Source organism: Paenibacillus liaoningensis (assembly GCF_059609455.1).
On record NZ_JCAALU010000033.1, the window covers coordinates 1 to 44,408 of the forward strand.

Below are 44,408 nucleotides of genomic sequence, written 5' to 3' on the forward strand. Positions count from 1 at the left end.
CATTATCGAGGTCAATGGAACTTAAATAAGCTGCCGCCTGCACGATACAGACAGCAGCTTGAAGTGGCCTAACCTTTTTTTAATTGTCCTTTACAAGGGGTACATTTTACTCCGGGCGACGCCCATCGGTGGAAAGGTTCCTTGCCGTAGCTTATTGTCTTAATCTGAGTTTATTGCGTCGTGCTAATGTTGTTAGGTCATATGCACCTAGCATCTAGCCATGCAAGCTGGAAATACTTAACGAGCGGCGAGGAATGCGGCTTCGTCGACTTCAATCTTCTCTACGATATCGATGGTTCCGCCTGCTAGGCAAACATCGCCATCATAGAGTACGACGGCTTGGCCAGGCGTAATTGCCTTTTGCGGCTGGTCAAACGCAATATGTGCCGTTCCGTCAGCGCCAGGTGTCACGGTAACGCCTTGGTCTGCTTGGCGATAGCGGAACTTGGCTGTGCAGCGAAAAGGACCTTCCGGCAGCTCTGGCGCAATCCAGTTCATGCCGCTGGCAATTAGCCCAGTCGAATACATGCTCGGATGCTGCTCGCCTTGCACCACATACAAAATGTTGCGCTCAAGGTCTTTGTCCGCAACAAACCATGGCTCGCCATTGCCGGAGCCGCCAATGCCAAGGCCTTGGCGCTGTCCAAGCGTATAATACATCAGGCCGTCATGCTTGCCTTTGACTTCACCGCTGCGAATGTCGACCATGTCGCCCCTCTGCGCTGGCAAATAGCCGCTCAGAAATTCCTTGAAGTTGCGCTCGCCGATGAAGCAGACGCCCGTGCTGTCTTTTTTCTTCGCGGTGTACAAGCCTGCCTCTTCAGCAAGCCGTCTTACCTCTGGCTTCGGGAGATGCCCAATCGGGAACATTGCCTTCGCGAGCTGCTTCTGGTTCAGCGCGCTGAGGAAATAAGTTTGGTCCTTGTTGCTGTCCACGCCGCGCAGCAGCTTCGTCTCGCCATCCGGCGTACGTTCTACGCGCGCGTAATGGCCTGTCGCCAAGTAGTCGGCGCCCAGCTCATTTGCTTTTTTGAGAAAATCGCCGAACTTGATTTCCCGGTTGCACATGACGTCGGGATTCGGCGTACGGCCGCGCTTGTATTCATCGAGAAAATAAGTGAATACTTTATCGAAATATTGCTTCTCAAAATTAACCGTATAATACGGAATGCCGATCTGGTCGCATACGCGGCGAACGTCTTCCGCGTCTTCCTCTGCTGTGCAGTGACCAAATTCATCGGTATCATCCCAGTTTTTCATGAAAATGCCGACAACATCATAACCTTCCTGCTTCAGCAGCAGTGCGGTTACAGAAGAGTCTACGCCACCGGACATGCCGACAACGACTCTAGTTTCTTGTTTGGATTTTGCCATTTGCTTACACCGCCTTGTATTCAAACTCTAAAACGAGTATCTCTCATTGTAGCATACATTTATCGCTGCACAAAAAACTTTTTTACGAAGAATGACAAGCTTTTCTCGCATGTTCCTTGTACTATATGCTAACATATAAGCTATATGGGAATACCATGATTTAAACTCGGTCATGGCTGCTTAAGGCAACACAACTAATGAAAACGAGGTGCCCTTTTATGAAAATATCAACCAAAGGCCGTTACGGCCTCACGATAATGATGGAGCTTGCAGGAAAATTTGGCGAAGGACCGATCTCTTTGAAAAGCATAGCGGAACGCAATAGCTTGTCCGAGCATTATTTGGAGCAGCTCGTTGCCCCGCTTCGCAACGCCGGACTTGTGAAAAGCATTCGCGGCGCCTATGGCGGCTACATTTTGTCCAAGGAGCCTGAGCATATTACAGCTGGAGATGTCATTCGCGTACTGGAAGGCCCGATTTCCCCAGTCGATTTCACCGAAGAGGATGACCCGGCGAAGCGTGATCTGTGGCTGCGTATTCGCGACAGCATCGCCTCCGTACTAGACTCGACTACGCTTAAGGACATGGTCAGCTTCCAGGATCCAGGCAAAGCAGACAGCTACATGTTCTACATTTAAATAGAAGGAGCTAGACAAGCTATGCACTATTTCGATCATGCCGCAACGACGCCAATGCATCCAGATGTCGCGCGCGCGATGCTGGAAGTGATGCAGGGTCCGGGAGGCAATGCATCGAGCATGCATGCCTTCGGACGCGCGGCGCGGCAGCATATTAACCGCTCTCGCGACCAGATCGCTGCCGCTATCGGCTGCAAGCCTGCTGAGCTAGTATTTACGTCCGGCGGCACGGAGAGCAACAATATGGCGATTAAAGGTGTTGTCCGCGCGCTGGCGCTGCAAGGCAAAAACCACATCATTACATCAGAAGCTGAGCATCATGCGGTGCTGCATCCCTGCGAAGCGCTTGAGCGCGAAGGCTTCGAGCTGACGCTGCTGCCCGTTGACGAGCATGGACAAGTATCGCTTGCTGATGTGGCTGCGGCTATAAAGCCAAATACGGCGCTTATTAGCATTATGCACGGCAATAATGAGGTAGGAAGTTTGCAGCCGATTGAAGACATCGGGCGCCTGGCACATGAGCGAGGCGTTATTTTTCATGTCGATGCTGTGCAAGCTTTGGGGACTTCCCATTATGAGCTGAATGAGCTGCCGGTCGATTTGATGAGCTTTTCCGCCCACAAAATCAATGGCCCGCAAGGGGTTGGCGCGTTATATATCGCTGCCGGCACCCCATTTGAGGCGACCTCGCAGGGCGGATCACAAGAGCGCAAGCGCCGTGCGGGTACTGAAAATGTCGCCGGCATTGCCGGTTTCGCTAAAGCTGTTGAAATTTGTGTGAACGAAGCGCAAAACAAGCAACATTTTCTAAACGAGCTTCGTATGGAATGGGTAGAGCTGCTTAGGAAAAATGTGGATATAAATATCGTCATCAATGGCGCGGCGGAGCAGATGCTTCCGCATATCGTCAACATCAGCTTTATCGGTGTCGATACCGAGACGATGCTGATGAATCTCGATATGGCAGGTATTGCAGCGGCAAGCGGATCGGCCTGCACATCAGGGGCGCTGGAGCGTTCCCACGTTTTGCGGGCGATGAAGCTGCCGGAGGAAAGGCTGGCTTCCGCCGTAAGATTCAGCTTCGGATTGGGGAATACTAAGGAGGAACTGGGTGCCGCAGCGCAAAAAGTTGCAACGATTGTGCAGCGCATCCGTAATAACGCCTAGGAGGCTTCCCCGGCCGTGATTAAACTACAGCAATTGATCGGTCTGCCCGTGCTGGTCATTCATTCCGGCAAGCGCGAAGGTACGATCAAGGATGCGATTTTTGACTCCCACTGGAACGTTACAGGTCTCGTGCTCGAAAGCAGCGGCTGGTTCGCTAATGTCGTCAAGACGGTGAGCTGGAATGCGGTGCTGACATGCGGCGTAGACGCGATTATTATTTCCGACGAAGCAGCTGTGCAGAAAACAAAGCTTGAGCAGCTGGGCAGAACGTTTTGCACCAGTAAAGTACAGCTCAAGGGTATGCCTATGGTGACCATACACGGCGTGATGCTTGGACAAGTATCGGACGTTTATTTTCATCCATTTATGGGTACACCAATAGTAGGCTTTGAGCTTACGGACGGTTTTATATCGGATCTGATGGAAGGGCGCAAGTGGCTCAGAGCTCCCGAGGATTCAGATGCCGTGCTGCTCGGGGAAGACGCGATTATCGTTCCTGCTGTCAGTGAAGCAGAATTGGAGCCTGTCGCAGCTTCCAATTCGGAGAATAGGGAGAAATGAAAGATGATGAGATGTCCCAACTGCAATTCGAAAGATATAGGAAAAATAGGTTCCCATCAATTTTATTGCTGGGGCTGCTTCATTGAACTGACCGTCAACGGAGAGAAGATGTCCGTGTACCAAGTGGAGGAAGACGGGACGCTTAGTTCACTTGATGATCTGTTTTTTGAAGATGAAATGCCACAAATCCATGCAACCTAGTGTTATGCATGGTTGCATACTGACATACAATTAGAAGGGAACAGTCATTTGACTGTTCTCTTTTTTAATGAAATTGGAAGGGCGAGGAGGTGTTAAAGTGGCCGAAATAAATGAGGTGCAGGCACAAATAGCGAAGCTCGCAAGCGAAAATCCGCTAGATGCGCTTGCAGCGATTCAGGCGCTGAAAAACGAAGGCGGAAAAATCGTGCCCGAGCTGCTTGTGCAGCTGCGGGCTGCAAAAGATCCTGTGCGCACGATGCTGGTTATTGTGCTCGGCGAGCTGGGCCCGCTGTCTGGAGCTGCGGCTGAACAGGTTGCGGCGCTGCTTGATGAAGACAATGAGAAGCTGCGTATGGCCGCCGCATTGACCTTGGTTCGAATAGGGAGCGAAAGCGTTAAACCGCTCCAGCAGATCTGGACAGATAAGCAAAATCAAGAGAAGCCGAGCTTCTGGGCAGCATGGGCGTTGTCGATTATTAGTCCGGCTTTAGTGGATGACTCTGTTCTTGAAAGACTGGAGCAAGCACAAAAAAAGCCGGATACCCCGGTAGAGGCTTCCGCAGCAAAGGAAGCACTAGACTGGATATCGGCTAATCGCGTGGAGCCAGAATAAAGGAAGGCCGCTGGGTTGAGCCGCTTATTACCCTAGCTCATGCCCAGTGGCGAATAAATAAAGCACAAGGAACAGGTTTAGCGCTGTAATAACGCCGACGCATAGCCAGGCCAGCACTTTGACCCAAGGCTTGTTGGCGAACACGCCCATTTTGGTGCGGCTGCTTGTGAACAGCACGAGCGGAATAATGGCGAAGGGAAGCTGCAAGCTGAGAACGACCTGGCTCCACAGCAGCAGCTCTCCCGTTCCGCGCGTGCCGAACAGCCAAGTGACGATGAGGGCTGGAATGACAGCTAGCAAACGTGTCACAATACGGCGCAGCCAAGAGGGGATCGTAAATTTAATAAAACCCTCCATCACGATTTGCCCCGTTAAAGTTCCCGTAATCGTTGAGCTTTGGCCTGAAGCGAGCAAGGCAACGGCAAATAAGGTGCTGGCAATGCTGACGCCAAGCGTTGGGCTAAGCAGCTGATAGGCGCCTTCGATTTCTGTTACATTGAGGCCAGTTCCATAAAAGGCTGCGGCCCCTAAAATCAAAATGCTGGAATTAATCAGAAAAGCAATCGTAAGCGAAACGCCGGAATCCCATTGGGAATATTTAATCGCCTCCCGGCGCCCCGTTTCCGTCCGTTCATATTTTCTCGTCTGAATGATGGAGGAATGCAAATACAGATTATGCGGCATAACCGTTGCGCCAAGGATGCCAAGGGATACGAAAAGCATAGCTGGGCTGCTCACGATTTCAAACTTAGGTACATACCCGGAAAGCACCGCTGATATATCCGGCCGCGAAATAATGACCTCGAACACAAATACCCCGAATATCGTAGCCATCAGTACAATGATGAGCGATTCAATAAGCCTGAAGCCTTTCTTCTGCAAGAGCAGCAGCAAAAAAACATCTAGCGTCGTAATGAGAATGCCGCCGATTAAGGGCAGGCCGAAGAGCAAATTCAGCGCGATGGCGGAGCCGATAACCTCGGCCAGATCGGTCGCGATAATGGCAAGCTCGGCGAGCAGCCATAGGATGACAGCGCCCTTGATGCCGACGGAGTCGCGGGTCGCTTGGGCAAGATCGCGGCCGGTCACGATGCCGAGCCTTGCCGACAGGTTTTGCAGCAAAATCGCAATTAAATTAGCGATAAGAATAACGGCAAGCAGCGTATAGCCGAACCGTGCGCCGCCCGCAATGGACGTTGCCCAGTTGCCGGGGTCAATATATCCGACGGCGACCAGCATGCCGGGGCCAGCGAAGGCGAGAAATTTGCGAAAGTCGCTTGCATTTTTCGGTATATGAATAGAGGAATTCACTTCTTCAAGGCTGACACTTCCACTCGCGCGGAGCCAGCCAGACTTTTTATCCAGTTGATCGGACTGTGTGCTCATAAAAACCCTTCTTTCGTTAACACTCAGATGTTGGAGCTGTCTCATTTGTTTGTGATATGAAACAATATTGCGCCTGGGAAACATTTTTGTCAATGGAAAAGTGCTCAGGCCTGTCCCTGCTCAAAGCCCAATATGTCAATGATAAGAAAATTTTGTATGATGAAAAAACGACCTCTATTTAGCTTGCTCCCCGCTTCCAAGTGAGATTCTACAATGACCATGGATGATTTTCCCCGCTTGTACATATACTGTAGCAGATTGGCCTAGGGGCCTTTTTTGAAATATAAGAATTTATAAGCTTCACACTTATAAATGGACTTATATTTCTCGGACTGAAACGCGCAGCCGCCGTCAAAGGACGGCGACAGCCGTTTCACCTTGGTAAGCGAGCGGGGGTGAGGGAAAGTGGAACGGTTCACAAAAAGCCGTCTGTTTGTGTGGTTGGTCTATGTAATTCTAGGCTTGCTGGCGCTGTATTTGCTCATATTGGTCAAGCCGATGTTTATGAATATTTATTTTTTCCTCAAGGCGATACTTGCGCCATTTATCGTTGCCATGATTATTTCATACGTGCTGAACCCGGTAGTGACGATGCTGCATGAACGTAAAGTTCCGCGAACGATGGCGGTGCTGCTCATCTATACGGTATTTTTCACAGCGCTGACCGTCTTGCTTGTCAATGTCATTCCAATGCTTGCGATGCAGGTGCAGGAGCTCAACGAGCGGGTGCCGGACCTGACGATTAAGGCGCAAAATCTGGTGACCGACATTAACAATACGTCGTTTTTGCCGGACAGCCTGCGCGATGGCATGAACCAGTCGCTGCTCCATATGGAGCGGAAGCTGTCGGAAACGCTGATCCATTTTATCAACAATATTGGGTCGGTGCTGAATACGGTGTTTATTGCCTTTATTGTGCCGTTTCTGGCGTTTTACATTTTGAAGGATTTTGAGGTGTTTGAGCGGACGATCATTACATATGTACCCAAATCGCATCGCCAAAACACCGTTCGGCTGATGAAGGATATCGACTCGGCGCTCGGCAGCTACATACGCGGGCAGTTTCTGGTCTGCCTGATCGTCGGCGTGCTCGCCTATATCGGCTACACGATCATTGGAATGGAATATGCGCTGCTGCTTGCCGGCATTGTCGCCATTACGAACATTATTCCCTACTTGGGCCCGTTTCTGGGGGCGATTCCGGCAATTCTGATGGCCTCGACCATATCGGTCAAAATGATGATTCTCGTCGCCGTAATCAATACGCTGTGCCAAATTTTAGAGGGCAACATCATTTCTCCTCAGGTGGTGGGGAGGACGCTGCATATGCATCCGCTGGCGATTATTTTCGCCCTGCTGGTCGGAGGAGAGGTCGCGGGCGTTGCGGGGATGATTCTCGCCGTTCCGATTTTCGCAGCGCTTAAGGTCATCGTCCAGCATATGTTTGCTTATTATGTGCGGCGAAAGATTATTTGACAGCAGGCCTTGCTGCCGATATACTCATTTTTAGTACAACTCAAGCGTAAACGGCTTTCGTCGTCCTTTGGAGGCAGAGCTTCCGTTTCGCGATGAAATATAAGCCCATTTATAAAAGTGAAACTTATAAATTCTTATATTTAAAGCAAAAACGACTTCGTCGTCCTTCTGGGACGAGCGAAGAGCTTTGTCGGAGAAATATAAGCCTATGTATAAGTGCAAAACTTATAAATTCTTATATTTTAAATGGAAATCGTTGATGAAAAAGAAGTAAGCTATAGACCGCCAATCAGAGATGAAGCTTCTTCGCCGTTAATCGGCGTTGGCTGCAAGAGCTTTTATGGCGAAGGATGGCTGAAAGCTGCTTTCGGAGTGTGAATGAACTTCACCGGGAGGACCCGTTATCGTCCATACGAGGAGATTGCTGCTGCAAGGCTGTGCCGCTAGAAATAGGGCAAGGCTTATGCCGGCGATAACCAGGGTGGTACCGCGAGTTTTCGTCCCTGTCATAACTGACAGGGACTTTTTGATGTTTTAAAGCAGGTTTGGCCGCAAAATGCAGGGGCAAATTAATGAAACTTATTGGAGGCGTATCAACTATGAAGGCTAGTGAAATTCGGGCAAAATGGCTCGCTTTTTTTGAAAGCAAAGGACATACGATCGAGCCGAGCGCATCGCTCGTGCCGCACAACGATCCATCGCTGCTATGGATTAACGCAGGCATGGCGCCGCTGAAAGCTTATTTTGACGGACGGGTCATTCCGGAAAACCCGCGGATTACGAATTCGCAGAAATGCATTCGTACCAACGATATTGAAAATGTCGGCAAAACGCGCCGCCACCATACTTTTTTTGAAATGCTCGGCAATTTCTCCATCGGCGATTATTTCAAGGAAGAAGCGATTACGTGGGCATGGGAGTTTCTAACGGGCAAGGAGTGGATCGGCTTCGATCCAGAACGCCTGTCGGTTACGGTTTACCCAGAGGATGAGGAAGCATACGCGTTCTGGAACAAAAAAATCGGCCTGCCAGAGGAGCGCATCTACAAGCTGGATGAAAACTTCTGGGATATCGGCGAAGGCCCATGCGGACCATGTACGGAAATTTTCTATGACCGCGGCGACAAATACGGTGATTTGAACGATCCAGAATGCTGGCCGGGCGGCGAAAACGAGCGTTTCTTGGAAGTATGGAACCTCGTATTCTCGCAATTCAACCATAACAAGGATGGCAGCTATACGCCGCTTCCAAACAAAAACATCGATACAGGCGCGGGCCTGGAGCGTTTCGCTTCGATTTTGCAGGATGTCGATTCGAACTTTGATACCGACCTGTTCATGCCTATTATTGAGCGTACATGCGAGCTTGCTGGCGTAAAATATCATGTGAACGATGAGCATGATGTGGCGCTGAAAGTAATCGCTGACCACATTCGTACGGTTGCTTTCGCTGTTGGCGACGGCGTTATGCCTTCTAATGAAGGACGCGGCTATATTATTCGCCGTTTGCTTCGCAGAGCGGTTCGTTACGGAAAAACGATCGGCATCGACCGTCCATTCCTGCATGAGCTGACCGCTACTGTCGGGGAAGTGATGGGCGTGTACTACGACGAGGTTGTATCCAAACGCGAATTTATTGAGAAGGTTATTCGTACAGAGGAAGAACGTTTCCACGAAACGCTATCCGACGGTCTGGCATTGCTCACGACGCTTGTCGACACGGCGCGCGCAGCAGGCGGCAAGGAAATCGGCGGCGAGGATGCATTCCGCCTGTATGATACGTATGGCTTCCCGTTTGACCTGACGGAGGATTTTGCAGCGGAAAATGGCTTGACCGTTGACCGTGCAGGCTTCGACGCAGCTATGGAAGCGCAGCGTGAACGCGCGCGGGCAGCTCGCCAGGACACGGGCGGCATGAAGATTCAAGGCGGCGCACTCGGCGAATTCACGGTTAAAAGCGAATTTGTTGGCTATAATGAATTGGTAATTGAATCGACGATTACGGCGATCGTGCAAGAGGACGCGCTGATTGACAGCGCAGGCGAAGGCAGCGAAGTGTTTGTGCTGCTTGACCGTACCCCGTTCTATGCGGAGAGCGGCGGACAAATTGGCGACCGCGGCATTATTTCGGGCCAAGGCTTCTCGCTGCAAGTGAAAGACGTGACGAAAGCGCCGCATGGCCAAAGCGTGCATCATGCGCTCGTGGTATCGGGAACCGTTAAGACTGGCGAGAAAGTGCAGGCGGCTGTAGCGAAAGCGGTTCGTGAGGACGTCATTAAAAACCACACGGCAACCCATTTGCTGCATAAAGCGCTCAAGGAAGTGTTGGGCACTCATGTCAACCAGGCGGGTTCCCTTGTGGAAGCGGAGCGTCTGCGCTTTGACTTCTCCCATTTTGGCAGCATTACCGATGAGGAGCTTGTTGAAATCGAGCGCCGTGTAAATGAACAAATTTGGAACAGCACCGATGTGACCATTACGAACAAGTCGCTTGCAGAAGCGAAGGAAATGGGCGCAATGGCCTTGTTTGGTGAAAAATACGGCGATGTCGTCCGCGTCGTGCAAGTCGGCGACTACAGCCTTGAGCTTTGCGGCGGCTGTCACGTAGCCAGCACTTCGCAAATCGGCGTGTTCAAGCTGATCAGCGAAAGCGGCATTGGTTCCGGCGTGCGCCGGATTGAAGCTGTTACAGGCCGTCACGCTTACAGCTATACGGAAAGCCAGCTTGATTTGCTGGGGCAAGCAGCAGCATTGCTGAAATCGAGCAATGGGGATGTGCCTAAGCGTATCGAAGCGCTGCATGCGCAGGTGAAGGAGCTTGGCCGCGAGAACGAATCGCTGCAAGCTAAGCTGAGCCGGATCGAAGCAGGCTCGCTGGAGCAGCAAGCGAAGCAGATTGGCGAAATTACTGTGCTTAGCGCTCAAGTAAATGCGCCATCAATGGACGCGCTGCGCGGCATTTCTGATGAGCTGAAGCTGAAGCTGCCTTCCGCCGTCATTATTCTTGGCGCTGTTCAAGAGGATAAAGTCAGCCTCGTAGCGTCGGTATCGGCTGATTTGGTGAAGAAGGGTCTTCACGCTGGCAAAATTATTAAAGAAGCAGCAGCAGTGTGCGGCGGCAGCGGCGGTGGCCGTCCTGATATGGCGCAGGCTGGCGGCAAGGACGCTTCCAAATTGGAAGAAGCACTGAAACTTGCGGAAGAACTGGTTCTCGCCCAAGCAAATGTGATATGATAGGAATGTGTATCGATAGTAATCTCATTGAAATGTAGTTGGAAAGCGAGGTGCTGGCGATGAGTTCCATGGACAAAACGATGAAGTTTGATGTGTTGCCGGAAAGTTTGGAAACCTCCTCACAGGACATTTTGCTGTCTGTGCATGAGGCACTTCTGGAGAAAGAGTACAATCCGATTAATCAGATTGTAGGCTATTTGCTCTCCGGTGATCCCGCGTATATTCCGCGGCACAACAACGCCAGGAGCCTGATTCGCAAGAAGGAACGCGATGAACTCATTGAAGAGCTTGTCCGGTTTTATTTGAACAATAAGAAAACATAATAGTCAGGAGCCGGACAAGCAATGAGAACAATGGGACTCGATTACGGCGATCGCAACATTGGTGTTGCGGTAAGCGATCCTTTTGGCTGGACTGCGCAAGGGCTCGAGGTCGTGAAGAAGCGCCGTGACAATGGCGAATTGGATCGGCTTGCCGAATTGGCGCAGCAGTATGAGGTTAGTGAAATCGTCTTGGGACTACCGAAAAACATGAATAACACCATCGGTCCGCGAGGCGAAATTAGTATTGAATTCGCAGAGCAGCTTCGACAGAAACTACACTTGCCTGTTCACCTTTGGGACGAACGGTTGACTACTGTAGCCGCAGAGCGTACTCTCATAGAAGCGGATGTCAGCCGTAAGAAGCGAAAGCTGGTAGTGGACAAAATGGCGGCAACGCTCATTTTACAAAATTATCTCGATTCTAAGGGCTTGCGTTAACAGGAGCGAAAGCTATTTTGGCGCAATGCACAAAACGAAAAGGTGAGGGTTAAGATGACAAAGGATGATATGCAGTTCGAAGAGCCGGAAATTATTTATATTCCGGATGAAGACGGCAATGAAGAAGAATTCGAAGTCATCATGAAGTTTGAAGTGGATGGCTCTGATCAGAAATATATGATGGTCGTTCCGCTCGTTGGTGAGAGCGAAGAGGAAGATGAGGTCTACGCCTTCCGCTATGAGGAAGATGGCGACGATCTTAAGCTGTACACGATTGAAGATGAAGAAGAATGGAACATCGTGGAGGAGACGTTTAATACGCTTCTCGGCGAATTGGAGGAAGAAAATTAATGGATCAAGGCGAGGTACTGATCCCGCAGCCGCTTGAGCGGCTGCGGGAAGCCTTCGGTCCTCAAATCGAGCTGCTCGCGGGCGGCGGCGTTATGGAAACCTTCGTCATCAAGGCCGAGTTTAAGCTCGGCTCCTACGTTTATGCAGCGCTTCAGTCGGAAGCGATGAAGGGCGAGGATGAAGTGGAGCTTTTCCGCGTCATTGGCGAAGCTGGCCAAGAGCCGGAGCTGGAAACGATTGAGGATGATGAAGAATGGGAACTGGTGTCTGAAGCTTATGACGATTTGTTATTCGCTGGCGATGAGCGACCTTAAGCAAGCTTTATTATACGTATACATCGAGAAAAGGAGCGGTGCACACCGCTCTTTTTCTCGACGTATTGGGGAATTAGGAGGAAAGCAGGTTGGACAACGCAAAGAGGCAGTCATCTAGGCCTAGCAAGGTTCGTATCGCTTTTTACGTATTTTTAAGCATTTTAGGCGTTATCACTACAGTGGTGGGCGGCGCATTTATTTATTTGTGGCTTCAATTAGAGCCAACTAAGACGGCAGAGGCCAAGCAGATTGTCATTCCGAACAACGCCTCAGCGAGCCAAATTTCCGATGTGCTTCAGGAGGAAGGGATTATTAAAAATGCCCTAATCTTTAAGTATTATTTGAAGCTGGAGAAAGAAGGCGGCAAATTCCAAGCAGGCACCTATTCGATGAATCCCGGCATGGATAAGGCAGATGTCATCGCTATGCTGAACAGCGGCAGCACCGTCAAGCAGGAGACGATCCGGTTTACGATTCCAGAGGGGCTTACGGTGCTGCAAATTGCCGATAAGCTGGCGGAAGAGAAGCTGATCGACAAGGATAAATTTTTGGAGCTGGCCGATAAGCAGCAAACGTGGACGAATGCGGAGGCGGTCAATGAAATTTCAGCTGACGCCAAGCTGCACCACCGGCTGGAAGGTTATTTGTTTCCAGAAACGTACGAAATGAAGAAGGGCAGCACGGAGCAGGAAATATTGAACCGTATGATTTCCGAGCTTGATGTCAAGCTTGACCAGCTTCCGAATGATTGGACGATTCAGCTGGAGAAACGCAAGCTGACGATTCATCAGCTGCTTACGATTGCATCTCTGGTCGAGCGCGAGGTGGTCGTTGACGAGGAGCGTCCAATCGTTGCGAGCGTTATTTATAATCGCCTGAACAAGCCAATGAAGCTTCAAATAGATGCAACGGTGCAATACGCACTCGATAAGCCGAAGGAACGCTTATATAATAAGGATCTCAAAGTTGACAGCCCTTATAACACCTATTTGGTAGATGGGCTCCCGCCGGGACCGATTGCGGCCCCAAGCCTTAGCTCGATTAAAGCGGCGCTTTATCCGCAGGAAACGGAATATTTTTTCTATGTAACCAAGAAAGATGGAACCGGACAGCATCTGTTTGCTAAAACCTTTAGCGAGCATAACAATAATATTGCCAACAGCAACAAGACTGCGCAGTCTAAGTAAGGAGTGTAAGGAACATGGCGGTAAAGCCTGAATTATTAACGACAGCTTCATCCTTAGAGGAGCTGGAGCGTCTGATTGCTGCCGGAGCTGATGCTTTCCTGATTGGAGAAGCACGTTACGGCATGCGCCTTGCTGGACAATTTGATCTGGAAATGATCAAGCAAGCGGTGAAGCTGGCGGCGCCTCATGGAGTTAACATTTATGTATCTGTCAATAATTTGATTCACAATCATGTCGTTGAATCGTTGCCTGGCTATTTGCAGGCACTGGCCGAAGCCGGAGTAAACGGCATTATGTTCGGTGACCCCGCTGTATTGATGGCTGCGCGGACTGCTGCTCCTAACATGCCGCTGCATTGGAATGCCGAGATGACGTCAACGAACTATGCGACTGCTGAATATTGGAGAAAGCGCGGCGCTACGCGGTTTGTGCTAGCCCGTGAGCTGAATATGGAGCAGGTTATTGAAATCAAAGAAAACTCGACAATGCCAATCGAGGTGCAGGTTCATGGCTTGACGAATATTTATCATTCCAAGCGCTCGCTCGTGAACAGCTATTTGGATCATCAGGATGACTCCGGCAAGCTTGGCAGCGCCAGCAAGGAGCAGGGGCTTTACGTGATGGAAGCCGAGCGTAAAGACGAGCGTTTCCCTATATATGAGGATGCCAATGGCACGCATATTTTGAGCTCGGATGATATTTGCATGCTGGAAAACTTGCATGAGCTGATGGAAATCGGCGTGGAGAGCTTGAAGATTGAAGGGCTGCTCAAGTCGGTGGAATATAACGAAATCGTAGTTCGGGCATATCGCGACGTTATTGATGCTTATATGGCTGATCCGGAAGGCTACCGTTTTGAGGATGAGTGGCTGGATCCGATTAAAGAAGCGCAAGATCCGCAGCGTGAGCTGAGCTTTGGTTTCTTTTATAAAGAACAGGTGTATTGAGGAATTGAGCAGGAGGTGCAGCTGCTATGACAGTCGCAGAAACAACATATTCAGGGGCAACGAGCCCGGTGAAAACCCGCTATCAGGGGAAGCGCCATAGGCTCGATCGTCCTGAGCTGCTTGCCCCGGCAGGCAATTTGGAAAAGCTGAAATTCGCCATTCATTATGGCGCTGACGCTGTATACATTGGCGGACAAAAATACGGCCTTCGTTCCAACGCAGGTAATTTCAGCTTTGAGGAAATGCGGGAAGGCGTTGAGTTTGCCAATCGCTATGGCGCAAAGGTGTTCGTTGCTACGAATATTTACGCGCATAATGAGGATATCGGCGGGCTTGAACAATATTTGCGCAATCTGGAGGAAGTCGGCATTTCAGCGATCATTGTAGCTGATCCGATTATTATTGAGACGGCTGCGCGAGTAGCCCCTAAGCTGGAAGCGCATCTGAGCACTCAGCAATCCACGCTCAACTGGCAGGCGGTACAGTTTTGGAAGGAAGAAGGACTGCCGCGCGTCGTTCTTGCCAGAGAAACGAGCTTTGAAGAAATCGCAGAAATTAAAAAGCATGTCGATATCGAAATTGAAGCTTTTATTCATGGCGCGATGTGTTCTTCCTTTTCCGGCCGATGTGTACTGAGCAATCACTTTACCGATCGGGACTCCAACCGTGGGGGCTGCTCGCAGTCATGCCGCTGGAAATACGATTTGTTCGTTGATGATGTGCCAATGTATTCCGAAGGCGAAGATCAATTCACAATGGGTTCTAAAGACCTGTGCATGATAGAATATTTGCCGGAGCTGATTGATGTTGGCGTAGACAGCTTCAAGATTGAAGGTCGCATGAAGAGCATTCACTATGTTGCTACGGTTGTGAATGTGTATCGTCAAGCGATTGACTCCTATTTTGAGGACCCGGAAAATTTCGTGCTGAAGCAGGAATGGCTGGATGAAATTTTCAAAGCGGCGAATCGTCCGCTTAACACAGGATTTTTTCTCGATACACCGGGTGCAGAGGATCATATTTATGAGCCGGAAGATAAGCCAGCTCCTTATGATTTTGCAGGGGTTGTTCTGGAATACAACGAAGAGACTGGAGTTGCGGTTGTAGAGCAGCGGAATCACTTCAAACTGGGACAGGAAGTTGAGTTTGTAGGACCCGGCGGACGCTTCTTCAAACAGACGATTACGCAGATGACCGATGACAAGGGGCAGGAGCTGGATGCCGCAAGACACCCGCTTCAGCGCATCCACATCAAGACGCTGGCACCTGTTGAACCGATGGATATGCTGCGTAAACTAATGATAAAAAAATAACTAGGACCAGGACACTGTTTTCGATTTTTGAAAATAGTGTTTTTTTTATTATTTATTAATTATTTGTGAGATGAAAACCGATATATAGAATTAGGGGCTACATAAGAAAAGAGAGCACAAGGATTCATTGACAACATATTGAACGCTTCTAGAGACCTAGTCCGTAACAAATAAAAAAGGCGGTGTCATCATTGAAAAAAAATGAGGACAAAACTCAGTCGAAGAAAATTACGAGGGAAAAAGCAGAATCAGGAAAATCTATGAAAGCCCTTTCTGGATTTTGGAGCGGCTCTAAACCGATTATGAAAAAAATCATCTCTAAGACAGGCAAATACGGGAAAAGCTCATCCAAGCAGCTTTTATCGCTGTCCAAGGAAATGAAGCTGAACCAGGTTAATAAATCGGTAGGTACGAAGCTGTTTTTAATTATATTTGCCAGCATCGTAGCCTGCGTTCTGGCAGTAGGACTAATTGCATATTCCCAAACGAAAACGATTGTCGAGCGCAAAGTTTCCGGGGCTAGCTTTCAGACCGTCAGCCAGGTAACGACGAACTTGAACATTATTTTGGACAACTATGAAGAAATGACGATGCAAATTTTAATTAACAAAGACTTACATACGTTGATTGGTAAAATGCGTGATGGCGAGGACGATTATACCCGGTTTGAAGCAAGCCGTGAGCTGTCGAACAAAATGCAGGATTACGTGCTTGGAAATGCTAGCATTAAGGCACTCTATTTGCTGCCGTTGGATGACAAGCTGCCAGTCGTAACAGCAGGAAATGCATCTTCTGTTGCTTCCGATGCGATGAAGAAGGAAGAATGGTTCGGCAAGGTGCAGGAATCGAACGGCAAGGCGCTATGGATTGCGACTCAGCCGAAAGGCTTTGGCGGTGCGAACGGAGCGCCAACGGTTGGCATCAGCCGTCTTTTGAAGGATAGCACGCTTAATGAAGTTTCCTATATGCTGCTGATTGAAATTAATTTGGCAAGTATTCAGGAAAGATTCAAAGAAGTATCCTTGGGACCTGGCAGCGAGCTTTCAATTGTAGATGGTCAAAATAACTATATTGCGGCTCCTAATAATGAACTCATTGGTCAGCCGGCTCCAGTAGCTCTTCCAACGGAAGGCGACGCTGCAATAGAAGGCTCGAAAAAACTGAATACTAGCGATGGCGAATCCATGCTGACAGTCTATAAAACATTTGATTCCGTTGATTGGAAGCTGCTGGGCCTCATTCCGGTAGATACGTTGGTAGAGGATGCAAAAGTCATTCGCAATATGACCATTATTACTGCAATTGTAGCTGTATTCCTTGCGATTGCGATTGGCTTCCTCGTAATTAAAACGATTGCACAGCCACTAACGAACTTGCGCAATTTGATGAACGAGGGACAACGGGGCAATTTGACGGTTCGTTCTGCTATTCGCAAACGTTCCGATGAAATCGGCGAGCTGAGTGACAGCTTCAACGATATGATGACGCAAATTACCAATTTGGCGAAGCAGGCTACGCAATCTGCGGATACTGTGCTGCATACGGCAGGCGAGCTGACGGATGTATCACGGAAGACCGCGATCTCTTCACGGGAAATATCAGTCGCAACCGAAGAAATCGCAAATGGCGCTTCAAGCCTTGCTGTTGAGGCAGAGCGCGGCAGCGATTTGAGCGGCAATATTTCGACGCAGATGGAAACGGTGAAGCAGGCGAATGCGGAAATTGTGCGTGCAGCTGGTGAGGTAGAGAAGGCGAGTGAGCGCGGAGCGGCCTACATGGGCGAGCTGAGCCATAAGACTGGACAGACCGAGCAAATGACCCGCTCTATGGTGGAGAAGGTAGACAGCCTTAAAGACAGCACAGGCTCTATCGTTAAAATTTTGGATGTATTGAACAATTTGACGAAGCAAACAAATATTTTGTCCTTGAATGCGGCGATTGAAGCGGCGCGGGCAGGCGCAGCGGGCAAAGGCTTTATGGTTGTAGCTGATGAAATCCGCAAGCTGGCTGATCAATCCCGTCAATCGATTGATGTCGTAGGACAAATCACGGAAAAAATCCAAGAGGAAATTGACAATACGGTTAGCGTATTGTCGGATGCCTATCCTTTATTCCAGGAGCAAATCGTTTCTGTGAAGCAAGCGACAGATATTTTCGTAGGTGTACAGGAGCAGATGGTGCAGTTTGTACACAAGCTGGATTCAGTAACGGACTCCATCGGGGAGCTGGACAAGTCGCAGGAGGTATTGTCCGAGGCGATGACGAATGTCAGCGCAGTAGCAGAGCAGTCTTCGGCGACATCGGAAGAGGTAGCTTCCCTCAGCAGCGAGCAGCTTAGCATTAGTGACGGTCTCGTCAGCTTGTCGGAAGAGCTGGGCAGCGTATCGCGCGAGCTGAAAGATTCGCTCGCGAAATTCAAAATCGAATAGCAAGCTGTATATTAAGCCGTTTGAACGGGGTGCTTTCCCGTTCAAACGGCTTTTTTTAAAATATAAGAATTTATAAGTTTCACACGTATAAATAAGCTTATATTTCTCGGAATGAAACGCGCCGCACTGTCAAAGGACGGCGGCAGCCGTTTCACCTTGAACCATGGTGAAAAATGCGAAACGGAATGAAAAGGTTGTGCTGGAGAAGCGTAAGCGTACGTTTTTGCCCTTGCATTTCTACATATAGAGGCTTATTTGAAGAAATGCGAGGGGTAATGGCGATCGGAAGCCAAGCTTTTCATGCAGGGAAGCCCGTTTTCACCCTAATACACATATTTGCGCTGGGCCCAATAACTGAAAAGGAAAATAGAGGCCTCGGTCAGCAGTTTGGCGATAACAAGGGGAATAATCAGCGTTTCATTATAAAAATATAGCAAGCCATAATTTAAGAGCAGCACAAGGATGACCAGCGAAAAATATTTAGGCAGCGACTGATGGAGCTTGGATACTTTGCCGCCCGTGAACACGTACTTTCGGTTCATTGTATAGTTGAAGATGGAGCTGCATAATCTTGCTGCAACGACAGATAAGAATAGATTGTGGCTAATACTTTGAATAAGAAATAATAGCGTGAAGTCTAGCAGCGCCGACAGCAGGGATGACGTGCTGAACATAATAATCGGCAAATAAATGCGGAAAGAGTCGATCAGCGGACGAAAATGGGAGGATTTATTATGATCCAAATATACGGTGTCGATAAATTCCTCGGTAATTTTATATCCATCCCGATGGGCGGTCAGCAGCATGTTCATTTCATATTCGAACCGTTCGCCGGGAATCTGGCATAGCCAGTCCAGCATTGCAAGTGAAAAGCCGCGCAAGCCGGTTTGCGTATCATAAATTTTAGTGCCCGTAGTGAGGGAGAAGACTGACCGAGTGACCGAGTTGCCAAAGCGGCTGCGCAGTGGAATGGTTCCGCTGAAACGACGGCTGCCCAGCACAATGCCTGGCGTTGTCTGGCTGAGCAGCTTTTCGAAAATCCGCTTAATGTCATGGGGCAAATGCTGCCCATCACTATCCGCACAGACGACATGGCCCGGCAAACCGGCTTCTTGGATATAGCCGAACCCTGTTTTCAAGGCGCGTCCTTTCCCGAGGTTGACCTCGTGGGTTATAACGGTACAGCCGGACGCTTCAGCCGCTTCGAAAATTTCGCGGTAGCTGGGTCCGCTCCCGTCATCGACAATGACGATGGGCTCAAGCTGGAACGCATGCAGCTGCTGGATCAAATCAAGCAGCCGATGATCAGGCTCGTAGGACGGAATTAATATAGTCATAATGATTACTCCTCTCCAATGTAAAGGATGTCGCTGACGCCACGCTCCTGGTTTTTGCCAAGCGGATTATTGACAACTCTGCCCATAAAATACATCGTCGATGAACCGCCGCCATCTAAGTTGTACGCTTCTGTAGCTCCAAGACCCGCCATGACGTCAGCAAGCTCGGTCAGTGTCATTCCGCGGCTGTATCCTTCCTTCCGCCCGTCTACTACGACAAACACATAATGGTTCGGGGCAATCATGCCGATCGCAGTTCTTGGATTCGCATTTTGAATGGAGCGGTTGCCAAAATTGGTATCGATTTTAACATTGCTGAAATCACTAGTGATTTTGCCATCTTGAATCAGGATCGGCCCGAATGACAGCGTATTGATGACACCTTCTGCAAGCAGGTCAGAGGAAGAAGTTTCTGTTTCGTCATAGGTTTGGATCGTTCCGTCATCCAGCAGTGCCAGCGCATCCCGCACCGGTTCATCGCGATATACGGTGCCGTTGCGAATAATAACTCCGTCGTCACGGAAGCCATAATAATCGCCGTTGATTGCAAAAATAGCATGATTGCTGGAAGCGATGACCGATGTATCCTCCACAATATTCGTTCCAAAGCTGTTATCGGCGAATGCGGAGCGCAGACTGCTGGCAGCTTTAACGGTGACATCTGCGACATAATACGTAATCAGGTCTGAGCCAGAGCCGGTCTGCACTTGGTTGATTTTGATTTGGATATCGTCACTGGTGTAATTCCAGTCATCTGAAGTGGCTTGAACATCAGTAGTTGCGGCCGTTTCGTTTGAGCTGGTGGATGCGGCTGTATTGTCTGTTACGACGACTTCAACGTGCTTGATCAAATAACGGTCTGCGAGACCATATGTCAATGAGCCAAGGCCTAAGAGCGTTACGATCGTTGCAATCAGCCATATCCGTTTCTTCTTTTTGGTTGCCTTCTTGTGCGTCTTCATAATAGAAGCATCACCTCTTCTTGTAAGTTCTTGATGGCTATCATACTTGGGCTACCTTAAATGAAACTGAACTATTTTTTTGGCAGCTGGAGCAGGGGCAGAAGGGCTTAAGGAATGGGAGATGCTGATTATGCGTTGGCATTAAGGCCATACTGAAAGGAAAAGGGGGCTGCGGTAATGGTCAGGCGACGTGCAGCAATTGTAGCAATATTTTTAACGGTTATAATGGCAGGTTATTTGATCCGGCTGGCGACGCTGCAATTGGTGCCAAGCTTGGCGCAGCCCGCTGTACAGACAATTGGCAAGCATACCGACTGGAAGCATAAAGCAGCCATTCAGCGGCAGCGAAATTTGGTGCTCGATTCAGGACGCGGCGATTTTATTGATCGTTATGGAAGCGCCATTACAGGGGAAAGCTATTCTGCATTGGCGCTGTTTCCAGTGGAGAGCAAGGCCCGGGGAGATGCGGCAGAGCTGCGCAAGCTGGCGAAGCTATTGCATGTGTCCTACGAACAATTAGTGGAAAAATGGGATACGCTGAAGGGTGCCGATTTTTGGCGGGAGGACGGACAGAAAGCGCCTTTGAGCTTGTCCGCGAGCCAACTGGCTGGACTTTCGCAGCTCCATATTAATGGAGCCAAGGTGCTCCCTTATCACAATCGGTATTTGCCGCAGTTTAATGCCAGACAAGCTATTGGCTTTATAAGCCAGCACCCGGAATGGCTGGAGCAGGCCTATGGGGCGGATCTGGCGTCAGGCAAGCGCAAGCTGACAGATGAAATCGGTGGGGCTGGACTTGAAAAATCGCTGGATACGCTGCTCAGAGGCAACGGACCCACGTCGGTATCTTTTTTTCTCGATGGAAAGCGCCATCCGCTGCAGGGGCTGGGTCTGCGGGTTTTTCAGCCGGATAGCGAATATTATCCACTGAAGGTAAAGACGACGCTGGATTTAAAGCTCCAGCAGCAGCTTGAGCTTTATGCGGATGCAAATGGCTTGAAAGCAGGAGCGATCGTCGTGCTGGATGCGCAAAATGCAGATATCGTCAGCATGGTATCTCGGCCGCAGATGAACCCGCAGCAGTTGGATCGCAATGAGGCAACCGATTGGTCGAATCATGCGCTCCAAGCGGTTGCTCCGGGTTCGATTTTTAAGCTCGTAACGGAAGCGGCGGCGCTTGAGGCTGGTGTTGTCGACGAAAAAGAAGTGTTCACATGCAGCGGGAAGTATGGAAAATATGGTTTAACGTGCTGGAAGCAAGACGGCCACGGAAGCTTGACGCTTGAGGAAGGATTAGCCCAGTCCTGCAACATCGTGTTTGCAACGCTTGCTGAGCGGCTGAGCGGCTATGAGCTGTATCAGACCGCGGCGGCGCTTGGCATTGGTGCACCGGCTGGCTGGCATGCCGAATCAGCATTTGGCCCGTTTGCCGGGCGTTTGCGGCTGCTTGGCGAGGAGGAAGGCGGACAGTTATTTGCTGCGAGCATTTGGCAGCAATTGCAGGACAAGCCTACCCTTGACGTAGACGGGGGCATTATGGCTCAAAGCGGTATCGGCCAACGGGATGTCAGGATGACGCCGCTGCAGGCGGCGAATTTGGTCGTGACGATTTTGCATGGCGGTCAGCGGCTGGAGCCGCGAATCGTGAGTGAAATCCGTTATGCGAACGGGCAGCTGATGGTGGAGCTGAAGCCCCTGCAGGCCAAGCAGGCAGGGACGCAGATACATCCGAGAACCGCAGGCATGCTGCTGGAAGGGATGAAGGCGGTCACTGAGCGTGGAACGGGCCGCTCTATTCGCGATGGTCTATGGCCCGTTGCCGGGAAGTCCGGTACGGCACAGACGCTGCTCAGCGGGAAGGAGCGCGTCCACCAGTGGTTCATCGGCTACGGACCGACAAATACGCCGCGATACGCCGTCGCCGTGCTTGCTGAGAACCGAAGTCCTGGTACAAGCAATCAGGCGACGAAGCTGTTTCGCGGCGTCATGGATATTATAGCGAAGCGGTAAAGCGAATTTAAACGCTTGGAGGAACTGGCGGGCTGCCTGGGCCTCCAGCATCTGGAGGCGGCACCTGGTTGTCGAATTCGCCTTGCGGCGCTCTGATCCAGCGATGGAAGAAGCCTTGGTCATATAAGGTTTTGAGCAAAATAATGAGCACGGGCGATAAGATGACACCAGCAATGCCGAACAGCTTGAGCGAAATAATCATAAACGCCAGCATCGTAAATGCAGATACGCCGAGCGTATCTCCTGTAATTTTTGGCTCCAACAGTTGTCTCGCCAGTACGACGACGAGATACAATACGGACAGCCATACCGCAAGCGAGGTGTGCCCCACGATAAACAAATAAATAACCCAAGGAATGAAGATTGTACCTACGCCAAGCAGCGGCAGCACATCAAAAATAGCGGAGATGACGGCAACGACAAGGGCATTTTTGACACCGAGCAGCAGCAGGGCGATGAAGATGACGAAAAACGTAATCGTAATCATCTTGGTTTGTGCCTTCAGATAGCCGGTAATGCCTTTCAATACATTTTCACGCAAAAAGAAAAAGGCTTTCTTAAACGTTTTTGGCGTTTTATCCGCCGCTGTTTTTTTCCAGTCATTAATTTCAATACTAAGGAAATAAGCTAATATAATACCGACCAGAAAGTTAAACATAAAGCTGGAAAATGAGGAGACGTAGCCAACAGTTCCGGCAAACAGCGTTTTGACCAAATTCGGCACATATTCGGCAGCACCCTGGATGTATTCCGTAATTTGCGTGACGAGCTCAGGCGGGAGGGCCTGAATTTTATTTTGCACCTGTGAAGTGCGAAGCTCCACCTGTTCCTTGAGAATGGTCTCATATTCCGGCAGCTTGTCCAGAAACTCGGAGCCCTGCTTCGAAATAATGTAACCGAGCCCGGAGAAGGCGGAAAGAATAAGAATGGAAAACAATAAAATCGATATGCCTGAAGCGATGGATTTCTTAATGCCGATCTTGTTCAGCCTGCGTGCCAGCGGCTCAATGCACATAAAAATAACAAAGGAGAAAATGATAGGTGTAGCCAATCGATAAAAATGACTAAAGGCAAGCATAATTAAATAAACCGTTAGTGCGATTAGTGCAATGTCGAATGCGGTTCGCCAATATTTTTTATAAAACGGTAGCATAACTGAAAACCTCTCTTTTCCAATTTCGTATATCTCGCTTTGATTGTACTATAATTTTAATTTTGCTGCCTATTTTTTGATGCCTTATGATACAATTAAAGTTATCGTTGTTGGATTATCGCCGATTCCATGCAGCAAAAATTTTAATAACGGTGGGGAAACATATATGGAGAACTTGGTTGTCTGGACTCTTTATTTTTTCTCGTTCTACGCTTTCCTCCCTGCTTTTATCAGTCGTACTTTCGGATTTCGGGTTTTTAAGAAAGGCCTGGTAAAGAAGGAAATTGCCCTTACCTTTGACGATGGCCCGGATGCTGTCTATACGCCAAAGCTGCTCGAGTTGCTGGCTCGCTATGATGCGAAAGCGACTTTTTTCATTGTTGGCGCACATGGCGAAGCGCACCCGGAGCTGTTACGCAAAATACATGAGGAAGGTCATACGCTTGGCATACACAATTTTGTTCATCGAACAAATTGGTTTATGCGGCCAAGGTCCGTCAAGCGTCAGATCGAGCGTACATGCGAAATAATACGAGAGGCAACGGGGAGCCGTTCCAATTATTATCGGCCTCCTTGGGGCATTATCAATGTGTTTGATTTTGCTGGCATTGGACATTTGCAAATTGTATTATGGTCGTCGATGTTCGGCGATTGGAACAAGAGGCTGGGCGCTGAGCGGCTTAAGCGAAAAATGCTAAAGAAGCTCCGCCCTGGCGAAGTGCTGCTGCTCCATGATTGCGGGCAAACGCCTGGAGCCCATCACGAGGCTCCTGCTCATATGCTGGTCGCCCTTGAAGCTTATTTGCAGGAAGGCCGCAAGCAAGGTTTTCGTTTTGTTGCGATTGAAGAAATGATTAAGCTGACAGAACGGGCGAAGGAGCGCCAGCTGTCTTGGTGGAAAAAATCACTTATAACGCTGTGGCTGCAGTATGAGCGAGTATTCCATTTCCTGTTTCAGCTTAAGCAGGTAGGGGAGGATTCACCACCGGCGTTCCATTATCGTACGATTGCTTACAGCGGTCAACCGATTGAGCTTGCAGATGGCCAGCGTTTAAACAAGGGAGACCGCGTTGTGGAGCTGCATTTTGACAACCGCAAGCTGTCTGGCATTGCCGCAGAAGCGGCAACGCCACTTGCCGCTGGAATTCGGATGCTGCGAGAAGTCGAAGCTGCATTGCCTATGCTTGCCAGCCAATTAGCGCATGATCCAGCGGCAGTGGAGGCGAAGGCGCTGTATGGCATTACGATGATTCATCAGGGAGCCGATCGGTTTGGCTTTGAGGTGTTCCCTTTGCCTAACGGTCTATTTGCTCGCACGACCCGAATTTATTTGCGGCTGCTCATGCGCGTGTTGACGAAGAAACAACGAAATAAGAAAAGCAAACAGCGCAGAAAAGCGCTTGATCCTTGTTTGCTGCTCATGCCAATGAGCAAAATGCAAGCTTATCAAAATATGCATGCAGCACTGCTGCGCGTCAGCTCCGGGCAAGAGGCGAACTTGCATAAGACGCAAACTGCAGCAGTGGATTCTGTTTCTGTGGATGGCAGCACCTCTGCCATATAATTGAGCTCCGGCGTCTGTTTACAGGCAGCCGGAGTTTTCAAATAGAGAAAAAGGTGCGTTTGGTGGACTGCGTTGGTAGGTATAGTAACGACCACTTAATTATAGAGGAGGCTATCCCAGCATGGGGGGAACCGACATCTGATGAATATTTAATTCAACAGATTGCAAGGCAAGATGCATCCGCGCTTGAGCAGTTGTACGATCGTTATGAACGTCCCGTCTATTCATTCGTTTATCGCATGTTGAAGGATGCTATGGCGTCGGAGGAAGTGGTGCAAGAGCTGTTTGTGCGGATATGGAATGCGGCTTCACGGGTTGAAGCCGAGGAGGCATTCGGAAAGATCAGCACCTGGATTTTTGCAATCGCGCGCAACCTTGCAATCGATTGGATTAGAAAGCAAGAAAGACGCCCACAGCAGGTTCAGGGAGAGATGATCCTGGAGCGAACCGTCGATCCGCTTATAACGGAACAGGTCGTTGAGGACCGCATGCTAGGGGAAAAAATGAAAGAAGCCATTGGACAGCTGAATGATGACCAGAAACAGGTTGTTGAATGGATCTATTATATGGGCTATACGCAGCAAGAGGTAGCGGACAAGCATCAAATTCCGCTTGGTACCGTTAAAAGCAGAGTCAGGCTGGCGCTACGCCAGCTTCGCAAACGGTTTGAACATACATGGAAGGAGGGAGTGCGGCAATGATTAAACCTAATGATTCACTTTGTGATGACGTGGAGATGTATGCAATTGGTGGCCTCGATGCAAAAGCAGCACAGCAATTTGAACATCATTTGTCGCATTGCCAGCAATGCAGGAGGACGTTGGAAGAGTTGCAGCCTATAATCACTCGTCTGCCCCTTGCAGTTGATTCGGTAGAACCCCCAGCCGGTATGAAGCAGCGTATTCTGGCTGCTGTGCTGCAATCTGAGCCAGCGACAGACCCTACCCCTTCGCGGGCAACAGCAGTGGTCGCGGAGAATGAACCGTCGCTCGGTCAAACGCAGCAGCATACAGCGGAATCACAGGCTCAATTGCGAAAACGTTGGATTGTTCGTGTTATGACCGGTGTCGCGGCTTCGTTTGTTATTCTATCGGGCTTTTTATTGCAGCAGGTTAACCACCTAAGAAATGAAACGGCTGATTTATCGAGCCAACTGGAGCAGCTGCAGCAGCAGATTGCGGCGGCGGAAAGTCCAGCTGCTGCTTCACAGGTGAACGGTGTCGTTTCGCTTAAGCCGGCGGAAGCAGGCATTGTAGCCGAGGGGCGGGCGACGATTAGCGTCGACAGCAAAGGGATGCATTTGATCATTCAGGTCGAGCAGCTGCCTAAGCTTCAAGGCGATGAAGCATTCCAGGTTTGGCTGCTTAAAGATGGCAAGCCGGTTAATGCGGGAACGTTTCTGCCGAATGAAGGGGTAGGGGCGCTTTATTTTACCTTTAATCCGGATGAATATGATCAAATTGCTATTACGCAGGAGCCGGATGCGAACGGGGTAGAGCCTAGAGGCTCGATGGTGCTTGCAGGAGTTTTGAGCCAAAGCGAGACGTCGAGCTCCTAATTGCAAGCTGGCCAGCTAGAGTAGCTCATTTTAAGCGGCAAATCGGCGTGACCATACAAAAAAAGCATGCTCGTTCGCAGTTAATGCGGATAAGCGTGCTTTTTCGTTATTCATTTATATAAGGGGAAAAAGAAAAGCAGCGCCGAAGCGCTGCTTGCTTTTAACTACATTTTCATTACGCCGCCACGGCTGGCGTTTGTAACGAGGTGGGAATAACGCGCGAGATAACCGCGTTTGATTTTTGGTTCGAAGCCCGGCCATGCAGCACGGCGTTTCTCGAACTCCTCGTCGCTGATCAATACGTTCATGCCACGGTTGTTCATATCCAGCTCAACGATATCGCCGTCTTGTACGAAAGCGATTGGTCCGCCTTCAGCCGCTTCCGGTGAAACGTGGCCGATACTGATGCCGCGGGATGCGCCGGAGAAGCGGCCATCGGTTACGAGACCGACTTTAGCGCCAAGGCCCATGCCAGCGATTTGCGAAGTAGGAGCGAGCATTTCTGGCATGCCAGGGCCGCCTTTAGGTCCTTCATAACGAATGATGACAACATGTCCTTCTTTAACTTTGCCGTTAGCGATGCCAGCAAGAGCTTCATCCTGGGAATCAAAGCAAATAGCAGGACCTTTATGATAGCCGTTAACCGATTTGTCGATCGCGCCGACTTTGATGATTGCGCCGCCTGGAGCAAGGTTGCCGAACAATACAGCAAGTCCGCCACGCTCACTATGCGGATTATCAATGGTTCGAATAACGTCGGTATTTTGAATTTCACAGCCCTCTACGTTTTCGCGCAGCGTCTTGCCCGTTACAGTGATGCAATCGCCATGCAGAGTGCCTTCTTTTTTGAACATTTCATTTAGTACAGCACTAACGCCGCCAGCAAGATGCACATCTTCGATGTGGTAATCGGAAGCCGGAGCGATTTTAGCCAAATGCGGCACACGCTCTGCGATTTCATTGATGCGCTCGATTGGGTAGTCAATGCCTGCTTCATGTGCAAGTGCCAGCGTATGAAGAACGGTATTTGTGGAACCGCCCATTGCCATATCAAGGGCAAAAGCATTATCGATCGTATCTTTCGTTACGATATCGCGAGGCTTGATGCCAAGCTCAATCAGCTTCATCAGTTGAGTAGCCGATTGCTTAACAAATTCCCTGCGCTCAGGTGCTACGGCAAGAATCGTGCCGTTGCCTGGAAGCGCGAGGCCAAGGCCTTCAGCAAGACAGTTCATCGAGTTGGCTGTGAACATGCCTGAGCATGAGCCGCAAGTCGGACAGCCGAACTGTTCAAGCTCCAGCAAGCCCTTATCATCGATGATGCCTGCTTGGTAAGCGCCAACGCCTTCAAAAACGCTGGAGAGCGAGATCGAGCGGCCGTCGGATGTTTTACCTGCTTTCATCGGTCCGCCGCTGACGAACAGCGTCGGGATGTTGACACGAAGCGCGCCCATCATCATGCCCGGTGTAATTTTGTCGCAGTTTGGAATGCAGACCATGCCGTCGAACCAGTGCGCATTTACAACGGTTTCTACGGAGTCGGCAATAATTTCGCGGCTCGCCAGCGAGTAGCGCATGCCGATGTGTCCCATAGCGATTCCATCATCAACGCCAATCGTGTTGAATTCAAAAGGAACGCCGCCAGCATCGCGAATCGCTTGTTTAACCAGCTTGCCGAATTCCTGCAAATGAACGTGACCAGGTACAATATCAATATAGGAATTACAAACAGCAATAAAGGGCTTGTCGAAATCTTCCTCCGCTACTCCCGCTGCACGCAGCAAACTGCGGTGGGGTGCACGGTCAAATCCTTTTTTTATCATGTCTGAACGCATCTTCTTAGGTGCCATTAAAATTCCCTCCTGTATGAAAAGTCGATACCTTTGAGTTTAACACAGAGGACAAGCATTGGCTAGTAATGTTGATGGACTTATATGCTTTAAACGGCTTCTGGCTTGGCTATCAAGGAAAAACAAGCTATAGTAGTAGGAAAAGTATAATTATCGTGGTTTTCATATGGCTAGAAAAAAATTTTTCATTAGGCCGTGAAGAAATCCAGTATCGTGAGGGATATAGATGAAACAGGAAAATTCGGAAAAAAGAATAAAAAAAATGCGCGAGATGGATGAGGCTTTTCGCCAGCTCAGACGGCTAATCCATGCGGAGTGGAATCGTTTTAATGTGAAAGGGCTGGGCATGACGGATGCAAAGATGGTTTTGCTTTTGTCCGAGCATGGGCCGCAGAAAGCGTCAGTTATGGCGGAATTGCTGCAAATTACGAGCGGTGCGGTCACGGGTATCGCCGATCGTTTAATTAATTTTGGCTATATTGACCGTGAACGCAGCGAAGAGGACCGCCGTATTGTGCTGCTCACCATAACGGATGAAGGACGGCAGTTGGTTGATGGCATTATGCGCGTCCGCGAAGATCTCATGCTCAGGCTGTATGAAGGGTTTTCGCTGGAGGATATGGACATTACGGTGAGCATGTTCACGAGAATGAGTGAAAATTTGGAGCGCAAGCGCGAGGACAGCAGCGACGCTTAAAACCCGCCGAAAGGCTGGGCTGTCGCCTGCTTGCAGATCATTTTCAACAACGTTCACATCAAAAAAAGGGATTCGCTTCGTTTTCACGAAGGAATCCCTTTTTATCACTAGAAGATTGGCCTTATGCTTATAGACCTTCGCCATTCAAGTAGTTATGGAATGGCTTGTCTACCCAGAACGTATAGGATTTAATGTTGACAGCTGGATCGAGCTTGCGGAAGCCCTCTACGATATTTTTCGACTGGTCATTCAGCGAGAAGGACTGGGCATAATAATAGCCGGTGCCCGTAATTTTATTGTTCGTAATGACCTCGTATTCATCAAGCTTGGTTGAAGAATAGTAAAGAGGCTGGAACCATGAGCCATAAATCAGGCCCGGCTGATCGGCTTTGTCTTTTTTCGCATATTGCAAAATAATAGGCTGGAAGCGGGCTTTATCCGCTGCATTGTTGAATTCAAAGGCGATATCGAATTCCTTCGCATACGTAATATAATTGCCATTCTCGATTTGAACCACTTTATAGTTTTCAGTGTCCTTTGTTGGCGGCTCGCCCCATTCCTTCATGAAGACGTAGGCGGATGTTTTTGGCTCAAGCTGAACTTTGGCGTCAATGCCTTCGCTGCGCAGCAGTCCGATAAGCTGGATGACATGCTTGAGGTCGCTGTGTCCATAAGTAAGGGATAGCGATGGCGTGAAGTTGGCGTCAAAACGCGCATCCTTCAAGTTGTAGCCCGTTACCAAATTATTTTTGAGCGCCGTATCTACAATCGTTTGCAGCTCTGGTGCTTGAATAATATTGGACGTTTTGAAAGCATCATTCAATTGGGCGTAAATCGTGCTGTCGTTGATGCTGCCGATGTAGTGCTTGTATTCCCCTTTAAAGGAAAGAATTTGCACGATTAGCGTTTCGGCAAGCTGCGGCGTCAGCCCTTTGCCTTTGATCGCATTGTACTGGGAGGCTGGCAGCAAGCCCGTATCAACGGCTGCGGCAAGCTCCTGCGATGCTGCTGTTCCTAGTGAGGAAGCCGGAATGTTCAGCTTCTTCAGACCAGCTGTTATTTTCGCTTGCGGGTATGTATGGGCAAGCTCCTGCAATCCCGCTGCTTTAACCGCGATATACAAAGCGGAAGCTGCTGTCAATTTTTGCTCAGCGTTTACGGTTGTTGAAGTAAGAATGCCTTGTTTATGTAGGGCAGCTGCTGCAGCATAATAAGGGCTGGTCTCAGCCAAATCGGTGAAGGCAGGAAGCTCTTCCGGCTGCTCCAGCTTAAGCGCATCAGCTACCGCTTTAATGAACTGTCCTTTTGTAATCGTGCTGGTGGTGAAAGCTATGCCAAACTTTTCTTTAAGGAACAGCTTGGCTTCTGATGAAGCAGCAGTGGTTGCTGTGCTTGTTGCTGTTGTAGTAGAAGCAGCTGCATAAATAGGAACAGCGGATGATAAAGCAATGGATAGGGCCAGAGAAGCGGACAATAAGGATCTGGTTAGTGCAGGATATTTTGTACTCATAAATTCCCTCCGGTATTGGATAATATTTTCCAAATCATATTAAATGACTCGGAATAGTACGATTATACTAGCATTGTTACAATTTTGTGTCAACATCGTATTTTTATAACTAACTTTCATGAAAATCATGTAGAATAAACAAGAGTTTTGTCGAAAATTCGCTATTGACAAAATCCGATAAGCTTACTAGGATAAAGAGAAAAATACTAGTTATTTTAAGGGAGAGAAACGTACACAGATGAAAAAGACACTGGCGTTAACATTTTCAATATTGATGGTTGTCGTTTTACTGGCGGCTTGCGGCTCGAATGGAACAAACAACAGCAGCACCGGCACAAATACTGGCACGGCTACAAATGCTGGAACAGCAACAGCTTCTCCTGAAAATGCAAAGCAAAAGCGCGTAGCGCTCGTGCTTCCTGAGCAAATCGGCGTTAACCCGTTTTTCGCATCGATGGATGAAGGCTTCAAAAGAGCCGGTGAAGAGTTTAATGTAGAAGTGAAAACGATTGAGTCGACAGACCCTGCAGCATTCGAGCAAAACCTGCGCGCAGCGGTAGCTGACAATTACGATCTGATTATTACAGCAACTTTCCAAGCGGAGGATGCCCTTAATAAAGTAGCTCCAGAAAATCCGGACAAGCCATTCGCGATTATCGATACAGTCGTGGATCAGCCGAACGTACGCAGCGTCGTATTCCGTGAGCAGGAAGCTGCTTACTTGCTAGGCGCAGCTGCTGGCCTCTCCACTAAAACGAATGTAGTTGGCGCAGTAGTGGCAATGGATACACCACTGCTTAAGAAATACACATATGGTTTTGAGCAAGGACTTAACAGCACAAACCCAGATGCAAAATTCTTGGTTAACTATGTAGGTAATTTCAACGATTCGGCAAAAGGCAAGGAGCTTGCGCTGCTGCAATATTCCCAAGGCGCAGATTTCGTAGCGGGCATGTCGGCTGTTGGCGATCTTGGCGTATTTGAAGCAGCGAAGGAAAAAGGCCTGTACGCTTCCGGTCAAGATATCGACCGTACGGAGCTTGATCCTGAGCATATCGTCCTTTCCCAATTGAAAGGTACAGATGCAGTAGCTTATGAAACGGTAAAAGCATTCGCAAACGACCAATTCGACTTTACAGCGACTGACTACGGCTTGAAGGAAAAAGGTGTAGGCCTTACATTCGTAACACAAGACAGCAAATCAGCGCTAAGCCCATTTGTTGGCGAAGACACGATTACAAAAGTGAAAGCCATTGCCGATGATATTATTTCAGGCAAAATCGTCGTAGAGCTTCCAGCGGCGAAATAAGAAGATGCACCGGCTGCCAGCGGGCAGCCGGTTTGCTTGTTTTTGAAATATAGGAAAGTATATGATTTCGCCATACTTTCTCTATATTTCTCGGACTGAAACGCCGCGCGCCGTCAAAGGACTGCTTTCGGCCGTTTCACCTTGGTTTATTGTGAGAGGAGAGCTGCCCGCATGCTGCTGCAAATGAATAAGATTACAAAATCCTACGGAGCGCTTAAAGCCAATAGCGAAGTGGATTTTTCGCTGCGTAAAGGGGAAATTCATGCGCTAGTCGGAGAAAATGGCGCTGGTAAAACGACATTGATGCGCATTTTGTACGGCATGGAGACGCCGACTTCTGGCAGCATCGTTGTAGATGGCAAGCAGGTGGCGTTTCATAGTCCATCGGATGCCATTAGCAGTAAAATCGGAATGGTGCACCAGCATTTTATGCTCTTTCCGACGTTCACTATTTCTGAAAATATCGTCATTGGCCGCGAGCCTGCCAAGGCAGCACGCTTTGACCGCAAGCAAGCGGCACTGATAACAGAGCAATTGGGCGCTTCTTATGGCATGCCGGTTGATCCGTGGAAAAAGGTAGAGGATTGCTCGCTAGGCTTGCAGCAGCGTGTAGAAATATTGAAGGTGCTGCATCAGGGAGCAGAAATCATTATTTTGGATGAGCCGACGGCAGTGCTGACTCCTCTTGAGGTCAAGGAGCTGCTGGTTGCGATCAAGCGGCTGGCGGCACAAGGCAAAAGCTTCATTCTGATCAGCCATAAGCTGCAGGAAATTATGGATGTAGCTGACCGCATTACGGTGCTGCGTGACGGCAAGCTTAGCGGTACGGTCAATGTTGCGGATACGAGCATTGAAGAGCTGTCCCGGATGATGGTTGGCCGCGAGCTGCTGGATTTGCAGAAGGAAGCCCCGGCTAGTGGCGAGAAGGTGCTGGAAGCGGTGCAGCTAACGATAAAAGACGAGCATGGGAAGCCGAAGCTTGATCAAGTGAGCCTCAGCGTTCACGCTGGAGAAATTGTGGGCATCGCCGGTATTTCTGGCAATGGGCAATCGGAGCTGCTGCAGGCGATTTCAGGACTTGCCCCTGTCGATTCTGGCAAAACTCTGCTGCGGGGCAAAGATGTTACGGGCGAGTCTGTACGCAGTATTCGTGAGCAAGGGCTTGCTCATATACCAGAGGACCGCTATCAATGGGGCGTGGCGAAGGATGCGACGGTGCTGGAAAATGGCCTTATGGGCCACGCCAGCCGCTATCAGCGCGGAGGCGTATTGCGCGGCGCGGCGATTCGCCAGCTCGTAAGCGGCTGGGTCGAGCGTTTTGGCATCAAGACAGGCTCGATTCATACGAAGGCGCAGTATTTATCGGGAGGCAATTTGCAGAAGCTGATTGTGGCTCGCGAGCTTGCCCAGGAAACACCATTTTTAATTGCGGCGGAGCCTACCCGTGGCGTCGATATCGGCGCGATGGAAATTATTCATGGCGAGCTGTTGAAGCGGCGGGCTGCTGGCGGGGCGATTTTGCTCGTGTCATCTGAGCTGACGGAAATACTAAAGCTGTCCGACCGCGTGCTCGTTATGAATGAAGGCCGAATCGTCGGCGAATTGCCGGGCTTAACGGCTACGGAAGAAGAAATTAGTCTGTTAATGGCGGGAGGATAAACGGGTGGACAAGCTTAAAGGAATACTGGGGGCGTTAATGCAGCCGCTTCTCGCCATCGTTGTCGGTCTCGGAGCGGGCGCCATCGCTATCGCGATTGTTGGCGGTTCTATAACCGAGACATATGCCGAGATGTGGAAGGGCGCTTTCGGCAGTTTTTATTTTTTCACCAATACATTAAGCCGCGCTACACCTATTATGTTGATAGGGCTTGGAGTGGCGCTCGCCTTCCGCGCAGGCTTTTTCAATATGGGCTCCGAAGGACAAATGGTACTCGGCGCGCTAAGCGCCGCAGTGACCGCGATTTATTTGCCGGGGCCAGCTTGGCTTAAGCTTGTCGCAGCGCTGCTGGCCGGCGTCATTGCTGGCGGGCTATGGTCCGCTTTTGCCGGATGGCTGGATGCCCGGTTTCGCATGAACTTATTGATTACGACCTTATTGCTCAATTATATAGCGTCCTTATTTGCCGGCTATGTCGTTTCCTACCCATTGATGGACAGATCCGGCTCCGCAGCAATGGCGCAGACGGTTATGGTAGATAAAAGCGTGTGGCTGCCAAAGCTGTTTCAAGGGATGAGCCTGCATGCAGGGTTTTTGTTTGCGCTCATTGGGGCTATAGCGCTTGCCTGGTTTATGCGCTATATGGTTAAAGGCTATGAAATTCGCATGATGGGCGGAAATCCGTTATTCGCAAGCTATGGCGGCGTTAATCGCGGAAGGCTGATGCTGTACAGCATGTTCGTCAGCGGCGGTTTTGCTGGTCTTGCCGGAGCCGGAGAGGTGCTGGGCACGCAATACCGTTATTTGGATGGCGCACTTACCTCTCCGGGGTATGCCTGGTCAGGCATTATGGCGACGCTGCTAGCCGGATCGAATCCGCTAGGCACGGCGCTCGCTGCCATATTGCTGGCTGCGCTGCAAACTGGCGGCATGGGCGTCGAGCGCAATACCGATGTGCCGCTGGAAGTATCAAGCATTATTCAGGCCGTACTTATTTTGTTTATTTCCGCAAAGTTTACTTATTCGTTCTTTAAGAAAAAGAAGAAGGCGGGGGCTTAAGGTGGATCAGCTGTTTGATGTTTCCCTGTTCGCTTCGACACTCCGCATGATTACGCCGATTTTGCTTGCAGCGCTCGGCGGTGCGTTATGCGCGCGGGTCGGCCTGTTTAACGTCGGTTTGGAAGGGCTCATTCTTATTGGCGCCTTCTCGGCGATTGTCGGCAACCATTTGACGGGCAACGTGTGGCTTGCAGTATTGTTCGCTATCGTCTGCGTGCTCGTGTTCTCCTTATTGCTTGCTTATATGGCCATTCATTTGAAGGCGAACGTCATTGTCGTCGGGATTTCGCTTAACTTTCTCGCGCTGGGGCTGACGACGTTTTCCTTGCGGGCGATTTTTGATGTCAAAGGCGCTTATTACGATAAAAGCATGGTCGGCCTGCCCAAGTGGGATATTCCGCTGATCAAGGATATTCCTTGGGTCGGGGATGTCGTATCCGGCCATTCGCCGCTCGTCTATTTATCGATCGTTCTCGTCGCTTGTTTGCAGTATTATTTATTTAAAACCGTATCCGGCTTCCGCTTGCTTGCCGCGGGACAAAATCCGGTTGCCGCAAGAAGCCTCGGCATCAAGGTGACGCATATCCAATATGGAGCTGTGCTGATGTGCGGCGTTTTATGCGGGCTTGCCGGAGCGCAGCTGTCGCTTGGTCAAGTTACGATGTTTACCGAAGGCATGACGGCTGGCCGCGGCTTTATCGCGTTAGTTGCGACGATGCTCGGTCAGTCTAATCCGCTTGGCGTTGCGGGAGCAAGCTTGTTGTTTGGCTTTATGGATGCGCTCAGCACCCGGCTGCAGGGCTATGCGCTGCCGGTCCATTTTACGATGATGCTGCCATATGTGGTAACGATAATAGCAATGTTTTTCTTCAAGGATAAAAGCTATTTGGCGGAAGCGCGCAAGGCGAACGAAAGCTCGCGCTAGGTTCCTTGCTGCAAGCCGCATAATTGAAGGAGGTTTAAGTGAGCATGATCAGTAAAGCTGAACGTTTGAAAAAAGCGCCGGTTCGGCATATTGAAGTGGCCGCAGAAATCGCCCACCGGGTTCCGCCTGGACAAGCGCTGACGGATCGTTTTCCGATTTTGCATGAGAATGAAGTGCCTGAGTATAATATGGCGGAATGGACGCTGACAATTAGCGGTGCCGTAGAGAAGGAAATGGTGTTTTCCTATGAGCAGCTGATGGCGATGCCGCAAACGACGCAAGTAAACGATATTCATTGCGTGACCCGCTGGTCGAAGCTGGATACGGAGTGGAAAGGCGTCAAATTCAAGGATTTGCTGCCGCTGCTTCGCGTGTTGCCGGAAGCCAAATATGTGATGATTTATGCCGATCAGGATTATGAGACGAACTTGCCGCTTGAAGATTTATTGCGGGAGGATGTGCTGCTCGCTCATAGCTATGATGGCGAGCAGCTGACGCCGAAGCATGGCTGGCCGCTGCGCCTCTTGGTGCCGCATTTGTATTTCTGGAAAAGCGCGAAATGGATTCGCGGCTTTGAATTTATGACGGAAGACCGCCCAGGCTTCTGGGAGCGCAACGGCTTCCACAATTACGCTGATCCGTTCGAGGAGCAGCGTTTCTCGGGAGAAGATATAGACTTGCCTGAAGATGAATGGCATAAAAAGGAGTGGGATTAGCTTGCTGCTGCCGATTTTACAAGTGAATACAGAAGATTTGCCCGCTATTGCTATCGTTTGCGGCGATCCGAAACGCTCGGAGACGATTGCAAGGCATTTGGAAGAAAAGCGCGAGCTGGCATTCAGCCGCGAATACCGCAGCTTCGTCGGAACCTACAAAGGAGTGCGCCTTGCGGTAGTCAGCCATGGTGTAGGCTCGCCGGGAGCGGCGGTATGCTTTGAGGAGCTGATCAAGGGCGGTGTTACGACGCTGATCCGCGTCGGGACAGCGGGCTCTTATTCGGCCGATTATCCGGGCGGCAGCCTAGTTGTCAGCACGGCTGCGGTTCGCGCAGACGGCTTGACGCGGCAGCTGGTGCCGGATGGGTTTCCAGCGGTTGCCGATCATGAAGTAAGCAGCGCCCTTTATGCGGCAGCTGTGGCGGAAGGCGGCATCGTGAAAAAAGGGATTACCGTCACGCTGGATGCTTTCTTTACAGGTGTGGTGGACATTCCGCATAAGCAGTACAAGCAGGCTGGCGCGCTTGCGGTCGAGATGGAAATTGCCGCACTCTACATTATTGCCACGCTGCGCGGGGCACGCGCTGGGGCGATTCTAGCTTTGGACGGCTATGCCGATGCAGATTTGGCCCAAGAATATGATCCGCATACGAACGTTGTAGCGGAAGCAATCGAACGGGAAATCGCTGCTGCTTTGAACGCAGCAGTGAAACTGGCAAGCGCATAAATGGAGAGGGAGTGAAGGAGAAATGGAACAGAAGGTATTTGCCTTTTTGATGTTTTCGGGACAAGCTGACGAGGCGATGAAGCTATATGTTTCCACGTTCGAGGATGCTGACATTGTAAGCGCAAAGTATTATCCGCAAAGCGAGCCTGGCGCTAAGCCTAAGGTGCTGCACGCTATTTTCTCGATAAAAGGCCAGCAGGTGATGTGCATTGACAATCAGCTCAGCGATTCGCATCCCCATGCCTTTACTCCCGCGCTTTCCTTATTCGTAAATTGCGACAGCGAGGCGGAAATCAACGAGGTTTTCGCGAAGCTGGCGGAGGAAGGCAAAGTATTAATGCCATTGTCGCCATCGCCGGTCAGCACGTTGTTCGGCTGGCTGGAGGATAAATATGGCGTATCGTGGCAGTTGAACTTGCCTGCCCGCTAATAGGCGTTCTTAATAGGCGTTCATACGAAAGACCGCGCTCCCTTATGAGGGGAGAGCGGTCTTTTTTGCGTGTATATCGGATTAACGTCGTGCTCCTGCTTGAGGCAGCGGTTTGTAGTCGGTAAGCGGAGCTAGCCATACCAGACCCGTTCCTCTGTATACGTTAACGAGACCTTCCCCCGAAGCAGCGGAGCCTAGAAGTGATTTTCCTGATTTTTCTACAGTGAAATCAAGGGAGCTCGACCACATCAAAGCAAAGTTGCCGTCTACTTTAAGCACATCATTTTGCAGCTCGACGACAACCGCTTCTTCTGAAGGGATCGGCGCTTCTATAGCGAGCACGCCTTTTCCTCTAACGCTTAAATTAAACAGCCCTTCGCCGCCAAGCGCAGCCGAGGAGAGCGTCTTGCGTGCGCTTACGCTTAGTTCGAGGGTCGAGTGGCAGGCTAAAAATAGACCGTCCTCGATGACGATATGGTCGTTGTCCACGTCAATGAGCCACAAATAGCGATAGGTCGGCTCCAGCATAATCGTGCCCGTCCCTTTGTATACCGGTTTGACGGCGGACGTGCCGGTTACTGCGCCAGCGACTAAATTTCGCATTAGTCCACCAACGCCTTTAATGCCGGAATTCATTTCAATTTTTCCGATCATATACTGCATAGCACCGGCGCTCATCATAATTTCATTGTTGCTGAGCTCAATCATCAGCTGTTTTTTGCGCATATTGCTTTGATTCATAAAATAGTTCGCTTGTGCTTCCATCGCATTCGTGGAGCTGAGATCCTCTTTGTATTCCAAAATGCTGAATCCGCCCATTTGATCTTGAATGAAGACGTTTTTGTTTTCTTTTACATTATTTAATTTAAAAGCCATTGACGTATCTTCCTCCTGTTGCACGCATTATATTGGATGATGAAGGTAAAGTATTTCCAGTCTCCCATATATTCGACAAAAAGCCTCGTTTTCCTTGTTGTAGTCCAATGTCTTCCCTTGTTCAGCGGCCCGAAGCTGTGCTATAGTACGAGAGGTATCAAAATATAAAGTCTGGAGTGAACGCCGAACACGGCGCATCACGACAGGAGAGGTTCGCGAACTCCCTCTATAAAAAACTAAGGAAAATGGAATGGCAAGATGAATTCCGTTTTTTAAAATATAAGAAGGTATAAGTTTCACCTATATACACTCTTATATTTCATCTTTGAAACGGTAGCTTTGCCGCCAGAGGATGGCGACATCCGTTTCACCTTGTTTTATGGGCAAAATGTTCGAAGGATCTCTCTGCATGCTCCGGCTGTAGCCGGCATTGAAGAGAGGAGAATGAAAGATGACAGCAACACAAGAAATGCAAGCAGCACAAGAAGTGACACAAAATCAAACAGCATCAGGCGGACAAGCGGCGAAAAAAGCCGTCGTCGTATTTAGCGGAGGGCAGGACAGCACGACCTGTTTATTTTGGGCGCTCAAGCGTTATGACGTTGTGGAGGCTGTGACGTTCAATTATGGACAGCGCCACAAGCTGGAGCTAGACTCTGCTGCACAAATTGCAGAGGAGCTTGGCGTCAAGCATCATGTGCTGGATATGTCACTGCTTAATCAGCTGGCGCCAAATGCGCTGACGAGGGACGATATTGCCATTGAACAAACAGAAGGCGGCCTGCCGACGACATTCGTAGATGGCCGTAATTTGCTGTTTCTATCGTTCGCAGCGATACTTGCCAAGCAGATTGGCGCACATACGGTCGTAACCGGCGTATGTGAGACGGATTTCAGCGGCTATCCCGATTGCCGCGACATCTTTATTAAATCAACGAATGTGACGCTTAATCTCGCGATGGACTACCCGTTCGTCATTGAGACCCCTCTAATGTGGCTGAATAAAGCGCAAACGTGGCAGCTAGCCGATGAGCTGGGCGCCTTTGATTTCGTCAGAAACAAGACGCTGACCTGCTACAATGGCATCATCGCAGATGGCTGCGGCGAATGCCCGGCATGCAAGCTCAGATCGCAGGGCCTCCGGCAATATTTGTCTTCCCGCAAGGAGGAGATGGCCGAGTGATTCAGCAAATTTACCCTTCTGCAACACATCCCTTCAGCTATGAGCTGAACAAAGACATGCATTTTGCCGCCGCGCACAGCATTCCTAGCGCCGAGGCGGGCAAATGTGCTCAAATTCATGGGCATACGTATTTCGCCAATGTGACGATCGCTGGCGATGAGCTGGATGCTTCCGGCTTTCTTGTTAATTTTGCTCTCATTAAGCGGCTTATTCATGACCGTTTTGACCATACGTATTTAAATGATGACAACGAGCATTTCCATGCGCAAAGCGCGGAGTATTTTCCGACAACGGAAGTCGTTGCGCGCACCATCTATGAAATTACGCAAAATCATTTGGATCAGCTGGCGAACAAGCCGCGCTGTGTTCAAGTGTTTTTGCGCGAAACCCCAACAAGCTACGTCATTTACCGCCCCAAAAAGACGGAGCAGCCGCTAGCGGCTACACAAATTCAAGATAAGGCTGCTGCTCCCGATGCTTAAGCAGGCCGAAGCGCGTATCCCGGTTATGGAAATTTTCGGGCCGACTGTGCAAGGGGAAGGCATGGTTATCGGGCAAAAAACGATGTTTGTCCGCACAGCCGGCTGTGACTACAGCTGCGCTTGGTGCGATTCTGCCTTTACTTGGGACGGCACAGGCAAGGATGAGATCCGCATGCTCACCGCAGAGGAAGTCATGTCGGAGCTGCACGCCGTCGGCGGAGAAGCGTTCTCGCATGTGACGCTGTCCGGCGGCAATCCGGCGCTGCTTCGCCATGCGGGCGAGCTGGTGCAGGGGCTGCATGCCGCAGGCATTCAGGTTGCGCTGGAAACGCAGGGCAGCAAGTGGCAGGACTGGCTGCTCGACATTGACGAGCTGACGTTGTCGCCCAAGCCGCCCAGCTCCGGCATGGTGACCAACTGGGACATGCTGGACCAGATCGTAAGCCGGCTGTCGGAGGCGGCACGCAGCTTTAGCCTGAAGGTCGTCGTATTTGACGACGCTGATTTGGCTTATGCCGCGAGTGTCCACGCGCGGTATCCGGGAGCGCTATTTTTCGTCCAAGCGGGCAATGATGACCTTGCCGAAGGCGACAATGGCAAGCTGCGCGACAAGCTCGTGGAACGGTATGAATGGCTGATCGAGCGCGTGATGGTGCGCAGCGATATGAATCAGGTGAGGGTGCTGCCGCAGCTGCACGCCTGGGTGTGGGGCAACAAACGCGGCGTTTAGCCAAGCGGAGTAAAGCTTTATTTAAATATAGGAAAGGATATGGTCTTTCCATCCATTCTCTATATTTCTACGCGAAACGAAAGCTTTGCCGCCAGAGGATGGCGACAGGCGTTTACGCTTGTTCACTGTGCATAGATAGATGGGTTTATAAATAGAAGGTTTGCAATGAGGGATAAGAGAAGGAGCGAACAACGAATGAGTGGAAGAAAAGAAGAAGAGCTGCAGGGGATTAGCCTGCTTGGCAATCAGGGAACGAATTATACGTTCGAATATTCCCCTGACATTTTGGAGACCTTTGACAACAAGCATCCGTACCGAGATTATTTTGTGAAGTTTAACTGCCCGGAGTTTACGAGCCTTTGCCCGATGACGGGTCAGCCGGATTTTGCCACGATATATATTTCCTATGTTCCCGATGTGTTAATGGTAGAAAGCAAGTCGCTCAAGCTGTACTTATTCAGCTTCCGCAATCACGGAGATTTCCACGAGGACTGTGTGAACATTATTATGAACGATCTGATCAAGCTGATGGACCCCCGCTATATTGAGGTCTGGGGCAAGTTCACGCCGCGCGGCGGCATTTCTATCGACCCTTATTGCAATTATGGGAAGCCGGGCACAAAATACGAGCAAATGGCGGAAAACCGCCTGATGAACCATGACTTATACCCGGAAAAAATAGATAACCGCTAGTAGGGATAGTTGTCTCGCAAGGCTTTAACACAAGCAAGGCCTGACCCATTCTCGGATATTATAGTAGACCATGAGAAAAGGAGATGCCTTGAATGTCTTGCGATCCGTTTTGTCCAACTGTCCGGGTATTTGTTCCGCCTGTAACGGTAGTAAACGACGTCTTTCATCCGCAAATCGTTGAGGTTGTGCATCAAATCAACGTCGTAAACCGCTATCATTGCGTTCCATGTGAAAAACATTTGTACGAATACAAGTATTCCGACGTAGATGCGACTAAAGATTCCTGTCACAAAAGCCGCCGCAGCCGTGGAAGTCGAGGTAGTCGTAGTAGTCGCGGAAGCCGTGGCCACAGCTACATGTTGAAAGCGAAAGCTTCTAAGAAAAGTGTAAAAAAAGCAAAAGGCTAAAAAGCGAGCAGCTTAATATTTTGCATAAGCCGAAAATGCAGAAAAACCCGAATCTTCATAGAAGATGCCGGGTTTTTCTTTTATGAATAAAGGACGAACAGCCTAATATATACATGATTTAGTCTGGAGTAGGGTTTTAAAGGGGGCTATAGGGGCAGTTCATCTATTTAGTCCTACGATATCGCTTTAGGAGGGGTTTCATGCAGCAATCGTTTTACCGTAAAGCCGTTAAAAACAAACAGTTATCCCTATTACTGGTACTTGTGTTTAGTATTTCGCTCCTGTTTCCCGCAGAGGTGATGGGAGCAAAGGCAGAGACGACAGGAAGCTTGCTACCCACAGCTAATAAGGAACGAGCAACATTATCATCCAGCTCTAAGCAAATGGATCTCAGTGAAAAGCAAAATGCTTCCTTGCAGCTAGATCCGGTTTCGGATCTAAACCTTACACCCTATATATTTTCGCCTAATTGGGATTTTAATAAAGATTATGCTGACGTCACTTATAAAATAAATACGGACTTGTCTTATTTTTCACTAGATGTGTACACAGTTGAAGGTAGTACCTATACATGGAAAGGCAAAATTATGGAGGAGGCAAACGGAACGAGCCCAGGCAGCTATAGAGTAACATTCTCAGGGATGGTAACGAAGGGTTCGGATTACATTGAATTAGGTCAAGGCCACTATGTCATTATTCCACGGATAGGTTTGGAAGAGACAGACTTGCTGATGAATCAGCTTGCGGAATGTATTATTGATTGGAGTGAGCCTGTTTCCGAATTGAATAATCCAGCTATAACAGTAGCAAATGGTATAGGTACTATACGTGGAAGAGTGATTAGCGATTTGCTGGTTGATATATTGGGCGATTATTCCGGCATTACGGTAGCAGCCATTTCTTATTCTCGCAATGCGAGTTACTCTGGAATCTTTACTGAAGATGGACGATTCAGCATTGAGGTACCTATTCAATACGGAACGAATGGATTTGAAATTGTTATCTACGATGCCGCGTTGAATGGCTTTGAATATCCGAAATATTATGTGGAATATCAAGAAGAGGAAGAGGTGCCTTCACCTGAGATATCTGCTGTTGCTTCTAAATCAAATGTGGTAACGGGGGAAGCTTTTGACGTTTCCATAGATTTTGCACAGGTCAACGATTTATATGCAGCTCAATTCAGCTTGACGTATGACAGCAAGTTGCTTAAAGGAACAGTTGAACCAAGTGTTACACTGACGAATTATCAGGATCAGGAAAATGCGGGCACAGCGCTTATAACGAGTGAGAAAACCATTGACCTCGGAAATGGACATGCGCGAACCGACTATGTAGTATCATTGGCAGGCGATATTAACGGATACAGTGGTGCAGGTACCTTTGCGAAGTTCCATTTTTCAAGCGGTACGGTAGGTGCATTTGATTTTGAACTGTCCAATTTGAGAGCATTAAACAGCTATTCAGAAGCGTTTGTCTATGAAACTGTGACAAATACTACTGTAATAGTAACGAGCGCGCCAGGAGAGCAGAAGCATACCCTTTCTGGCAAGATAGCCGCTGAAGCTTTCGGCAGCGCTGTAGATTACAGCAGCATTTGGTACAATGGCTCAGATGGCGTTCATAAAGTTGTAGTAGAAGTTATTGACACGAATGGCTCTGTTGCAGCCATCTCCGAGGTGCAAGCTAATGGAGGCTACACGCTGCACGTTCCTAAAGGAAAGTATAAAATACGCGTTGTTGTTCCTGGACATATAGCGGTTGAGGCCACTACTCAGGTTAACGGTGATATGACATATAATGTGGGCCCTCTGGAGGCGGGTGATGTAAATGGAAATGGGGAAATAGATTTAGCAGATTTGCAGCTTGCAGCGAAGTATTTCGGCAAATCTAAAGGAAGCGGCTGGCAAAATGTAAAAGCGAGCAGCACTGACATTAACCGCGATAATACAGTTGACCTTCTGGATATTTCATTCATTGTGTTGAATTATAAAATGTAAAATAGCATTTGGAGTAGAAGGGGGCCCTTGCTGCCCTCTTCTCTATTTATATACAAGTCTATACAAAGCTAATTTACTGGAAGCAGCACGTCTTTCAATTTGCGGGCAATAGGATTAAGCAGTTGATTTGGTTAAATTAAAAGCATTAGCAGATTCATTAGATTTTTCTAAATCAAATTTGTATGGAGTGGTTATGATGTCAGTTTAAGAATTAAACAAGACATTGTGTCCTGATTTTATAAGTGCAAGGTAGGCTTCACAAAGATATATTTGAACAAATGTTATAAGATTAAAATCTTTTTTCAAAAAACACTTGCAATAACATAGGAACCCATGGTATATTCTAATTCCGGCCGAGAGATAAACGGTTCGGACAGAGAAACACAGTAAGAGAAATTGTTCTTTGAAAACTGAACAACGAGTGAAACTGCCACATTAACTTAGTTAATGTAAAGCGATACAAAAAAAGTAATGAGCAAGTCAAACCAAATGCTCTTTCCCCTTCGATCTTGATCGAAAGAAAAGACATCCTAAATGGAGAGTTTGATCCTGGCTCAGGACGAACGCTGGCGGCGTGCCTAATACATGCAAGTCGAGCGGACTTGATGGAGTGCTTGCACTC

General features: G+C 49.3%; 41 protein-coding genes, 1 rRNA gene and 1 riboswitch. Of the genes, 34 read left to right on the forward strand and 8 right to left on the reverse strand.

What is annotated here, in order from left to right; translation table 11 throughout:
* Nucleotides 1–237: 237 nt before the first annotated feature.
* Nucleotides 238–1,374: a tRNA 2-thiouridine(34) synthase MnmA gene (gene mnmA, locus AC6B99_RS32420; RefSeq protein WP_496665093.1), complete on the reverse strand. Its 1,137-nt coding sequence runs from the start codon at nt 1,372–1,374 to the stop codon at nt 238–240.
* A 218-nt stretch (nt 1,375–1,592) separates the two neighbouring features.
* Here mnmA and cymR point away from each other — a divergent pair, with 218 nt between their 5' ends.
* The 5 genes from cymR to AC6B99_RS32445 all read left to right on the forward strand — a co-directional run bounded on the left by cymR (nt 1,593) and on the right by AC6B99_RS32445 (nt 4,554).
* Nucleotides 1,593–2,012: a cysteine metabolism transcriptional regulator CymR gene (cymR, locus tag AC6B99_RS32425; protein ID WP_056040023.1), complete on the forward strand. Its 420-nt coding sequence runs from the start codon at nt 1,593–1,595 to the stop codon at nt 2,010–2,012.
* Between the two features lie 21 nt (nt 2,013–2,033).
* On the forward strand, nt 2,034–3,179 hold the full coding sequence (locus AC6B99_RS32430) for an IscS subfamily cysteine desulfurase (RefSeq protein ID WP_494883153.1): 1,146 nt from the start codon (nt 2,034–2,036) through the stop codon (nt 3,177–3,179).
* Between the two features lie 15 nt (nt 3,180–3,194).
* Complete coding sequence (locus tag AC6B99_RS32435; protein ID WP_056040027.1) at nt 3,195–3,740, forward strand: PRC-barrel domain-containing protein; 546 nt, start codon at nt 3,195–3,197, stop codon at nt 3,738–3,740.
* A gap of 3 nt (nt 3,741–3,743) precedes the next feature.
* Nucleotides 3,744–3,941, forward strand: coding sequence for a YrzR-like zinc ribbon domain (locus tag AC6B99_RS32440; protein ID WP_046234401.1), 198 nt, complete (start codon nt 3,744–3,746; stop codon nt 3,939–3,941).
* A gap of 97 nt (nt 3,942–4,038) precedes the next feature.
* Nucleotides 4,039–4,554 (forward strand): HEAT repeat domain-containing protein, encoded by a 516-nt coding sequence (locus AC6B99_RS32445; RefSeq protein ID WP_056040030.1) that lies wholly within the window; start codon nt 4,039–4,041, stop codon nt 4,552–4,554.
* 27 nt (nt 4,555–4,581) lie between these two features.
* On the opposite strand, the gene AC6B99_RS32450 is transcribed toward AC6B99_RS32445, so the two are convergent.
* The gene (locus AC6B99_RS32450; protein ID WP_056040031.1) at nt 4,582–5,940 is read right to left on the reverse strand and encodes an Nramp family divalent metal transporter; all 1,359 of its coding nucleotides are present in this window, start codon (nt 5,938–5,940) and stop codon (nt 4,582–4,584) included.
* A gap of 405 nt (nt 5,941–6,345) precedes the next feature.
* Here AC6B99_RS32450 and AC6B99_RS32455 point away from each other — a divergent pair, with 405 nt between their 5' ends.
* From AC6B99_RS32455 to AC6B99_RS32500, 10 genes are all read left to right on the forward strand, one after another.
* A complete protein-coding gene (locus tag AC6B99_RS32455) occupies nt 6,346–7,416 on the forward strand; it encodes an AI-2E family transporter (RefSeq protein ID WP_056040033.1) in 1,071 nt (356 codons plus the stop codon).
* A gap of 599 nt (nt 7,417–8,015) precedes the next feature.
* Complete coding sequence (gene alaS / locus AC6B99_RS32460; RefSeq protein WP_099521230.1) at nt 8,016–10,649, forward strand: alanine--tRNA ligase; 2,634 nt, start codon at nt 8,016–8,018, stop codon at nt 10,647–10,649.
* Nucleotides 10,650–10,708: 59 nt separating this feature from the next.
* Nucleotides 10,709–10,972, forward strand: a complete 264-nt coding sequence (locus tag AC6B99_RS32465; RefSeq protein WP_056040153.1) for an IreB family regulatory phosphoprotein — start codon at nt 10,709–10,711, stop codon at nt 10,970–10,972.
* Nucleotides 10,973–10,993: 21 nt separating this feature from the next.
* Entirely contained in the window at nt 10,994–11,410 is a 417-nt protein-coding gene (gene ruvX, locus AC6B99_RS32470) for a Holliday junction resolvase RuvX (protein WP_056040037.1), read from the forward strand.
* Between the two features lie 54 nt (nt 11,411–11,464).
* Nucleotides 11,465–11,761 carry a DUF1292 domain-containing protein gene (locus tag AC6B99_RS32475; protein WP_046234390.1) on the forward strand — a complete coding sequence of 99 codons (297 nt, stop codon included), beginning with the start codon at nt 11,465–11,467 and terminating at the stop codon, nt 11,759–11,761.
* Nucleotides 11,761–12,075 (forward strand): DUF1292 domain-containing protein, encoded by a 315-nt coding sequence (locus AC6B99_RS32480; RefSeq protein WP_496665094.1) that lies wholly within the window; start codon nt 11,761–11,763, stop codon nt 12,073–12,075. The genes AC6B99_RS32475 and AC6B99_RS32480 overlap by 1 nt, the downstream gene beginning before the upstream one ends.
* A gap of 89 nt (nt 12,076–12,164) precedes the next feature.
* On the forward strand, nt 12,165–13,262 hold the full coding sequence (gene mltG, locus AC6B99_RS32485; protein ID WP_081418980.1) for an endolytic transglycosylase MltG: 1,098 nt from the start codon (nt 12,165–12,167) through the stop codon (nt 13,260–13,262).
* A gap of 14 nt (nt 13,263–13,276) precedes the next feature.
* Nucleotides 13,277–14,209: a peptidase U32 family protein gene (locus AC6B99_RS32490; RefSeq protein WP_056040040.1), complete on the forward strand. Its 933-nt coding sequence runs from the start codon at nt 13,277–13,279 to the stop codon at nt 14,207–14,209.
* Between the two features lie 26 nt (nt 14,210–14,235).
* Nucleotides 14,236–15,522 carry a peptidase U32 family protein gene (locus tag AC6B99_RS32495; protein ID WP_056040043.1) on the forward strand — a complete coding sequence of 429 codons (1,287 nt, stop codon included), beginning with the start codon at nt 14,236–14,238 and terminating at the stop codon, nt 15,520–15,522.
* Between the two features lie 377 nt (nt 15,523–15,899).
* Complete coding sequence (locus tag AC6B99_RS32500; protein ID WP_200931662.1) at nt 15,900–17,951, forward strand: methyl-accepting chemotaxis protein; 2,052 nt, start codon at nt 15,900–15,902, stop codon at nt 17,949–17,951.
* Between the two features lie 323 nt (nt 17,952–18,274).
* Here AC6B99_RS32500 and AC6B99_RS32505 read toward each other — a convergent pair whose 3' ends face one another.
* Nucleotides 18,275–19,288 (reverse strand): GtrA family protein, encoded by a 1,014-nt coding sequence (locus AC6B99_RS32505; protein WP_056040044.1) that lies wholly within the window; start codon nt 19,286–19,288, stop codon nt 18,275–18,277.
* Between the two features lie 5 nt (nt 19,289–19,293).
* Nucleotides 19,294–20,250, reverse strand: a complete 957-nt coding sequence (locus tag AC6B99_RS32510) for a phosphodiester glycosidase family protein (protein ID WP_056040051.1) — start codon at nt 20,248–20,250, stop codon at nt 19,294–19,296.
* 177 nt (nt 20,251–20,427) lie between these two features.
* Here AC6B99_RS32510 and AC6B99_RS32515 point away from each other — a divergent pair, with 177 nt between their 5' ends.
* Nucleotides 20,428–22,260, forward strand: coding sequence for a peptidoglycan D,D-transpeptidase FtsI family protein (locus tag AC6B99_RS32515; RefSeq protein WP_496665095.1), 1,833 nt, complete (start codon nt 20,428–20,430; stop codon nt 22,258–22,260).
* A 7-nt stretch (nt 22,261–22,267) separates the two neighbouring features.
* Here the strand turns inward: AC6B99_RS32515 and ytvI are convergent, their stop codons facing one another.
* Nucleotides 22,268–23,413: a sporulation integral membrane protein YtvI gene (ytvI, locus tag AC6B99_RS32520; RefSeq protein ID WP_056040055.1), complete on the reverse strand. Its 1,146-nt coding sequence runs from the start codon at nt 23,411–23,413 to the stop codon at nt 22,268–22,270.
* A gap of 166 nt (nt 23,414–23,579) precedes the next feature.
* Here ytvI and AC6B99_RS32525 point away from each other — a divergent pair, with 166 nt between their 5' ends.
* The 3 genes from AC6B99_RS32525 to AC6B99_RS32535 all read left to right on the forward strand — a co-directional run bounded on the left by AC6B99_RS32525 (nt 23,580) and on the right by AC6B99_RS32535 (nt 26,535).
* Nucleotides 23,580–24,977, forward strand: a complete 1,398-nt coding sequence (locus AC6B99_RS32525; protein ID WP_494865671.1) for a YkoP family protein — start codon at nt 23,580–23,582, stop codon at nt 24,975–24,977.
* Between the two features lie 62 nt (nt 24,978–25,039).
* Nucleotides 25,040–25,678, forward strand: coding sequence for a sigma-70 family RNA polymerase sigma factor (locus tag AC6B99_RS32530; RefSeq protein WP_494883159.1), 639 nt, complete (start codon nt 25,040–25,042; stop codon nt 25,676–25,678).
* Entirely contained in the window at nt 25,675–26,535 is an 861-nt protein-coding gene (locus AC6B99_RS32535) for an anti-sigma factor domain-containing protein (RefSeq protein ID WP_496665096.1), read from the forward strand. Before AC6B99_RS32530 ends, AC6B99_RS32535 begins: the two co-directional genes overlap by 4 nt.
* Before the next feature lie 164 nt (nt 26,536–26,699).
* Here the strand turns inward: AC6B99_RS32535 and ilvD are convergent, their stop codons facing one another.
* Entirely contained in the window at nt 26,700–28,385 is a 1,686-nt protein-coding gene (gene ilvD, locus AC6B99_RS32540) for a dihydroxy-acid dehydratase (protein ID WP_056040057.1), read from the reverse strand.
* A gap of 226 nt (nt 28,386–28,611) precedes the next feature.
* Here ilvD and AC6B99_RS32545 point away from each other — a divergent pair, with 226 nt between their 5' ends.
* Nucleotides 28,612–29,082 (forward strand): MarR family winged helix-turn-helix transcriptional regulator, encoded by a 471-nt coding sequence (locus tag AC6B99_RS32545; RefSeq protein ID WP_099521220.1) that lies wholly within the window; start codon nt 28,612–28,614, stop codon nt 29,080–29,082.
* A gap of 127 nt (nt 29,083–29,209) precedes the next feature.
* Here the strand turns inward: AC6B99_RS32545 and AC6B99_RS32550 are convergent, their stop codons facing one another.
* The gene (locus AC6B99_RS32550) at nt 29,210–30,592 is read right to left on the reverse strand and encodes a hypothetical protein (protein ID WP_496665097.1); all 1,383 of its coding nucleotides are present in this window, start codon (nt 30,590–30,592) and stop codon (nt 29,210–29,212) included.
* Nucleotides 30,593–30,830: 238 nt separating this feature from the next.
* Between AC6B99_RS32550 and AC6B99_RS32555 the strand changes: the two genes are divergently transcribed.
* From AC6B99_RS32555 to AC6B99_RS32585, 7 genes are all read left to right on the forward strand, one after another.
* Nucleotides 30,831–31,901: a BMP family lipoprotein gene (locus tag AC6B99_RS32555; protein WP_056040061.1), complete on the forward strand. Its 1,071-nt coding sequence runs from the start codon at nt 30,831–30,833 to the stop codon at nt 31,899–31,901.
* Nucleotides 31,902–32,072: 171 nt separating this feature from the next.
* Nucleotides 32,073–33,560 (forward strand): ABC transporter ATP-binding protein, encoded by a 1,488-nt coding sequence (locus AC6B99_RS32560; protein WP_056040062.1) that lies wholly within the window; start codon nt 32,073–32,075, stop codon nt 33,558–33,560.
* 37 nt (nt 33,561–33,597) lie between these two features.
* Entirely contained in the window at nt 33,598–34,617 is a 1,020-nt protein-coding gene (locus AC6B99_RS32565) for an ABC transporter permease (RefSeq protein WP_155973407.1), read from the forward strand.
* A gap of 1 nt (nt 34,618) precedes the next feature.
* On the forward strand, nt 34,619–35,542 hold the full coding sequence (locus tag AC6B99_RS32570) for an ABC transporter permease (RefSeq protein WP_056040066.1): 924 nt from the start codon (nt 34,619–34,621) through the stop codon (nt 35,540–35,542).
* Between the two features lie 44 nt (nt 35,543–35,586).
* On the forward strand, nt 35,587–36,258 hold the full coding sequence (locus tag AC6B99_RS32575; RefSeq protein ID WP_056040067.1) for a sulfite oxidase-like oxidoreductase: 672 nt from the start codon (nt 35,587–35,589) through the stop codon (nt 36,256–36,258).
* A gap of 1 nt (nt 36,259) precedes the next feature.
* Nucleotides 36,260–36,985 (forward strand): nucleoside phosphorylase, encoded by a 726-nt coding sequence (locus AC6B99_RS32580; protein ID WP_496665098.1) that lies wholly within the window; start codon nt 36,260–36,262, stop codon nt 36,983–36,985.
* Nucleotides 36,986–37,007: 22 nt separating this feature from the next.
* Nucleotides 37,008–37,415: a VOC family protein gene (locus AC6B99_RS32585; RefSeq protein WP_056040071.1), complete on the forward strand. Its 408-nt coding sequence runs from the start codon at nt 37,008–37,010 to the stop codon at nt 37,413–37,415.
* 81 nt (nt 37,416–37,496) lie between these two features.
* Here AC6B99_RS32585 and AC6B99_RS32590 read toward each other — a convergent pair whose 3' ends face one another.
* On the reverse strand, nt 37,497–38,291 hold the full coding sequence (locus AC6B99_RS32590) for an AIM24 family protein (protein ID WP_496665099.1): 795 nt from the start codon (nt 38,289–38,291) through the stop codon (nt 37,497–37,499).
* 202 nt (nt 38,292–38,493) lie between these two features.
* Nucleotides 38,494–38,537: riboswitch (PreQ1 riboswitch) on the forward strand.
* A 223-nt stretch (nt 38,538–38,760) separates the two neighbouring features.
* Here AC6B99_RS32590 and queC point away from each other — a divergent pair.
* The 7 genes from queC to AC6B99_RS32625 form a co-directional block, all read left to right on the forward strand.
* Nucleotides 38,761–39,474 carry a 7-cyano-7-deazaguanine synthase QueC gene (gene queC, locus AC6B99_RS32595; protein WP_056040162.1) on the forward strand — a complete coding sequence of 238 codons (714 nt, stop codon included), beginning with the start codon at nt 38,761–38,763 and terminating at the stop codon, nt 39,472–39,474.
* Nucleotides 39,471–39,956 (forward strand): 6-pyruvoyl trahydropterin synthase family protein, encoded by a 486-nt coding sequence (locus tag AC6B99_RS32600; protein WP_056040074.1) that lies wholly within the window; start codon nt 39,471–39,473, stop codon nt 39,954–39,956. Before queC ends, AC6B99_RS32600 begins: the two co-directional genes overlap by 4 nt.
* On the forward strand, nt 39,949–40,686 hold the full coding sequence (queE, locus tag AC6B99_RS32605) for a 7-carboxy-7-deazaguanine synthase QueE (RefSeq protein WP_496665100.1): 738 nt from the start codon (nt 39,949–39,951) through the stop codon (nt 40,684–40,686). The genes AC6B99_RS32600 and queE overlap by 8 nt, the downstream gene beginning before the upstream one ends.
* A 195-nt stretch (nt 40,687–40,881) precedes the next feature.
* The gene (queF, locus tag AC6B99_RS32610; RefSeq protein ID WP_056040078.1) at nt 40,882–41,379 is read left to right on the forward strand and encodes a preQ(1) synthase; all 498 of its coding nucleotides are present in this window, start codon (nt 40,882–40,884) and stop codon (nt 41,377–41,379) included.
* A 92-nt stretch (nt 41,380–41,471) separates the two neighbouring features.
* Complete coding sequence (locus AC6B99_RS32615) at nt 41,472–41,786, forward strand: hypothetical protein (protein ID WP_081418982.1); 315 nt, start codon at nt 41,472–41,474, stop codon at nt 41,784–41,786.
* 200 nt (nt 41,787–41,986) lie between these two features.
* Nucleotides 41,987–43,786: a dockerin type I domain-containing protein gene (locus tag AC6B99_RS32620; protein ID WP_496665101.1), complete on the forward strand. Its 1,800-nt coding sequence runs from the start codon at nt 41,987–41,989 to the stop codon at nt 43,784–43,786.
* A gap of 531 nt (nt 43,787–44,317) precedes the next feature.
* Nucleotides 44,318–44,408 (forward strand): 16S ribosomal RNA (locus AC6B99_RS32625); the annotation flags it as partial.

What these genes read in the sequence shown, in the direction of transcription:
- AC6B99_RS32550 (WP_496665097.1), bottom strand. Translation starts at nt 30,592, where the DNA reads ATGAGTACAAAATATCCTGCACTAACCAGATCCTTATTGTCCGCTTCT.
- AC6B99_RS32525 (WP_494865671.1), top strand. Translation starts at nt 23,580, where the DNA reads ATGGAGAACTTGGTTGTCTGGACTCTTTATTTTTTCTCGTTCTACGCT.
- AC6B99_RS32495 (WP_056040043.1), top strand. Translation starts at nt 14,236, where the DNA reads ATGACAGTCGCAGAAACAACATATTCAGGGGCAACGAGCCCGGTGAAA.
- AC6B99_RS32620 (WP_496665101.1), top strand. Translation starts at nt 41,987, where the DNA reads ATGCAGCAATCGTTTTACCGTAAAGCCGTTAAAAACAAACAGTTATCC.
- queF (WP_056040078.1), top strand. Translation starts at nt 40,882, where the DNA reads ATGAGTGGAAGAAAAGAAGAAGAGCTGCAGGGGATTAGCCTGCTTGGC.
- AC6B99_RS32490 (WP_056040040.1), top strand. Translation starts at nt 13,277, where the DNA reads ATGGCGGTAAAGCCTGAATTATTAACGACAGCTTCATCCTTAGAGGAG.
- queE (WP_496665100.1), top strand. Translation starts at nt 39,949, where the DNA reads ATGCTTAAGCAGGCCGAAGCGCGTATCCCGGTTATGGAAATTTTCGGG.
- AC6B99_RS32505 (WP_056040044.1), bottom strand. Translation starts at nt 19,288, where the DNA reads ATGACTATATTAATTCCGTCCTACGAGCCTGATCATCGGCTGCTTGAT.
- mnmA (WP_496665093.1), bottom strand. Translation starts at nt 1,374, where the DNA reads ATGGCAAAATCCAAACAAGAAACTAGAGTCGTTGTCGGCATGTCCGGT.
- AC6B99_RS32450 (WP_056040031.1), bottom strand. Translation starts at nt 5,940, where the DNA reads ATGAGCACACAGTCCGATCAACTGGATAAAAAGTCTGGCTGGCTCCGC.
- cymR (WP_056040023.1), top strand. Translation starts at nt 1,593, where the DNA reads ATGAAAATATCAACCAAAGGCCGTTACGGCCTCACGATAATGATGGAG.
- AC6B99_RS32575 (WP_056040067.1), top strand. Translation starts at nt 35,587, where the DNA reads ATGATCAGTAAAGCTGAACGTTTGAAAAAAGCGCCGGTTCGGCATATT.
- AC6B99_RS32545 (WP_099521220.1), top strand. Translation starts at nt 28,612, where the DNA reads ATGAAACAGGAAAATTCGGAAAAAAGAATAAAAAAAATGCGCGAGATG.
- AC6B99_RS32475 (WP_046234390.1), top strand. Translation starts at nt 11,465, where the DNA reads ATGACAAAGGATGATATGCAGTTCGAAGAGCCGGAAATTATTTATATT.
- AC6B99_RS32465 (WP_056040153.1), top strand. Translation starts at nt 10,709, where the DNA reads ATGAGTTCCATGGACAAAACGATGAAGTTTGATGTGTTGCCGGAAAGT.
- AC6B99_RS32565 (WP_155973407.1), top strand. Translation starts at nt 33,598, where the DNA reads ATGCAGCCGCTTCTCGCCATCGTTGTCGGTCTCGGAGCGGGCGCCATC.
- AC6B99_RS32590 (WP_496665099.1), bottom strand. Translation starts at nt 38,291, where the DNA reads ATGGCTTTTAAATTAAATAATGTAAAAGAAAACAAAAACGTCTTCATT.
- AC6B99_RS32555 (WP_056040061.1), top strand. Translation starts at nt 30,831, where the DNA reads ATGAAAAAGACACTGGCGTTAACATTTTCAATATTGATGGTTGTCGTT.
- AC6B99_RS32500 (WP_200931662.1), top strand. Translation starts at nt 15,900, where the DNA reads ATGAAGCTGAACCAGGTTAATAAATCGGTAGGTACGAAGCTGTTTTTA.
- AC6B99_RS32480 (WP_496665094.1), top strand. Translation starts at nt 11,761, where the DNA reads ATGGATCAAGGCGAGGTACTGATCCCGCAGCCGCTTGAGCGGCTGCGG.
- alaS (WP_099521230.1), top strand. Translation starts at nt 8,016, where the DNA reads ATGAAGGCTAGTGAAATTCGGGCAAAATGGCTCGCTTTTTTTGAAAGC.
- AC6B99_RS32560 (WP_056040062.1), top strand. Translation starts at nt 32,073, where the DNA reads ATGCTGCTGCAAATGAATAAGATTACAAAATCCTACGGAGCGCTTAAA.
- AC6B99_RS32510 (WP_056040051.1), bottom strand. Translation starts at nt 20,250, where the DNA reads ATGAAGACGCACAAGAAGGCAACCAAAAAGAAGAAACGGATATGGCTG.
- ruvX (WP_056040037.1), top strand. Translation starts at nt 10,994, where the DNA reads ATGAGAACAATGGGACTCGATTACGGCGATCGCAACATTGGTGTTGCG.
- ytvI (WP_056040055.1), bottom strand. Translation starts at nt 23,413, where the DNA reads ATGCTACCGTTTTATAAAAAATATTGGCGAACCGCATTCGACATTGCA.
- AC6B99_RS32585 (WP_056040071.1), top strand. Translation starts at nt 37,008, where the DNA reads ATGGAACAGAAGGTATTTGCCTTTTTGATGTTTTCGGGACAAGCTGAC.
- AC6B99_RS32515 (WP_496665095.1), top strand. Translation starts at nt 20,428, where the DNA reads ATGGTCAGGCGACGTGCAGCAATTGTAGCAATATTTTTAACGGTTATA.
- queC (WP_056040162.1), top strand. Translation starts at nt 38,761, where the DNA reads ATGCAAGCAGCACAAGAAGTGACACAAAATCAAACAGCATCAGGCGGA.
- AC6B99_RS32440 (WP_046234401.1), top strand. Translation starts at nt 3,744, where the DNA reads ATGATGAGATGTCCCAACTGCAATTCGAAAGATATAGGAAAAATAGGT.
- AC6B99_RS32615 (WP_081418982.1), top strand. Translation starts at nt 41,472, where the DNA reads ATGTCTTGCGATCCGTTTTGTCCAACTGTCCGGGTATTTGTTCCGCCT.
- ilvD (WP_056040057.1), bottom strand. Translation starts at nt 28,385, where the DNA reads ATGGCACCTAAGAAGATGCGTTCAGACATGATAAAAAAAGGATTTGAC.
- AC6B99_RS32535 (WP_496665096.1), top strand. Translation starts at nt 25,675, where the DNA reads ATGATTAAACCTAATGATTCACTTTGTGATGACGTGGAGATGTATGCA.
- AC6B99_RS32430 (WP_494883153.1), top strand. Translation starts at nt 2,034, where the DNA reads ATGCACTATTTCGATCATGCCGCAACGACGCCAATGCATCCAGATGTC.